A 57,671-nucleotide genomic window follows, 5' to 3' on the forward strand; every position below is an offset into this window, starting at 1 on the left:
GATAACCGGGCAATTTTGACAAGTACAGTTCAGCACGTTTCCAAATTATATGTGCGATCCGCTGAAAAATTTAATGAAGGAAAACTGCGTGGTGGAGTTTTGACGTACGATTTTCAGGATGAGGTGATTTCCCTAAGTAAATTCAGCCCGGTTGTACCGGAAGATTTTCAGGAAAAAATGAACGACGAAATTGAACAGTACAAAGAATCGGCGCTACTGCCGAATGAGCGGTAGCATTTGCAGAATGCCGGATTTTGCATTATTATTAGTACCAAGTCATAATAATTGATATTAACTTCTATTATAAGGGGATGGAAATATGGACGCAGGTTTGCTTGGAACCGGGCATTATGTTCCTGAAAAAGTTTTGACAAATAAAGATTTGGAAAATATGGTCGATACGAATGATGAATGGATCCGGACCAGAACTGGCATCGAGGAACGGAGAATTGCAAGTGACGATGTGGATTCATCGGATATGGCTTTTTTTGCGGCTCAAAATGCGCTTGAACAGGCAGATGTGAAGGCGGAGGATATCGATTTAATTCTGGTGGCAACAGTAACACCTGACACACCGTTTCCATCGGTATCATGCATGATCCAGGACCGGCTTGGTGCGAAAAAGGCTGCTGCAATGGATATCAGTGCAGCATGTTCCGGATTTATGTATGGTCTTATAACGGCAAAACAATTTATCGATACAAATGCCTATAAACATATTTTGGTAGTAGGTGTAGAAAAACTATCCAAAATTACGGATTGGTCAGACCGGAACACGTGTGTCCTGTTCGGAGATGGTGCAGGAGCAGCTGTTGTCGGACCGGTATCGGATGGAAAAGGAATTCTTTCATTCGAGCTTGGTGCAGACGGTGCAGGCGGGAAAGAACTGTACCAGGATAAAGATGACCATTTGCAGATGAACGGTCGGGAAGTTTTTAAATTTGCTGTGCGGCAAATGCCGGAATCATCAGTTAATGTCATTGAAAAGCTAGGTTGTAACAAAGAAGATGTCGATTACCTGATACCACATCAGGCAAATATCCGCATTATGGAAGCGGCCCGTGAACGCCTGGGGATTTCCCAGGAAAAGATGGCAACGTCTATTAAAAAATACGGAAATAATTCATCAGCTTCCATCCCAATTGCTTTATCAGAGGCAGTCAGAGATGGTAAAATAAAAGATAACGATTTAGTCGTGATGGTAGGTTTCGGCGGAGGCTTGACCTGGGGTGCTGTTGCGCTCCGCTGGGGAAAATAACCAGTATATATCTCATAGGAGGAGTATCAAATGGCAGAAAGAAGAGTTGTAGTAACGGGACTCGGTGCTGTATCCCCCGTTGGTAATGATGTGCAGACAATGTGGGATAATGTTGTTGCAGGGAATACCGGAATAGATTTTGTTACAAAAGTGGATAAGGAGCAATTTCCAGCAAAAGCTGCTGCAGAAGTGAAGGATTTTGACCCGACTGCCTATATTGACAAGAAGGATGTCCGGAAAATGGATCCTTTTACACAATATGCGGTAGCGGCGGCAAAAATGGCAGTTGATGATGCGAAACTGGAAATCACTGATGAAATTGCCAATCGTGTCGGTGTCTGGGTAGGTTCAGGCATCGGCGGTATGAAAACCTGGGAAGAGCAGCATACGAAGTTCCTGGAAAAGGGACCACGTCGTGTCAGTCCGTTTTTTGTACCGATGATGATTCCGGACATGGCTGCTGGCCAAGTATCGATCCAACTTGGTGCAAAAGGGATCAATTCATGTACAACAACAGCGTGTGCATCAGGCGCAAGCTCAATCGGAGATGCATTTAAGGCAATCCGGCGAGGTCAGGTCGACTATATGATTGCCGGTGGTGCGGAGGCGCCGATTTCCAACATGGCTTTTGCCGGCTTCTGTTCCGCTAAAGCATTGTCCGTAAACGAGGACCCAAAAAAAGCAAGCCGTCCTTTTGATAAGAATCGCGACGGTTTTGTGATGGGGGAAGGTTCCGGCATTCTGATTCTGGAAACAATCGAATCGGCCGAAGCACGCGGGGCGCATATTTACGCCGAGATCATCGGTTACGGAGCAACAGGTGATGCATATCATATTACTGCACCTGCCGAAAATGGCGAAGGTGCTGCTCGTGCGATGCAGCAGGCTATTGATGATGCGGATATACCGGTAACAGATGTTGATTATTTGAATGCGCACGGAACAAGTACCCAACTCAATGAAAAATTTGAGACAATGGCAATTAAAACTGTATTCGGTGATTATGCCAGGGAATTAGCGGTATCCTCCACCAAAGGTGTTACCGGTCATTTACTGGGAGCAGCAGGTGGAATCGAATCGGTTATTTCTGTTAAATCAATTGAAAATGGCATGATTCCGCCAACAATCAATTATGAAACACCAGATCCGGATTGTGATCTGGATTATGTACCGAATGAATCAAGAAAACAGGACGTCAATATTGTTATGAGCAACTCGCTCGGCTTTGGCGGCCATAATGTTGCTTTATTATTTAAAAAATATTAAGTTGAACGTATTGTTTTTTTAGAAGGCTGATCGCTTGGCGGTCAGTCTTTTTGTTTGTAAAGAAACGCTCGGAATGAGTAAGCCAATCTATCCCCAGTCATGATTGTACAACTGAAACATATACTTAAATAAACAGGATTGTACAAGCTATGGTGGTGGTGAATGGGGATGCTGTTTCTTTTTTTACTTGGATTTGGACTGGCTGTAGCGGGTGGGGTAACGACAATTGCATATATGAATTTTTTGCCCGCGGGGATATCCTGGTATGAATTTTTTATTTTTATACAAAACCGGCCGGAATGCTATTTCTTGCCGGCAGGTTTCATCATGATGGCAATTGCATTGTATCGATATCCAAACACGTAAACTTTTGATCAATCGAATATTTTTTCTGATGATGGTCATAATGTATTTTAAATGAAGTCTTAATAAGGCGTTCGCCTGATAAGGTTTTGCCCGGCGTTAAAATGCTGGCAGTAACATTTAAAGTGCAAAAGTGAGGGTTGTATATGTTGTATTTACACGATGTTTGGGTGAACTGGTTTGAAGGTGAAGAAAACGGCTACAGTGTATGTTATTTTCATGAATGGAGGCGCGAAGATCAGATTGAATTACTTGATCAGGTGCCATTACTCTACATATCGAATGTTCTTTACAACTACATTGAAAATGACATGCAAGATTTGCCGGAAAGTATGCTGAATATGATTTACAAACGTGCTTATTCCCGAAAAGGGCAGGATCGCGATGTGCTTGAATATGCATGTGTTGTAACAGATGGGAATGACATCATTGCCATTGATACCGTCGGCTACAGAATTCCAATCCGCAAAAGCAGATTGATACCGAGGCAGGAGCAGCTTGTCTTTGACATGATTAAAACGACCCAGCCGGAGACATTCACGTTTGATGAAAAAATGGCAAAAAAAGAATACCACATGTTATCCATGGAACCTGAACTTGTCCATGGGCTGACACGACGCGAGCGACAGTTAAAACAGCTGCTGATGATTGCTTTGGATCAGCTTCGCACCGCCAATAATCTGGAAGAATTACGTTATTGGCTCACCGAATGGGATCCGAAACAGTATCCTTTTATCCGGTATATGAATGAGGAAACCGTTTGGCAAACACTTTATGAAGGTGTCAGGCAAAGCTGGAGTGCCGGACACGAAGAGCTCTGTCAGAAGCTGATCAGAGGGCAGCCATTCCTCGAAAAGATGTGGGAAGTTGAGCAAGCTCCGGAGAAAAATAAATCCAAACAGCAATAAATAGGGAAGAGAGCAATCCTGGATGGGGTTGCTCTTTTTGTGTATTGCAGGGAATGGGAGTTGAAGCAGGGGTAATATCGATAGAACAGCGGGTATATCGGCAGAAGCGTAATTATATCGATAGAACAGCAGGTATATCGACAGGAAAAGCCAATGGAAGCAAGAGGCAGGGACAAAACAAAGCGTGTAATTCAAAAAACGAACAATCAGGGAATTAGGGTAGGAAATATACGGAAACTCCTGCAAAAAAAGGCGAGGAAGCTAAAAAACTTGACGATCATCTTTTACGGATTGAGCGGGGTAAAATAATATCTGAATAGGTAGCTTTCTTCGGTGGGGATGCCGTTTGTTCAGCGCGTTCCGGCATTTCTTCAGCGGCATTCGGGCTTTTGTTCAGCGGCTCGCGCAATTTGTTCGGCGCATTCCGGCTATTGTTCAGCGGCCCGGGCAGTTTGTTCAGCGCGTTCCGGCATTTCTTCGGCGGGGGTGCCGCTTTGTTCAGCGCGTTCAAAAAAAGCCTAGGTGAGACCCCGCAGTGCGACGAGCATTACTTCCACCGAATATGCTTCGAGTTGCGAAGAGTACTGCTTCATTGAAACACTTGCAATACGACGAGCACCCAAGCATGAGGAGGCGCATCAGTCGCCCGCGGTAAAGAAGACACTGCGAAAGCTTGCTTGAGCAGTGTCACTTATGCTGGCAGTGAAAGCGAAGTATATTTCCGGAGCGGCTTTACGCCCCATTTTCTGATTCGTATGTTCGGCTTTTTCTTTGAATATAATACACTTTTGTCCCAGTCTCTTACCAATTTATTTCTTTTTCGGAACCCGTCCAAGTCCCATTGCTTTTTTCGCTTTGCGCAACATTTTGTTGGCCTCGTATGATGCTTTATCAGCACCCTGATCCAAAATATCATCCAGTTTGTCAGAGTCAATCAGCTCGTTATAACGTTTTTGGATTGGCTCAAGAACATTCAAAACCGCATCAGCGACATCCTGTTTGAAATCGCCGTAACCCTTACCTTCATAGGCAGATTCGATAGTTGCAACAGATTGACCGGTACAGGCTGATAAAATTGTAATCAGGTTGGAGACTCCGGGTTTGTTTTCTTTATCAAATTTCACAATGCCTTCCGAATCCGTCACAGCACTTTTTATTTTTTTGATAATTTTTTTCGGTTCATCCAGCATCGAAATATAGCCTTTTTCATTATCATCCGATTTACTCATTTTCTTGTTTGGATCCTGAAGCGACATGATCCGTGCACCGGATTTTGGAATACTGATTTCCGGTACTGTGAAAATATCATTGTATTTGTTATTAAACCGCTGGGCAAGATTTCTTGTCAGTTCCAAATGCTGTTTCTGATCATCGCCAACCGGCACGATATCTGTTTTGTACAGCAAAATATCTGCAGCCATCAATGGTGGATAGGTTAGCAGTGACGAGGAAACAGCTTCTTTGCCATCCGCTTTGTCTTTAAATTGGGTCATTCGCTCCAGCTCGCCAATATAACTAATGCATTGCATCATCCAACCCAACTGTGTATGTGCAGGGACTTCCGATTGAATGAACAATGTAGCTTTATCCGGATCAATCCCTGAAGCAATGTACAATGCAGCAAGCGACCGGATATTATGCCTTAATTTCAGCCGATCCTGAGGAACAGTTACGGCATGTTCATCCACAATGCAGTAGTAACAGTTATTTTCATTCTGCAATGGAATAAAATGCTGCATCGCACCTAAATAGTTTCCAAGTGTCAATGTTCCGCTTGGTTGAATTCCTGAGAAAATCGTCTTCATTTCTTCACACTCCATTTCTTTTTAAGGAAAAATGGACAATAAAAAAGTCCATTGATCCCTGTTCAAAAGGGACGAATGAACCGCGGTGCCACCCTTATTACCCTGCATTATGCAGAATCACTTAAAAAGATAAACAGCTCCAAAGCCCAATTCCAATATACCTTGGTACTTGTTTTCACCAGCCACAAGCTCTCTGAAATCCAGTGGGTCATTGTACTTTAACTTTCTCATCGCTACTATACAAATATATAATTAATTATATATGATTTTTTAATCATAAAGCAAGAGGTTTCATTTATGCTTTTAGACATCGGGAAAAGAAAGACCATCGCTCTGACCAGCGATAGTCTGTGTCTAACCACTAAGCAGGGGATTTTCCCCTTGCTTTCTCCATATTATACGTTGATTATAACGGATTTATATAATAAAAACAAGAAAGGCGGATTCGATTATGGAAACATGGATTGTTGCATCGTCAGTGTTAGCCATCATTATTTCACTCGTTTCCATGGTTCTTACCTTGAAAAATAGATGCATTAATTCGCCTATAACAGCGATGTTTTTCATTACAATCCATCTCCATTCACAAAAATACAGAAAAGCATCATACCTCAATTCCATATTTCCTTAGCTTGCTGTATAGGGTAACCCGCGAGATGCCAAGTTTCCTTGCTGTATCTGCTTTATTTCCATTACTTTGAATTAATGTTTCTCTGATCAGCTGTTTTTCGATATTCTCCTTTTCGGCCGGCAGGGTAGAACTTTGATCCGGCTTAGGACTTTTATCAGTTTCTTTCACATTTGGAAATAAGCTTTGTAAATCCTGCTTTTCAATGATTGGTTTTTCGGAAAGAATAATAAGTCTCTCCATCATATTGCGCAGTTCCCTGACATTTCCAGGCCAGTCATACCGTAGAAGCAATTGAACTGCTTCATCGACAAGTTTGGGAGAAGGAACTTGGTATTTTACTGCAAACTGTTTCAGGAAAAGGCCGGCAAGTTCAGGGATGTCATCTGTTCTTTCCCGTAGCGAAGGCATTGTCAGTTCGATTACATTTAGACGGTAAAATAAATCTGTCCGGAATTGTTTGTTTTCCATTAGATTCGCAAGGTTTTGATTGGTTGCTGCAATAAAGCGGACATCAACCTTTCTGCCTTTGGAGTCACCAATCCGGTAAATGGTATTTTCCTGCAACACGCGAAGCAGTTTTACTTGCATCTCGAGCGGAAGTTCCCCGACTTCATCCAAAAATAATGTACCCCCATCGGCCATTTCAATTTTTCCTGCTTTTCCATTCTTTTCTGCTCCTGAAAATGTACCACCTTCATATCCAAATAATTCACTTTCAAACAATGCCTCGGGGATAGCACCACAGTTAACAGGGATGAAGGGGCCATCCTTACGCAAACTGGCTTCATGAATCGCTCTGGCACATACCTCTTTCCCTGTTCCACTTTCACCGAGAATCAATGTTGTTGCCTCCGTATTTGCAGCTTTTTGGGCAATTTGTATGGTGTCTTGTAAAGACTGACTATTACCGGCAAGGTTTGAAAATGGGGAGCTTGGTTCATTGGCATAGATCTGTTGCTTTAATTCATTTAGTTCTGCTGAGGTTGTTTCCAGATTATCATTCAGTTTTACAATTTGTGTAATGTCTCTTTCCACGGATACAGCACCAATTAATTTATCCCCGTTAAAAATCGGTGAAGCATTGATGACTACATGCTTGTCTTCCCTTGGGCGATGATAGATGTTATTTACCGCCTCTTTTGTTTCCAATACGTCGAGCACCATCAAATCTTCTTTATGGAAAAAATCAGTTATTCTGTTATTTCTTATTTCGGACTGTGTGATGTTATATGTCTGAACCGCAGCATCATTCCAGTAAAGCACCATCTTTTGATTATTAATGATGGTTATCGCATCATCTTCTGCTTTTAAGACAGCATTTAAATAGTGCAACAGATCGGCTGACATGAATTTCACCTTCTTATTCTCTTATAATGTAAAGTAATTGTACAACAGGTTTACACATATGTAAATCTATTGTACAGCAATGGGACCATTTTGTTAAATTATTTTCACAAAAAATAAAAAAATGCAACCCCATTCTGCAAACGTTTTCAGAGCGGGCGGACAGTACAAAAGAATAGTTGGCATGTTTTTTGCTATATGGTTATAGAGGGGAGAAGTTTTTCCTTACAGTAAATATTTTAGGAGGTTTTAATTTTGGTACTACCTTTCAAACACGAACCATTTATAGACTTTACAGATGAAGCAAATAGCAATGATTTTAAGGCTGCACTTAACCAAGTTCACGGGGAATTAGGCAAGGAATATCCTTTGGTTATCAATGGCGAGAAAATATATACCGATGATAAGCTTTCATCTTATAATCCTTCCGATAAGGAGCAATTGGTAGGGAAAGTATCCAAAGCTACAAAAGAGCATGTTGATCAGGCAATGGATGCGGCGCTTGAAGCATTTAAAACATGGCGCACATGGACTGCAACAGAGCGAGCAGATATTTTATATAAAGCTGCAGCGATTGTACGTCGCCGCAAACATGAATTTTCTGCATGGCTCGTATATGATGCAGGAAAGCCTTGGAATCAGGCGGATGCAGATATCGCAGAGGGAATTGACTTCATGGAATATTATGCACGCAAAATGGTTGAATTGGAAAAAGGGAAGGAAATAAACGACCGTCCAAATGAACAGAATACGTATTTCTATCAGGCGATGGGACCGGGCGTTACTATTCCGCCGTGGAACTTTGCATTTGCAATTGTTGCTGGTACTACCGTTGCACCAATTGTGGCAGGAAACCCTGTACTGCTAAAGCCATCTGAAAACACACCGGTTATCGCGTATAAATTGGTAGAAGTTCTGGAGGAAGCTGGCCTGCCAACAGGGGTACTCAGTTTTGTTCCCGGTGATCCTGCCGAAATTGGAGATTATCTGGTTGATCATAAAGATACGCACTTTATTAATTTTACCGGTTCCCGTGCAACCGGAACACGAATCATGGAACGTGCAGCAAAAGTCCAGGAAGGTCAGAATTTCCTTAAACGTGTCGTTGCGGAAATGGGTGGTAAAGATACAATCATCGTTGATAAAGATGCAGATCTCGACTTGGCAGCTGATTCCATTGTAAACTCTGCATTCGGTTTTTCCGGTCAAAAATGCTCTGCATGTTCAAGAGCAGTAATTCATAAAGATGTTTATGATGAAGTACTTGAAAAATCAATCGCATTGACAAAAGAACTGATTACGGTTGGGAATCCTGCAGAACAAAATGTTTATATGGGTGCTGTTGTCAATCAAAAACAATTTAATAAAATAAAAGAATATATCGAGATTGGAAAAAATGAAGGACAGCTTGCTTATGGCGGGGAAACAGATGATTCTAAAGGGTTTTTTGTCCATCCGACCATCTTCAAAGATATCGATCCAAAAGCACGAATTATGCAGGAGGAAATCTTTGGGCCGGTTGTTGCATTTGCGAAGGCTGCGAATTTTGATGAATTATTGGAAATTGCCAATAACACCGAATATGGTCTTACTGGTGCAGTGATTTCCAATAATCGTGAACATTTGAACAGAGCACGATATGATTTCCATGTCGGTAACTTGTACTTTAACCGAGGATGTACCGCTGCAATTGTCGGCTACCATCCATTTGGAGGATTTAAAATGTCCGGTACAGATTCAAAGGCTGGCGGACCGGATTATTTGCAACATTTCGTTGAAGCTAAAATGGTTTCAGAAACCTATTAATCAATGTTTGGCTGAGGTTAGTTTAAAACTGCCTCAGCCGCATAATATGCTTCGTTTTCAGAATTATTAAACTGCCGCTGTGAATGTGTTTTACATGTCAATTGATAAATTGAATGGGCACATATATGAAAGGAGCTGTATGATGGCTAATCTAACACGAGATTTTTTCATCGGTTTATCAAATAATAAATTATTAAATGCAAATGCGAAAAAATGGGGTTTTCGATTAGGAGCGGAAAAATTTGTTGCCGGCACAAGTATTGAAAGTGTTACAGAAGTGGTAAAAGGATTGAACCGTAATGGCATAAGTGCAACACTTGATAACCTGGGTGAGTTTGTTTCCGATAAATCAGAAGCAGCTATGGCGAAAGATGAGGTTATTCGGCTTCTGGAAAGAATTCAGAAAGAAAGTTTGGATTGTCATCTTTCAGTAAAGTTAACAAAGCTTGGCCTGGATATCGATCGGGAATTCTGTATTGAAAACATGCTGGAGATTTTGAACAAGGCATCAGAATACAACATCTTCATCAACATCGATATGGAAAAATATATCCATTATGAAAAAACACTTGATATCTTACATGAACTGCGAAAAACATACAGCAATGTCGGTACAGTTATTCAGTCCTATCTTCATCGTGCAAAGGAAGATCTGGAACAGCTAAGTGAGGTAAGAATACGTTTGGTTAAAGGCGCTTATAAAGAAAGTGAAGATGTCGCATACCAGTCCAAAGAAGATATTGACCGCAATTTTATTGAAATGGCGAAAAAGCGCTTACTTGGGAACGCATTTACCTCCATTGCAACACATGATCATAATATTATCAATGAACTGAAAGGGTTTATTCAGGAACATGGGATAAACAAAGATAACTTTGAATTTCAGATGTTGTATGGTTTCCGCACAGAGATGCATTATGGGTTGAATGAGGAAGGTTATAATTTCTGCACGTACATTCCTTTTGGTAATGACTGGTTTGGGTATTTCATGCGCAGACTGGCAGAGCGGCCCCAAAATATAAAACTCGTTCTGAAAGATGTCCTTTATACAAAAGACAATAAACTAAAAAAAGCACCAATCGCAGCGGTGACAATTATCGCTTCAGCAATTGCACTTTTGGGTGTGTGGAATAAAAGGACTGACAGGGGATAGAAAGTGAAAACAGAAACTATTTCTTTTCACATCATGTCCCATAATATATGAAAAGATATTAGAATTTTCACAAGTTACCATTTGTAAGACTGGCAGTTGTTAGATAAGGAAAAAGTAAATGACTTTTACAAAGGGGAGTAATTATGTCAGAAAATATTTATCAGCTAATAGCCATTATTATTTATTTAGTCGCAATGTTGGTAATTGGATGGTACGCGTACAAGCGTACCAGTAATTTATCGGATTATATGCTTGGCGGCCGTTCACTTGGTCCTGCAGTTACGGCGTTAAGTGCCGGGGCATCGGATATGTCAGGGTGGCTGTTGATGGGGCTTCCTGGTGCGATTTATGTGTCAGGGCTTGTGGAAGTCTGGATGGCTATCGGGTTAACAGTTGGTGCTTACCTGAACTGGATTTTTGTTGCACCACGGCTTCGGGCGTACACACAAGTTTCCAATGATTCAATTACAATCCCAAGCTTTTTGGATAATCGTTTAAAGGACAATTCAAGAATATTACGTATTATTTCCGGTATTATCATTTTACTATATTTTACGTTCTATGTTTCTTCCGGAATGGTAGCCGGTGGTGTGTTTTTCCAGAGCTCTTTCGGACTTGATTATCATACCGGTTTGATTATCTGTTCTTCAGTTGTTATAGCATATACACTTTTCGGAGGATTTCTTGCAGTTAGTTATACGGACTTTGTACAAGGCCTGATTATGTTCGCGGCACTTATTCTGGTACCGTTAGTCGGTATATTCATCACAGGAGGGCCATCTGAAACATTTGAATCGATACGTCAGGTTGATCCGGATTTACTTAGTATTTTTGCCACTGCAACAGCCGCGGGTGTTATTTCCAATGTAGCATGGGGACTTGGCTATTTCGGTCAACCTCATATTATCGTGCGTTTCATGGCCATTAAGTCAGTTAAAGAGACAAAATCAGCGAGACGCATCGGGATTGGCTGGATGGCTCTGAGTCTTATTGGAGCAACATTTACTGCTTTAGTTGGAATTGCCTATTTCCAGCAGAATCCAAATGCTTCGCTTACAGATCCTGAAGCAATCTTTATTGATTTAGGTCAGGTTGTTTTCCATCCGTTTATTGCGGGGATATTGCTTGCAGCAGTATTGGCAGCAATTATGAGTACAATATCTTCGCAATTGCTTGTCACTTCTTCCGCGTTGGTTGAAGATATTTATAAGGATTTATTCAATGCAAAGGCTACTGAACAAAGATATGTTACATTAGGACGTATCGCGGTATTGGCTGTCTCCATTGTTGCCATGATCTTCGCCTGGCAGCAAAATGATACAATCCTTGGATTAGTTGCATTTGCCTGGGCAGGATTTGGAGCATCATTTGGTCCGATTATTTTATTATCCATTTATTGGAGAAAAATTACCGGAATTGGTGCGCTTGCCGGGATGATTGTTGGTGCCGTAACAGTTTTTGTTTGGGGCAGCTCAGATCTTTCGGGGGTATTGTATGAGATTGTTCCCGGTTTCGTATTGAACTTGCTTGTCACAGTAGTTGTCAGCTTGATGACGTATAAAGAAAATGCCGAAGTGGAACGTGAATTTGATGAAACACTTCAAATCATTGAAGAAGAAAAATGATCAAATGAATAGCTGTACTCATTTAAAAGTCAGTCCGACATGGGCTGACTTTTTCAATATTCATCTTGGAAACATAAGGTCTGCTAAAATTCAAAAATCCATTCATATGTTATATACTAAAGACGCAAAAGCTTGATAACAAATTTTTTACTGAAAAAGAGGAATCAGCATGGCGGATCTAAATGACTTTTCGATAAGTTTGCAGGAAATCAAATCACTGTCCCCAAGGGTTAATCAGGGGATTCAATTAATAATGGTAATTAGTGGAGAATTGACTGTTGAAATGAATAGCCGCTATTATGCGCTGGAAGAGAAAGACTTATTAGTTATTAATCGAAATCAATTGTATCAAATAAAGGGAAGTAACCATAATCGGGTGTTGATTGTCACGATTACGGATCAGTATATGAGTCAGCATTATGATGCCTATTCCAACAATCGATTTGAATGTTACTCGAGGGAAGTCGATATGGGGCGTGAAAAACACGTTCATACACTTCAAAAATTACTAGCCGAGACATTGATATCCTACTACCGAAAAGATGAGAGCTATAAAATCGCAATTCAGTCGTATATAAGTAATATTTTGCTTATTTTAATCCGGCGATTTAAACACAAAGCAAGCAGCTTGCAAAGAATCAACACAAGCGATCAGCGTTTAGCACAAATCATTCATTTCATGGAAGAGAATTATAGCCAGCCGATTACACTTAAAAGCATAGCGGAAAAGTTCTATTTGTCTGCAGGATATTTGTCCCGTTATTTTAAACAAATGACCGACATCGGATTTTATCGGTTTTTAACGAAAATTCGATTGGAACATGCTGTCAAAGATTTACTTTATACATCACAGCCGATCGGACAAATTGCAATGAAAAACGGATTTCCGAATGCTAAGTCTTTTGCAAAAGTATTCAAGGAGGATTATCAGGTCACACCGAATACTTATCGGGAAAACCACCAGAAGGATAAAAAAGATTTTGTGAAAATATACGATCCTATCGATGCTTCTCAAACGATACAATCACGTGATATTATCAGGAATTTGCAAACAGTTCTCGAAGGTGATACCGCAGAATCCTTTAACAGCATGGAGTGGCGTTTAGAGGAAATAACGATTGATGTATCACAGGTTCCCGAACAGAGAATAGTTCGTCCCGAGCACAACCTGTCTGTTGGGGAATTGCGGGAGGTTTTGAAGGAAGGCGTGCGATCACAGCTACTGATGGCAAAAAAGGACTTGGGTCTTTCATATGTTGGTATTCGCCGGCTGATTCACGGCTCTACCATTATCCCTCCAGTGGAAACAGATGAAATTATCGCGACGACCTCGCCTTATTATAATGCTGATTTTGCCTTGAACTTTTTGCAGTCACATGGACTTTCTTTGTTTGTTCGTGTTGATTATCAAGAAATATCCGAGGATGAACAGCACTATTTTACGGAACTTGATTTGTTTTTGAAACATTGTCTAAATGTATATGGGAAATCATTTATGGAATCATGGTATTTCATGTTTTATGAACCGTATGTAACAGCAGTAAACGAAAGGGCAATGCACCGGATTTACCGCAAGCTATACCAGACATTGAAAAATCGTGTTCCCTCTATAAATGTAGGGGTGTTTCTGCCTTTTTCATTTAAAGAAAAAAGGACAAGCAAGCATCACCAATGGATGATGGAAAAGGATGTGCCGATGGATTTCATCGGATATGAAGCCAATCAAAATGGGGTAATTGATTTTGAGGAACTTGGTGATGAACGTTTTGCCTTTGCAGGAGATTATATTAAGGAACGGACGTTACGATTAAAAGGATACTTAAGGAAACATTACAAAGAAAAACCACTTCATCTTGTAAGCTGGAACACGTTATCGGGAAACACCAGATATACAAATGGAACGTTTTTTCGCGGTGCATTAGTTTTTAAAAATGCACTGGAAATTGCCAATGAGGTAAAAACAATTGGTTTTTGGATTAACACGGAACAGCATGAAAAAAGCGGAAAGAATCGGGATATTCGCTTAGAAGGTATGGAATTATATCATTACTTCAGTGGAAAAAGGCCCGCATACTTCGCCATGCAATTTTTGGAACATCTGAACGGCGACGTTATTGCAGCAGGAGAAACTTATATCATGACGGAAAATGAGTCGGGTTATCAGCTTGTTTTGATGAATTGTAATAATGTGAATCCATACTATTCAACAGAAGAAACATTTTTGAAAAAGTTAAATAAGACTGCTTATGTTACAATTTCAAATCTCGACCCCGGTGATTATCAAATACGAAAACGTGTCTTTGACCAGGATAATGGTGCATTGTACAAGAAATGGTGGGATTTAAATAGTAAGTACGGAATGGATAAAGAAGTGATTGAGTATATTATTCAAACCAGTCAGCCATCATTGGAGTTGTTTGATGAGACCTTTGATGAAGAATGGTCCTTTTACTCTTATTTAACGCTTAATGCGATTCATTTTTTTGATATTCGCAGAGCGGTAAAATAACTGGTATAAATCAAGGGCATCTATGTGTTAATGCATGGGTGCTTTTTTTAATGTAAAAAAACAACGGTTTATTATTTACCTGATAAATGATAAATCAAAAAAAGGTGCTACTTAGTTCCGTGACAGGTCAACTATTAGCTTATTCGTTGTGATGTTTTTTCTTATAATAAAGATGTGATCACACAGGAATTTAAAAATATTGCATTGATTCCATTATTTATAAGCTGGTCAGGGGAGAAATACGAAAGGTTTCTCATAACTCACAACGAGGAGGATTAACATGGAAGCGGCAAATTATAAAGGTACAAATAAAATGATTACAGGTATTGTATTTGGTGTCATTACATTTTGGTTATTTGCTCAGGCAATGGTAAACATTGTGCCGGCAGTTCAGCAGGACTTAGGTGTTGATTTAGGTGTATTGAATATAGCAATCAGCTTGACTTCACTATTTTCCGGATTGTTTATCGTTGTTGCAGGTGGATTGGCAGATAGAATTGGCAGAAAGAAAATCACGTATATCGGTTTAATATTAAGTGTTATCGGTTCATTATTACTCGTAATGGCCCAAGGAGCTGCACTATTGATTATCGGAAGGGTTCTTCAGGGACTTTCTGCAGCAGCTGTTATGCCAGCGACAATCGCATTGATGAAGGCATATTTTGAAGGTGCGGAAAGACAAAGGGCACTTAGTTTTTGGTCCATCGGTTCATGGGGTGGATCAGGTATTACATCGTTTGCTGGCGGTGCTATTGCCACGTACATGGGATGGAAATGGATCTTCATTTTTTCCATTGTCTTCGCTCTGCTTGCCATGTGGCTTATAAAAGATGTACCTGAGAGTAAAGCCAAAACAACCGGTAAGTTTAAATTTGATTTTGGCGGATTGGGAATTTTTATTGTGACGATGCTTGCAATTAATATACTGATTACTCAGGGTTCAAACATGGGCTGGACAAGCCTTCTGACATTATTAACAGCAGCAGTGGCGGTTGTGGGAGTCTTTGCATTTATTAAATATGAAGGAAAAAGAAGCAGTGCTTTAATTGATTTCAAGTTGTTTAAAAATAAAGCATATACAGGAGCAACCATTTCTAATTTCTTATTGAACGCTGTTGCAGGTACATTGATTGTAGCAAATACGTACGTACAGGTAGGGCGTGGCTTTAGCGCATTTCAGTCTGGTTTGCTTTCCATTGGCTATCTTGTTGCTGTCCTTGCTATGATACGTGTAGGAGAAAAATTGATGCAAAAGACCGGCGAGAAAAAACCAATATGGGGATCAACAATTACTTTAATAGGTGTAGCATTGATGGGATTAACATTTCTTCCTGATATACTTTATACAGTATTTGTCTTTGTCGGATTCATTTTATTCGGTTTAGGACTTGGCATGTATGCAACACCGTCAACGGATACAGCTGTTTCCGCAGCACCGGATGATAAAGTTGGGGAAGCTTCGGGTATATATAAAATGGCAAGTTCTTTAGGAAATGCATTTGGTATCGCAATTTCTGCAACGGTATACAGCACGGTTGCAATGGTAAGTACAGTTCATATATCTGCAACAGCCGGAATTGTTACCAATGTCATTTTTGCCGCCCTTTCCTTAATCTCGATTCTTGTACTTGTTCCAGGTAAAGTCGCTGGTAAGAAAACAACAAAAGCCGAACAAACAGCGTAATCTTATGGTAAGGCATTTGACCATGCATTATCGGACCAAAATCGAAAGGAGTCTTACTTTATGAAAAACGAATTGATGAAAATGCTGGAAGAACGTAAAGACGAAATGATTGAAATTCGCCGTTATTTACATGAACATCCTGAACTATCCTTTAAGGAAGAAAAAACAGCAGCATATATTGCTGATTTTTACAAAGGAAAAGATGTTGAAATAGAAACGAACGTTGGAAACGGACATGGAATCATTGTAACGATTAAAGGCGGTTTACCGGGTAAAACGTTAGGACTTCGTGCCGATTTTGATGCACTGCCAATCATGGAAGAGGCAGATGTTCCGTTTAAATCAAGCAATGAAGGTGTAATGCATGCGTGCGGACATGATGCCCATACAGCATATTTGTTAATTTTGGCCGACTGCCTGATTCAATTAAAAGATAACATCAAAGGAACCATTAAAATTATTCATCAACACGCAGAGGAACAGCCTCCAGGCGGTGCGAAAAGTATTGTGGATTCAGGTAAACTTGATGAGTTGGAAGCTATTTTTGGTATTCATATCTTACCGATGGCACCTGCAGGGACAGTCGGCTACCATAGTGGTTATTCTTTTAATGGCCGAACTTATTTTAAATTGCGGATACAAGGTGTTGGTGGGCATGGATCATCCCCTCACAGAGCAAATGACGCGATTGTTGCAGGTTCCTATTTTGTAACGGCGGTACAGACGATTGTCAGTCGCCGTGTGAATCCAATGAATTCGGGAGTTGTAACAATTGGTTCTTTTGACGGAAAGGGAAGTTTTAACGTTATTAAGGATAGTATTGAAATTGAGGGGGATATTCGTTATTCCGATGATGAAACGCAAAAGGTTATTGACAAAGAGTTTCATCGGATTGTGAATGGATTGGAAGAATTATTTGGTGTAACGTGCGAACTAACTTATACATCAGACTATCCGCCATTATATAACGATCCTGAATTGACGACACTTGTCGCAAATACGCTAAACAATATTCAGGATCAAGACATTAAAGAAGTAAAGGAATTTCCTAAATTGTCACCATCTGATGACTTTGCTTACTATCTGGAAAAAATTCCTGGCTCTTATTTCTATATTGGCTGCACTCCAAAAGGTGTCAAAGATCCTTACTTTAACCACCATCCAAAGTTTGATATTGACGAGGATGCGATTCTGGTTGCGGCTAAATCTGTGGGACATGTTGCTTGCAGGTATTTAGACATTGAATAGAATGAGTCATCGTTTAGTTTGAAAAAATCCAAAATACCTTACCTGAATGAGGCTGGGACAAAAGTGTTTTATTGTAAAATATGAACAACTATTGGAACATGGCGCGAATAATCGCTCCGGAAATATACTACGCTAAGTTTCCTATTGTTCGTTTTTTGAATTACACTTTTCTGATATGTCCCAGCTTTTTTCTGCGGTTAGATATAACAAATGAACAACGATTCATTTTATAGTATAGTTGGTATGGGAGGGAAGGGTATGTTTTTAAAAACAAAGGTGTCAGTGGATGAAAAAAGTAATGTACGGTTCATTAACGGACATGTTTCATTCCAAAAGGTAATAATGAATGTTTATTGTTTTGAAGTGGATGGAGTACTGATTGATACCGGTGGGCATACATTACTGAAAAAGTTTCAACCTTTCTTTGCACAAATGGATGTGGATCAGATAATGATTACGCATTTTCATGAAGACCATACAGGCGGTGCGGCATATTTACAAAAAGAATACGGATTACCTGTGTATATGAATGCATTAACTATCGATGCATGCGCAAAAAAAGCAGCTTATCCGTTATACAGACAGTTATTTTGGGGAAGGCGCCGGCCATTCCAGGCACAATCGATCGATGATACTTTTACATCCAGGAATGCAGCCTGGGATGTCATTGAGACACCGGGACATGCAAAGGACCACTTGGCATTTTTAAACCGGGAAACAGGACAACTTTTTTCCGGGGATTTGTATGTCACTCCCAAAACAAAAGTTATCCTGCGTGAAGAAGATATTCCCACAATTATTCATTCGATCGAACGAATGCTGACGTACGATTTTGGCGAACTATTCTGCTGCCATGCAGGGTATGTGAGGGATGGTCACCAGGCATTGAAAAATAAGCTTCACAATTTAAAAGAACTGCGTGAAAAAATTCTTACACTCCACAAACAGGGTTACAGTGACCGGGAAATTCAAGCAGAAGTTTTTAAGAAGAAATATCCAATAACACTTTTTTCGTTCGGTGAATGGGATTCGATTCATATTATCCGGTCTATTTTAAGTGAAGGTTATTACTAGTCGTCCAGATTGTGTGGAAAGCGCTGAAAGGTCATATTTTCATGTGCACTTCTGGCACCGGAAAATTGTCTGTCCCGTTCACAATTTCGCGGCGGGCCAATAACAACGGTGTCATGAATAGGCTGCAAGGCATCTTTTATCTCTGATTCATTCAGACAGTACATATATGCTAATTGCTCAGCCGGCAAAAGACGAAGAAGATCGGAAAACCAAACTGTTTGCAGTTCAGGGGTGTCATGCACAGCAAGCAGATGTGTGTCATCTTCAGTTGCTTTAGCATCATGCAGCCAGCCCTGCGGAAAACATACAACCTGACCAGAACCGAGTGAAAACTGTTTCCGTTCTTTTGTAAATGGATTAACCAGTGAAGCGGTTATTGCCCCTGTAATACAATATAAAACTTCGGTAGCATTTGGATGGTAATGGTACTCAACGACATTACCGGAACTTAAATAGACATCCAGTAAAAAACTATTCCCGATGGTCTTTAATTGCTGAATTCCAAGTGCATTAATATAATTTTCCGGGTTTTTTTCAAATATCGTATTGTTACTTAGATCGTACGTATACTGCACATTTGGAGATGTAAAGTCAATATTGGAAACTGCCATTTATTTGTCACCTCATAGAAAAGAATTCTTACATCGATAACTTATGCATTCAGCCTATAAGTGGTGAAATGCCCTTTTAATTGGAGGATATTGAAGCGAAAATTCAGGACTGCAGGATTCATATTTCGGAATTCTGTTTTTTTATGTCATTTCCCAAGTCAATTGGTAACGAATATTCCCGCTTTTAATGGAAAACCTAGACACATTACAACAAATCGAATGGAGGATTATCAAAAAATGCCTCAAAAAGATAATGGGAAGTTACCTGCAAAAACTGTATCATTTTGGCGGGATTCAGTTGATTTTCATGAATTTCCTGCTTTGGAAGAGAATATACAAGTTGATGTTTGCATTGTTGGTGGCGGAATAACGGGGATTACTGCCGCCTATTTACTGGCGGATGAAGGGCTGGAAGTTGCCGTTCTGGAAGCAAATCAACTGTTAAACGGTACAACTGGACATACAACCGCAAAAATAACCGCACAGCATGGACTGATTTATGACGAACTGATAACTAATCTCGGGAAAAGCAAGGCGAAATTATATTACGAAGCGAATATGCATGCATTGCGGTTCGTTAAGGAAACGGTGAAAAAGTTAAAAATCGACTGTGATTTCAGTGATCAGGATGCGTATATGTATGCGACATCTGAAGAATATGCGGACAAAATCAATAAGGAAATGAAGGCTTATAAAAAGCTGGGCATTGATGGGGGTAATGCTGAAACGATTCCATTGGATGTCAGCATCAAAAATGCTGTTGTCATGCATAATCAGGCACAATTTCATCCGCTTAAATACTTAACACATCTAACTCAGGTTATGAAAGAAAAAGGTGTGCAAATCTACGAAAATACAACGGCAGTAAATGTGGAGACCGGTGAACACCCTGCAGTCTTGACACGGAATGATTGCCGGGTTACAGCGAAACATGTGCTTGCATGTTCACATTTTCCATTTTATGAAGGACTCGGTTTTTATTCCACACGAATGTATGCAGACCGCTCCTACATTGTGGCAGCCAAACCAAAAAAAGATTTTCCGGGCGGTATGTATATTAGTGCCGGCAAGCCAACACGTTCGATGCGTTCGGTGACGATCAACGGGGAAGAAATGATACTTGTAGTTGGGGAAAGTCATAAAACAGGTCAGGGAAAGGATACAATGAAACACTATCAGGCGCTGGAAGACTTTGGCGAGCACGTATTTGGATTGAAGGACATTCCTTACAGGTGGTCAGCGCAGGATTTAACAACATTGGATAAAGTACCGTACATTGGTGAAATAACAACCGGACAGCCAAACATCCTGATTGCAACGGGATACAGGAAATGGGGTATGTCAAACGGAACCGCAGCAGCATTGTTACTCCGTGATATAGTTTTGGATAAAAAGAATCCTTTTCGGGATTTGTTTACGCCATCAAGATTTTATGCAACACCAAGCATAAAGAATTTCCTGGTTCAAAATGCTGATGTCGCGGAACATTTAATAAAAGGAAAACTGGAAACCTCGGACGCTGATCCCGATACATTGGGTAATGATGAAGCAGCTGTTATCAGTATTGATGGTGACAGAAAAGGAGCATATAGAGACCAGGATGGGGAATTGCATATTGTTGATACAACCTGTACACATGTCGGATGTGAAGTGGAATGGAACAGCGGGGACCGAAGCTGGGATTGTCCATGTCACGGTTCCAGGTTTTCCTATACAGGTGAGGTAATTGAAGGACCCGCGGAAAAACCGCTGCCGAAGCATGATCACACCATGCTGGAGAACCTTACATCGGAAGAGTCCGGTTATTAATCCTAAAGGAGATGTAATTAAGAACAAGGCAACCCCTTCACAATAGATTGCCTTGTTGAGATGTTATTTCATTTTAATTCCATCTTGAACAATGCTCGCTTTAAACCCCATTTTTTCAACACGATCAATGATTTCCGTAATGGCTGTTGTATGCTGATCATATGATACACAGCCATTTTCGCGTTCCCAACTGACATTAATTTGGGATACACCGTCCATTTTCAGAACAGCTCTTTCGACTTTTGCAGGGCAATTCGGGCAATGCATCCCTTTAATATCCAAGTAAACAACACGATTCATGTTTCTACTTCACCACCTTTATTTTTTTCGCAGCTTACTTAATCTTACTGTTATGAAAGATGAATTATGAAAAGACTTGATCAGTGATGGTGAAAATTATGGTAATTTGATTTGACTTCGTTTTCCTTTGTTTGTAAAATATGAACATATACTAATATATTCACATATGAATATTGAACTGCGGTATAATACCATTCGAATGGAATAAAAATGCGGGGGAATGATAATGGCTGGGCAAAATGAAACGCATGATATGAAAAATAAGGATTTGGATGAAGAGACATTATTTGTTGTCTCACAGACGTTCAAGGCACTTGGCGATCCAACCAGAATCCGTATTTTGCATTTGCTGTTTCAAAATGAATACTCGGTAAATGGAATTGCCGAAGCATTGCACTTGAGACAGTCAACGGTTTCACATCAACTCCGGTTTTTGAAAAACCTGCGTCTTGTAAAATATCGCAGGGAAGGAACAACGTTATATTATTCGCATGATGATGAACATGTTATCAATATTTTGAAGCAAACGATTGATCACGCACTGCACAGTTGATGGGGGGTTGACAATGGGACACGATCACGGTCACGATCATACACATGGCGCTAATAAAAAAGCGCTCATGATCAGTTTTATTATTATAACCATCTATATGATTATCGAAGCGGCTGGCGGTTTTATAACAAATAGTCTGGCGCTATTGTCTGATGCAGGTCATATGTTAAGTGACTCTGTCTCTCTTGGCGTCGGACTGGTTGCCTTTGCTATGGGCGAGAAAGTGGCTAATTACAGTAAAACATACGGGTATAAGCGTTTTGAAATATTGGCAGCGTTTTTCAATGGTGTGACGTTGATAGTTATTGCATTATACATTTTCTATGAAGCATTTCAGCGGTTTACCAGTCCATCTGAAGTAGCTTCGACCGGCATGCTGATTATCGCCTGCATTGGGTTGGCCGTTAATATTGTGGTGGCATGGATTTTAATGCGCGGTGATACGGATGAAAATTTAAACCTCCGTGCAGCATTTTTGCATGTTCTTGGTGATCTGCTTGGTTCAGTCGGGGCCATCGTTGCGGCACTTCTCATTATGTTTTTTGGATGGGGATGGGCTGATCCGCTGGCCAGTGTGATAGTGGCAGCACTTGTATTTGTCAGTGGATGGCGTGTAACGAAAGATGCGGTTCATGTGCTGATGGAAGGAACACCGAAAAATGTAGACCTTGACGATGTCATTCGCACGATTGAAAGTGTTGGTGGTATTGAGAGTATTCACGATCTGCACGTTTGGACGATAACCAGCGGACAAAACGCGTTGTCTTGTCATGCGGTGGTTGACGGGAAACTTAATATTGAGGAAAGCCAGAAACTGCTTCAAATCATCGAGGGAAATCTGCAGGAAAATGGAATCGGTCACGTAACCATTCAAATGGAAAATGAGCAGCATCCGCACGGTGAGTCTTTGATGTGCCAGCATGATCAGGATCAAGCTGCACATGAACATTAATTGTATTCATTTTAATAGAAAGGGGATTCAGCTTGGAAAATTATCGAATTGATTCATCGAAAGGGTTGGAGTTCGGGATTTATACATTGGGTGATCATTTGCCGGATCCCGCAACTGGAGAGCGGATTTCCACAGAGCAGCGGCTCCGGGAAATTGTTGAACTCGCCCAACTTGCTGAGCAGGCCGGCATTGATTTTTTCAGTGTTGGAGAAAGTCATCAGGAGTATTTTGCAACACAGGCACATACAGTTGTTTTGGGTGCACTTGCCCAGGCTACAGAAAAAATAAAGCTGGCAAGTTCATCAACTATTATCAGCACACTGGATCCGGTCCGTGTTTACGAGGATTTTGCTACGATTGACCAGCTTTCCGGCGGCCGGGCAGAAATCATTGCCGGACGCGCGTCACGTGTCGGAAATTTTGAATTGCTCGGATACAGCCTGCGCGATTATGAAGAATTATATGAGGAGAAATTTGACTTGCTCCGGAAATTAAACGAGCAGGAAGTGGTAAATTGGAGCGGACAGTATAGAGCTCCATTAAAAAATGCCCGGATCCTGCCCCGGCCGAAACATGGTTCACTGCCGATCTGGCGTGCTGTCGGCGGCACACCGGCAAGCGCAATTAAAGCCGGCTATGCAGGTGTACCAATGTTTTTAGCGCATCTTGGAGGACCAGCATCGGTATTTAAGCGATCCATCGATGCATATCGCGAGGCGGCTGCAAAAGGCGGCTTTGATCCGGCGGAGCTGCCGGTTTCGACAGCCGGATTCTTTTATGCAGCTGAAACAACACAGCAAGCATTGAGAGAATACTACCCGCATATCAATGAGGGAATGAAATTGACCAATGGCAGGGGGTTCCCAAAACAGCAATTCGCACAGGGAGCAGATCCTCGTGATATTATGAATGTAGGCAGTCCTGAGCAAATCATTGAAAAAATACTTTATCAGCATGAACTTTTCGGACATCAACGTTATATTGCACAAATGGATTTCGGTGGTGTACCGTTTGATAAATTAAAGAAAAATATAGAACTGATTGGTACGGAAATTTTACCGGCAATCAGGAAATATACAAAGGAACAGTAGGGGGGACATCGATGAAGATTGTCGGGTTATCCGGCTCAACAGTTGGATCAAAAACAAGAACAGCAATGGACGTAACAATGGAGGTTGTTCAAAAAAGGTTTCCCGATGCACAGATTATCTTGCTTGATCTGGCTGAATATGATATCCAGTTCAGTGATGGACGAGGTTATTTCGAATACGATGGTGATACAAAATATGTTGCGGAAACAGTGATGGAAGCTGATGCGGTTATAATTGGAACGCCTATTTTTCAGGCTTCCATACCCGGGACACTGAAAAATATCTTTGATTTGCTGCCGGTTGATGCATTTCGGGATAAAGTTATCGGCATACTTGTTACAGCAGGAACAGCTAAGCATTATTTGATTGCGGAGCAGCAATTGAAACCAATTCTGGCATACATGAAAGCACAGATTGTTCAATCATACGTTTTTATTGAAGATAAATATTTTTACCGAAAAGAAATTATTGATGATGATGTGCTGTTCCGGATTGATCGCCTTGTTGAAGAGACCATTGATTTGGCGGAAGCACATAAGAAAATTCGTGAAGCAAAAGAAGCAGAATATGATTTTTAGATTATATGGGCAATGATAGTGATATACTGCTGTCATTGTTTTTTGTTTTTTTCAGCCTTCATCAGACTCCTCCATGGCCGGTTTTTTGAATTTAAATCATGAATTCGGGAAAAGTAAAAATAATGTCCGGGATGATGCTGATTTAACAAAACGTATTTTTTCCGTTATAATAAGAAAGTCAAAAAAATTTGAAGGAGTAGATTTATGAACTGGTATGAGAAGTTGAGTAAATATTTCCCTGTGGAAGAAATGAAATCCAAGGAACATATGGACATGCTTCTGAAAGAAAAAGGGGATGTTTATCATAAAGATGAAGGTGAATACCATGTTTTGATGTATGCGGAATTTGATACGTTCATTTTCATCGATTATGTATATGTGTCAGCAAAATCAAGAGGACAGGGGATTGGTCATAAAATAATCGAAAAACTGAAGGAACATAACAAACCGATCATTCTGGAAGTGGAACCTGTTGATTATGATGATACAGATACTGAAAAGAGACTTCATTTTTACAGACGTGAAGGATTTACCCACGCACAATACATTGACTATAATCGCCGCTCACTGGCTACTAATGAGGAAACCCCTATGGAAATTCTGTATTGGTCTCCCAACGATGAAACAGAAGAAGAAATCTACCAGCGCATGAAGCAAATGTACGAGGATATTCATACGTACAAGGATGAAGAAATTTACGGGAAGTCCTATCAGCCTGTTGACGAAGTGCTGACGTATGATGAAAACAGAGATTCAGATAATATTTTCGAAGCAATTCAAACATCAGAAAAAGCGTAATAATCAATGCCTCTTGTTTTATTATCAATCAAGAGGCTGCTTTTTTGTTTATTTTCAATTATCATGTTTAATTAGTGGGAAATAGGGAATCTTACAAATAACGATAACTTTTTATGAGCATTTGTTTTTTCACGAAATTTCCACAGAATTACCTATCTTTTACTTGACAATTATAGTATACTGTACATATAGGTTATTTAAACTTATTTTAATCTGATAAGTTGTTAAATATTCAAGAAATGACTATACATTCTTTAGATTGAGGAGTGAAGTTTTATGGTAACACTTTATACCTCACCAAGTTGTACATCTTGCAGAAAAGCAAAAGCGTGGTTGGAAGAACACGATATTCCGTTTTCTGAACGTAATATTTTCTCTGAACCATTGACTTTAAATGAAATCAAAGAAATTTTACGGATGACTGAAGATGGAACTGATGAGATTATTTCAACACGTTCAAAAGTTTTTCAAAAGCTTGATGTCAATATTGATCAGCTGCCAATGAAAGACTTGTTTCGTCTGATTCAGCAAAATCCTGGACTACTGCGCAGGCCGATCATTCTTGATGAAAAACGTCTGCAGGTTGGCTATAACGAAGATGAAATTCGCAGATTCCTGCCGAGAACGGTAAGAACTTTCCAGCTTCGTGAAGCACAACGCATGGTAAACTAATCAGGTTAAAGATGTAAACTTATCAGCTAAAAACTTAAAGCGCAGATCCTTGAAAAAGCCGGTCTGCGCTTTTTCGTTTCGATGTTCGTGACAAATAGATGATTATCAGTTAAAATAATAAATTAATAATTGTAATTATAGGCAAATAAATTTTCAAAATGCCGCCCTGTATCATACAATTATTATATATAGAGATAAAATGGTTATAATCAACGTAAAATGGGAACATGAATTATAGATGGATGATATGGGGAAGCAGTCTCTTCCACCAGACTTCAGTTTTAAAGAGAAGGGAGAGAAAAAGGATGGAAATAGAGCGCATAAATGAGAACACCGTAAAATTTTATATTTCCTATATCGATATTGAAGACCGCGGCTTTGAACGCGAGGAAATCTGGTATAATCGTGAGCGCAGTGAGCAGCTGTTTTGGCAGATGATGGATGAAGTGAATTATAAAGAGGACTTTAATGTTGATGGGCCGCTTTGGATTCAAGTGCAGGCAATGGATAAAGGCCTTGAAATTATCGTTACAAAGGCGCAGGTATCCAAAAACGGTGAGAATATCGAGTTGCCAACTGAGAATGGAAATACCATTGATATTTCAGTCGATGATAATATTGAAAATATGCTTGATCATAAATTCGGTGAAAATAAAGGAAAATCCGCAAAAGACGACGATGAAGATGGTAACTTGTCACTCATTGTAAAGTTTGGCGATTTTGAAGATGTTATTCAACTGAGTCACTATTTCGACGGATTCGATGAGGAAGTTGACAATAGTCTGTTCCATTATAAAGACAACTATTATTTATATGTGGAATTCATCGGTGAAGCGGAAGATGATGATGATCGACAGGAAGATTTAATCAGCCAGATTTTCGAATTTGCAGATGATACAGAAGTAACCATTCACTTGTTGGAGGAATATGGTAAACAGATATTTGAAGAGAATACACTAAGTCAGGTACGTGAACACTTCCCTGCAACAATTGGACGCTCCTAACGGGTGTCTATTTTTTTGACCAAACGTAAAATAGCTGACTTGGAATTTTATAAACCCTCACTGTGATGTAATAATTCTTCCGTGGGGAAAGTTCAACTTTCACGCCTCCACCCTGACAGATTCAACTTTTATCAATCCACAAAATGCTGATATCCCTATTTGGAATAAAAGAAAACAATCTGCGAAATAGCAGGAAAAAGGCCACCTTGTGTCGAATATATCACGTATAAGATAAGGAGGTGGCTTTATGTATGTTGCAGGCAAAATTGAATGATGGAACGCGGGTCACGCTGGCATTAATGACCAGGAAGGATATTGAACGTCTAAAAGGAAAACAGCAGTTTTTGTGTCCTGCGTGTGATGGTCCGGTCATTATGAAAGCGGGGACGAAAATGATTCCGCATTTCGCCCACCAATCAAGGCGTGATTGTCCTTCATCGGAAGGAGGGGAAGGAGCATATCATGAAAAGGGGAAACTGCTTCTGTATAAATGGCTGCAATCCCAGCGTCTGGATGTAGAACTTGAAGTGTATTTGCCGGCGATTATGCAGCGTCCCGACATGTTATTACATGTGAATAACCGGCGACTGGCCATCGAATATCAATGTGCCAAAATTCCAGCAGCGCAAATTCATAAACGGAATGAAGGATATCGCAGTGCCGGAATTATTCCGCTTTGGATACTGGGTGCCAGCCGTCTGGAACGAAAAGGGCGGCACCAGCTGAAATTGGATGCATTTCATCTTCAGTTTATCCATCAATTTTCTTCAGATTTTCCACTGACATTATTTTTCTTCTGTCCGGACTCACTTCAGTTTATTACCTTTCAGGATTTATTTTTTACAGCACAAAACAAAGCAATTGGAAATTTTCAAATCAACCGTTTGAATCAGATCTGTTTCACCGACTTGTTTCGTACGTATTTTTTTCCGGAACAGACAATCTTCCAATTATGGCGAAATGAGAAGCGGAAACTGCGCCTGAAAACGACGGGCAGGCATTATGGGAAAGAACTTATGTGGCGCCAATGGCTTTATTATAAAGGGATTCCCAAGGAGCATTTGCCTTCTTTCGTACACATGCCGGTAAGGGGGCAGGTCCTAATGAAGACACCGCCTTGGGATTGGCAGAGCCGCATATGTTTAGATATTTTGGAAAAAATGCATCCCGGTGCAGTAATGTCTCTTAATCAATGTGTACGATTATTGCAAAGCCATTTGATCCACCCGGACACTTTCTCTTTGATTACCTCTGTTGAAAATCCCATCGGTCAATATCTGCAACTGCTTGAGAAATGCGGGATTATCAAGCAGCAATCCGCACAAACATTTGTCAAACATAATCCGCTTCATTTTTATAGCCATGTGGAGGATGCAATTGCAGGAGATAATCAGTTAATCGATCAGCTTCTTCAATCAAAATACAGGCATGATAACAGGTTATTTCGTTATACTAAAGAATAAGAAGGAATTTTTATCTGAATATAGAAATAGTAAATGAGTGATTTTAAGGAGGACGATAATATTGGCACAAGCAACGAAGGAATTGCCAAAACGAAGCGAAATACCAGTGGAACGAACTTGGAAACTGGAGGATATTTTTTCAACGGATGAGGAATGGGAGAAGGAATTGCAGGCATTGAAAGAAGACCTGCCGTCCATTGAAAAGTTTCAGGGGAAAATAGCTGAATCCGCTGGGAATCTGTATGATGTATTGAAGCTTCAGGATGAGCTGGCAGAAAGGCTCGGAAAGTTGTTTACATATGCACATATGAAGAATGATCAGGATACGACAAACGCTAAATACCAGGAAATGAACTCCAAGGCGGAAAATGTCTTGACGATTGCATCCAGTTCAATGAGTTATATCGTCCCGGAAATTCTGGCGATGGACGAAAACACATTGGATAAGTTTGTTCAGGAAAATGAAGAATTGCAGCTGTACAAACATATGTTAGATGAAGTTTCCAGGCAGCGTCCGCATGTGCTCAGCAAGCGGGAGGAAGCATTGCTTGCGGAAGCCTCTGAGCCAATGTCTAATGCATCGAACACATTCGGCATGCTCAATAATGCTGATCTTACTTTCCCGACAATTAAAAATGATCAGGGAGAGGAAGTCGACCTGACTCACGGACGTTTCATTGGGTTTTTGGAATCAAAGGACCGTACTGTCCGGGAGAATGCGTTTAAAGCGATGTATGAAACATATGGAAGCTTTAAAAATACATTTGCATCAACATTAACTGGCACGATAAAATCCAATAATTTCAGTGCAAAAGTGCGTAACTATGATTCTGCACGGCAAGCGGCACTGGACAGCAACAATATTCCGGAACAGGTGCATGATAATCTGGTCGAAGCTGTCAACGAAAAATTGCCGCTCCTGCACCGTTACGCGGCATTGCGCAAAAAAGTGCTCGGACTGGATGAGTTGCACATGTATGATATGTATACACCGCTCGTGAAAGACGCGGATATGAACATCCCGTATGAAAAAGCACAGCAATATGTACTCGACGGCTTGAAGCCGCTTGGTGATGAATATGTCAGCACATTGCAAGAAGGGTTCAACAGCCGCTGGATAGATGTGGAAGAAAGTAAAGGGAAACGAAGCGGTGCTTATTCATCAGGTGCATATGGAACCAATCCATATATTCTGCTGAACTGGCAGGATAAGGTGAATGATCTTTTTACTCTGGCACATGAACTTGGCCATTCACTGCACAGTTATTACACAAGGGAACATCAGCCATTCCGCTACGGAAACTACTCGATTTTTGTTGCGGAGGTTGCTTCGACATGCAACGAAGCCTTGCTAAATGATTACATGCTCGAGAATGTCGAAAACGAAAAACAAAAGCTATACTTGCTGAATCATTTTCTGGAAGGATTCAGAGGCACGGTATTCCGCCAGACAATGTTCGCTGAATTTGAACATGATATTCATAAGCGCATGCAAAATGGCGAGGCACTTAGTGCAGAGCGCTTAACGGATATTTATTATGATTTGAATAAAAAATATTTTGGGGATGATGTCGTTTCAGACAAAGAGATTGGACTTGAATGGGCACGGATTCCACATTTCTACATGAATTATTATGTGTACCAGTATGCAACCGGGTATTCTGCAGCAACTGCGCTTGCCAGCCGCATCCTAAGCGGGGAAGAGGGAGCAGTTGATCGGTATTTGAACTTCCTGAAATCCGGAAACAGTGATTATCCAATCGAAGTGCTGAAAAAAGCAGGTGTCGATATGACCTCAAAAGAACCGATTTTGGCGGCACTGGATGTTTTTGAAGAAAAACTAAATGAAATGGAGCAGCTGCTGCTGAAGAAATAAGTTAAAAAATGGAGATTCCACTAATATGGATTCTCCATTTTACTTTGTGTGGCTTGGGTAATAGAAGGGACTTTTCCTGCCGGCACCGGTATCAGGGTTTAACACCGAAAGATAAAGCGCTGATATTGAGCATTTGAAGTTTAACATCAAGAGATTGGAGCCCGCCTTCGAGAGAAAAAGGGTTCACCTTCAAGAAATTAAAGCTCAACATCAAGCGTATTCTGCCTGCTCAATACGGTGAATTTAATACCCCCGTGTTCTGCCGCGATACACATTCCGGTGTGTAAATGCATATATTGTCAGATAGATTGAAACAAATAGCATCGGAAGTGTAATCCAGAACGGAATGATTTGCATAAGTCCCAGGATATTCAAAAAAAATGCCACAATGGTGATGACCAGTAAGAGGACAGGAAGTGTATCCTGCATGAAATTTCACTCCCATCATCAATATTTTTAATAGAAACCTTTCCATTAACATCATATGTTACAAAAATTTGAATTAGAAGTGTGACATTTTTGTGAAACGGGGGACTAACTGTTGCCAAGTTTTCCACTGATTGATATAGTTAAAAATGTGATATGAATCACAAACAAAAACCCCTTTGTTTATGATCATGAAACTTTCTCCCATCCCCCTTTGTTTAATACAAAGTCGGAGAACCCTTAAAGGATATACGCTGCCCCGTATGTCCTTTTTATTTTGCAACATATAAGGGAATGCCCCTTCTTGTTGGTATAATGAAAGTCCTGGATGAGAACGCTCATCCGGGACTTTTTATTGTTTCTTAAATCGGACATTTTCATAGCACCAGCGATAGACCAGGCGGTGTTTTCCGCTGATACAGCGAATCTTACATGAGGTTGATTTCCCAATAGGAAGGTTGATTTCATATTCGCGACGGTTGATTACCTGCCGCTGAAGGTTGATAGTTTCATTTAAAGGTTGATTCAGGTTCATGAAGGTTGAAAACATCATCATGAAGGTTGATACCAGCCGCGTGAAGGTTGAACATTATCATGAAGGTTAATACCAGCCGCGTGAAGGTTGAACATTATCGGGAAGGTTGATACCAGCCGCGTGAAGGTTGAAAACATCATCATGAAGGTTGATACCAGCCGCATGAAGGTTGAAACATCCTCGGGAAGGTTGATTCCTGCGCATGAAGGTTGATACTAGCTCCACGAAGGTTGAAACCATCATCGGGAAGGTTGATTCCATCCACATGTGCTCTTTCCGAATGCCCCCATTCCGCATTTCTGCAAAAAAATACCCCAAGCATCCACACCGTATGCTTCGGGTATTAATGTTCTCCTTTGTATTTCCAAAACGTGCCATATTTGACCGGGATTTTTTCGACGGACTGGCGCAGCTGCAGTTTTTTCATTTCCCGTTCAGCTTTCGAAGTGGTCCAGTCATAAACAACGGCGACTTCTTTGATGCCAACCACCTGGTAGTAGGATAAAAAGTCCTCCAGCGGCGGTTTGCTTGACGGCACAGCGTCTTTTTGCAGGATTTGTTTCAAAACCTGAACATAAATATCGTATGGATAAAGACCGGAAATTTTGATTCCCTGGTCTTCTGTTGATGGATTAAAAAATACGATTGCAGGAATAAAATCAACTTCCATCTCTTTCGTCAGGTTTAAATCGCTCTGGAATGCTTTCCTTGCAGTATCTGAGTATAAGTCATTTTTGAATTCGCTGATATCCAGTTTTGCGTTTTCGGCGCATTCCAATAGGACATGTTCCTCCGAGATATTCTGCTTTTTGAGGAATAGGCTTTCCTGTACTTTTCTGAGAAAAATCCGACCTGCTTTTTTTCCTTGCAGTTCGGCAGCCTTGATTGCGAGTGATGCAATCCATGGTGATGATACAGGGTTCTCAATCCACAAATCACCGTCACAGCTCATACCTGTGCGGGAAGCAGTTTTTTCCCAAATATCTTTCAGTCGTTTTGGTTTATCAAATTTATCCTTATTCAATGTATCCAAATGTCCGCTGATGATGGGGCGGATTGTAAAAAATCGGCCATATTCGATTGATAATTTTTTTAAATATGGTTCCAGTGACCAGCACTCGGGGCACAGCGGATCAATAAAAACGTATATTTCTATTGGTTTCTGGACGAAATCAAAGTAGCTATATTTTGCCGATGTGTATGTCTGATTTGAGCTTCGCAGCCCAGAATGATTCCAACTCACATCGATTCTCCTTTCTTATTGCGGTGTGTTCATCATGTGATGTGCAGTCATGGTTAGTTTTTCAAATATAGCCGTGCGATATGGTTCTTCGATTTTTGCTTCGTCAAGTGCGGCATCCATGCATTCAAGCCAGGCATCTTTACGTTCAGGTGTAATTTCGAACGGCAGATGACGCCTGCGCAGCATCGGGTTACCGCGTTCCTCGGAATAAAGCCGCGGTCCGCCGAAAAATTGTGTCAAAAATAATCGCTGTTTGCGGGCGGTTTCCGTGAGGTCTTCCGGGAATATGGGTATAAGCTTGGGATGGTTTCCCACCCGTTTATAAAACGCGGTAACTAATCGATCCACCGAATCGAAACCGCCTATTGCTTCATACATTGTTCCAGGCCTTGTCATGTCATTCATTCTCTCCTAGCATGTTTGTATATATTGTAGCAACGTAAAATTTGATGGGCAACTAATCCGACTTTTCAGCAAGCATCAGCGATCCATTTTTTCCATAAAAAACCGCTTAATTTTATTCGGGGTTTTCCGTTTTTGAATGTGATACGTATGGAGGATTTGATCAATCATTTGACGTCCGGTTTCGATTGACGCTGCCTCAAGTTCCAGTTCATAATCGGAAGTATTTCCGTACATACTGTAATCAAGCACAAGCAGGCTGTCCCCATATTCCAGTTCCCGCCGCTCCGTAGTCAGACTTCCGAAATATATGAGTTCTTCAATGTCAATATTAAGTGCTGCTAATTGTTCGCTGACATGTTGTTTTATAACGGGCTGACCGTTCAGCCATTTTTCTGTTTCAGCATCTGTTAATGTATCATGTGTCTCAAGCAATCCTTTTTCATGCGGTTGTTTCAGTGTTAATGTATATGTTCCATTTTTCTTCCGGATTCGCAATGCAGCACCATTTTCCTTCAGTTCAAATTTTGTTGTTTCAAAATAATGGTTGGTCTGTGTTTGAGGTTCTGCCGGGAATGGTAAACTGAGTAAGAGACGATCAAATTCATCCTTTGTAAGCAGATTCTTAAATTCAATTTCGATTTCCTGTGCCAACTATAATCCCCCTGATTGTTCGAAGTCTGTCTGTTAGCAATAATTATCGCGAATGGCGGTTGAATTTGCAAAGATTATCCATTGGTCTATGTTATGATAAAATGGAAAACAGATGATATACAGGTGGTGTTGACCATGCATTGGAAAGCAATTCTTGCACCATATTCACAGGCAGTTGAAGAGTTGAAAGTGAAACTGAAGGGGATTCGGGCACAATTTGAGCATGAATCCAGTCATTCACCGATTGAATTTATTACAGGTCGTGTCAAACCAATTCCAAGTATTATGGAAAAAGCGGAAAGCAGACGGATACCACTTGACCTTATTGAAGAGGAACTTCAGGATATTGCCGGAGTCCGCGTTGTTTGTCAGTTTGTTGATGATATTTATACGATCGTAAAAATGATACGAACCCGTGAAGATTTAACGGTGATCGAAGAAAAAGATTATGTGACAGAGAAAAAAGAAAGTGGTTACCGGTCATTTCATATGATTATTGAATACCCGGTCGAAACGATTCATGGCGTTAAACAGATTGTTGCGGAAATTCAAATCCGTACATTGGCAATGAATTTCTGGGCGACCAATGAGCATTCATTGAATTATAAATATAAAGGCAGAATTCCAGCTGAAATAAAGGAAAGACTGCAGCGTGCTGCTGAGGCAGCCTTTAAACTGGATGAGGAAATGTCGAGCATCAAGCATGAAGTACAGGAAGCACAGCGCATATTCCATCGAAAGTAAGGAGAGAGAACCGTGAAGTTTGTAATTGTATCAAAGGGCGATGAACGATCCAAAACAATTAAAGGAACAATGAAGCAATATTTGATGGAGTTTGATCTTGAATATGATGAAAAATATCCGGACCTGGTTATTTCGGTTGGCGGAGACGGTACATTTCTGGAAGCATTTCACCGGTATATTCATTGTCTGAAGTCGACTGCATTTATCGGGGTACATACAGGGCACTTGGGATTTTATGCCGACTGGGTTCCGGATCAGGTGGAAAAGTTGATTATCGAGATTGCCAAAACACCTTTTCAAATTGTGGAATACCCGCTTCTGGAAGTTATTATCCGCAGTAAATCAGGCGGGACTGAGGATAAGTTTCTTGCCTTAAATGAAGCAACCATCAAAACGGCGGAAGGTTCGGTGGTATTTGATGTGGAAATAAAAGGGGAGCCTTTTGAAACATTTCGTGGTGACGGTTTGTGCATATCAACGCCATCCGGCAGTACGGCATACAACAAAGCGCTTGGCGGCGGTATAATTCATCCGTCATTGGAGGCGATTCAGCTCACGGAAATGGCTTCAATCAATAACCGGGTTTTCCGGACAATTGGTTCGCCGCTGATTTTACCGAAACATCATACCTGTCTTCTAAAGCCTTTGGTTGACCGCAGCTTCCTGATTACGATTGATCACTTTACGGAAAGCTATACAAATGTTAAATCAATCCAATGCAGGGTTGCCAAAGAGCGTGTCCGTTTCGCCCGCTTTAAACCATTCCCGTTCTGGGACAGGGTGCGTGATTCGTTTGTTGCAGATGAAAATAACGGACGATTAAAACAACCCAAAAATTCATAGAAGCGTATGATGGCAGGTGACAGAGGTTGAAATGGACAATATTAAAGCAGCATGAAGGTTACATGATTCGTTCATATTTGAAAGAAGTTCACGGTTTTTCCAGAAAGCTGATCAAATCAATTAAATTTAATGGTGGCGCAATGCTTGTCAATGGGCAGCGGAAAACAGTCCGGCATAAGCTTTCGGAGGGGGAGGAATTGTCCATTCTGTTCCCGGCAGAAGTGAAAAGTGAATTTATGAAGTCTGAACCAATGCCTTTGGATATCGTTTATGAAGATGATGATATAGTTGTAATTTCCAAGCCGGCCGGGATTGCCACAATTCCGTCCGGTATTCATACGTCTGGAACATTGGCAAACGGGTTGTTGTATCATTATGAACAACACGATGTACCGTATACTGTTCATGTTGTAACAAGGCTGGACAGGGATACGTCCGGTCTTTTACTTGTGGCGAAACACCGATACAGTCATTCCATTCTGTCCACCGCCCAAAAGACCGGCATGATCAATCGGCACTATCAGGCGATTGTGGAAGGTCATCCTCCTGAACAAGCGGGTACGATTCGATTGCCAATCGGGCGTAAAGAGGGTTCCATTATTGAGCGGGCGGTAAGAGAGGATGGAAAGGATGCGATTACACACTATCAGGTTTCAGAAGAGATTGACGGGCATTCCTTGATTCAGGTCAAGCTTGAAACCGGCAGAACACACCAGATACGTGTCCATTTTTCACATCTGGGCAATCCGCTGGCAGGTGATGATCTGTACGGCGGATCACAGAAATGGATGGAACGGCAGGCATTGCACTGTGATTATCTGGCATTTCCGCATCCAGTCACAAAAAAAGGAATGGAGTTCACCATTCCACTTGCACAGGATATGCTAGCGCTGTTAAGGCAGGGGAGGCATTAGGTGTTCGAAAAACTATTCGGACACCGGTCTGCCTGCATAAGCTATTATGCCTCTTTTTCATATAATACAGTTACATTTTTCTTTTGCTTCTCAGGCAGCATGTTAAATACAATATTTAATGCAATTGCTGTCAGGCTTCCTGCCACAATTCCATTGCTTGTTAAAATCTGAAAACCTGCAGGAAGCTGGGCAAATAATTCAGGAGCTACGGTTACCCCAAGCCCAATCCCCGTCGAGCAGGCGATAATCATGGAATTTTCCTGTTTTTCGGAAATAACGGTGCTTAGAATTTTAATCCCCTGGTAAACTACCATGCCGAACATGGCAACCATGGCGCCGCCTAAAACGGATTTCGGAATGATTGTGGCCAGTGCTGCAACTTTTGGCAAGAATCCCAGAGCAACCAGCATTACACCGGTAAGCATAATAACTTTCCGTGAACGAATGCCCGACATTTGAACCAATCCCACATTTTGTGAAAACGTCGTATACGGGAATGCGTTAAAAATACCGCCGATAATCGATGCAAGCCCCTCGGCCCGGTATCCTTTTGCAAGATCTTTTTCCTTTAAATCTTTATCGCAAATATCCCCCAGTGCAAAATAGGTACCAGTTGATTCCACAAGTGAAACAATTGCCACCAAAGTCATGGTCAGTATAGCGGACCATTCAAAGGTTGGCAGACCAAAGTAAAAAGGTTCGACGATATGAAAGTAGGATGCCTCATGTATAGCAGTAAAATCAACCTTCCTCATGTACATTGCAATGAGGGTACCTGCAGTCATTCCAAGTAAAATAGAAATGGATTGAATAAAACCGGTGGAAAATCGATAAATCAGAATAATAAGAAATAACGTTCCAAATCCGAGTGCGATATTAGATAATGAACCAAAATCATCCGCACCTTGTCCACCGCCTAAATTATTGATGGCCACGGGAATAAGGGTGATTCCAATGATAGTTACAATGGACCCTGTTACAACCGGCGGAAAAAATTTCACCAGTTTTCCAAACAGACCGCTAATCAGTACGACAATGAACCCCGATGCAATAACGGAGCCATAAATTGCCGAAATGCCAAATTCACTGCCAATGGCAATAATCGGTCCAACAGCTGTAAACGTACAGCCCAGAACGACAGGCAGACCAATACCGGCAAATCGGCTGCTGATAATTTGCAGTAATGTGGCAATCCCGCACATCAGGATATCTATTGATACAAGATATGTCAGTTCGTTTGAATTGAAACCCAGTGCCCCGCCAATGATTAATGGTACGATAACTGCTCCTGCGTACATTGCCAATAGATGCTGTATTCCATGAACACTTACTTTAAGCGTATTTTTCATTTGGAAGCAACCTCCTCAACAAATGTCACTTTTCCGTTTTGCAATGAAGCAATATTAGCAAGGGACTCCACACGTATACCATGTTCCTTGATCAGCTTCCTTCCCGGCTGGAAGCCTTTTTCAATAACAATTCCAATCCCGGCAATTGCTGCTCCAGACTGCTTGGCAATATCGATTAATCCCATCGCAGCCTGTCCATTTGCCAAAAAGTCGTCAATGATCAGAACAGTATCATTATGATTGATAAATTCCCTTGAAACGGAAATATCATTTGATTCATTTTTGGTATAGGAATATACGTTGGATACATAAAGGTTATCTGATAACGTTAAAGATTTCCGTTTGCGGGCAAAAATAACTGGTACATTCATAACAAGTCCCGTCATCACCGCTGGGGCAATCCCTGAAGATTCAATCGACAATATTTTTGTAATCTTTTGCCCTTGAAAACTTTCCGCAAATTCCTCACCAATTTCTTTCATTAATTGCGGATCAATCTGATGGTTTAAAAATGCATCCACTTTTAGAACACTGTCAGATAATACTTTTCCTTCTTGTTGAATTTTTTCCTCTAATGCCCTCATCATGCTGCTCCTTTCGTATTTACGATTTGTTCCTATATAAGGCTGTTTTGATCTGGTTGAATCAAATTAAAAAGCTCGAAGGATCGTTGTCACTCATTCAAATTTTGAGTGGAACAACGTCCTTCGAGCTTTATCATCGAAAGAATCAGGAAAGAGGCATCATGCCGCTTTCCAATCATTGCCACCCATAGTCGGTTTATTTTACGGTAAACCGGTAGAAACTTGCAGGCCATATTCCCGCGATTATATGAGTGAGTGTATATTTAGTTGATGGAGGCGTACCAAGCCTTCCCGTAAGTTCAATCAAAACATTCAACCTACATGGTGAATGTCAGGTTTTAAAAAAAGAATGTAACCATTATAACACGTGAAAAGAAGAATGCAATGTTAAATTCAGTGCACACTTATTTACAAATTATTCTGGTGATAATGAAACTTTTCTTCATGTAATGGTTGTTCTGAAGGGATGGAGACAGTTTCTTCCTCAGGCAGCCGGAATGCAGTCAATGCATTTCCAAAAACACACCCTGTATCAATGTTGATTGTTTTTCCGACAATGCGGGGCTGTTTGACGGGTGTATGTCCATACACAATCCATTGGTCGCCATGATAATGCTTTGCCCAGTCTCTACGGATTGGCCGTCCATCCGGATGAAATTCTCCGGAAATATCCCCGTACAGGACAAACGTTTTTACTTTTTTATCCGTTCGTCCAATGTAGGATTGCTTGATGCCGGCATGTGCGATAACTGCATCCGCTTCAGGAAGTACCAAGTAGAGCGGTGCTTGTTCATATAAATCCATAAATTGCTGTCGGATACTGTCCCGCTCAGCAGGGGGCAGTGCCTTATATTCAGCCACCGTCGTTTCCAGACCGTGGCGTTCTTTTACATTGTTTCCGAGGAAATATCTGTAAAGTTTATTGCAATGATTGCCTGGAACATATTTTGCTTTACGGCTGTTAACTACCATCTCATAGACAAGCTTAATGGATGCGATGGAGTCCGGGCCGCGGTCGGTAATATCACCGACAAATACAGGTGTCCGGCCATCAGGATGAACATAGATGCTGCCGGTTTTTGAATAACCCAGCTTCCGGAACAGGTTATGAAGCTCCTCCACACACCCATGCACATCGCCGATTACGTCCAGTTTCATGATTGATTTCACCTTGCCTCACTAAACATATATTTTTTCGTTCTCGAGTGGACATTGAGTGCAATACCAATCGCCAGCAAATATGTAATCGTTGAGCTGCCGCCGTAGCTTAGAAAAGGAAGTGGCAGCCCGGTGATTGGCAAAAGCTGAATCGACATTCCGATATTTTGGAATATCTGGTAGGCAAACATACCAACTAATCCTGTCACCAGATAACTCCCATATTTATCATTACTTAATAGCGAAATATGGATAAGCCGATACAGTAACAGGAAAAACAATGTTACAACCAGGCTTGCACCGATAAAGCCAAACTGTTCGGAAATTGCTGTGAAAATCATATCGGTATGCCGCTCTGGCACATACACTTCCATATCACCGATTCCTTTACCTGTAAGCTGACCCGATCCGATTGCGAGCATTGCTAAAATAAGCTGGTACCCGGCATCATAGTTTTTCTCCGGATTAAGCCAACCGTAAAAACGGCTGGATACGTGACCAAACAGAGATTCTTCCAAAAATAGGGAAATCGGTCCCGAGAAAAAGAACCATGCAGCAAACAGTGATCCGCCAACAAGTACACAAAGGAAAAAGATGGTGAAAAGAATCCGCCATCTGATCCCTGAAACCAGAATCATGCTGCCGGTGATTGCTGCCAGTACCAGAAATCCGCCCAGATCCGGTTGAACTGCGACTAAGCCCATCGGCGGGAGGGAAACTGCCAGTATTTTTCCAAGCAGCCAAAAGTCATTTTTCATCGTTTGATCGGGATATTTATCATGATGACTGACCATGACATGGGCAATGATTAACACAAGAATTACTTTCATAAATTCGCCGGGCTGGATTGTGCCAATGACCGGGAATTTAAACCAGCTTACCGCTCCGTTCGCTTCGTGGACAATCCCTGGAGGAAATCCGAAAAACAGCAACAGCAGTGACAGAACACCGAAGCCGTACACAATCCAGGTGATTTGGCGAAAACGATCATAGTCAACAAGCATCGTAACCAGTATGACAAATCCGCCGGCGACATACCACATCGCCTGTTTCAGCATGAAATTTGAGCCGTCATATTTTGCGGGAAGTGTCGGTGTTATGGTATGCAACGTAAAAATACTGACAATCCCCAATAAAATTATAATAAACAATAATGTATAATCAATATTCACTGTTGAACGATTTTTCATAGTTTAACCTTACTTTCTGTATTAATCCTGATTGTTTTTTCCTCTTTTGCAAGTTTACATGAAAATGACGAATAAATTAAGTACTCCTTACAAAAAAGTTTAAGAAATGGTTTTCTTCTGTGAACATGTTGTGATAACTTTTTCCGTGCTATAATGTTTTTTAGACAAGGCAGTTAGGAAGTGATCATGTGGAAAAAAATGAAACCGTACAACTGCAGTGGGATGAACTTCGGCAGTTTTTGTCATCTGAACAGATTGACGCATTTCGGGAAAAATTTCTCGAAATACATCCATATGACCAGGCGCTGTTTTTCATGGATCAGCCAGAAGCAATACGGTTGGAGATATACAATTTTTTATCGCCTGAAGAAACAGCTGACATCATGGAAAATATTGAACTCGAAGACATTGAACCCTATTTCACGGAAATGGATCCGCGATATGCGGCGATGGTTTTCGCCGAAATGTCAACGGATGATGCGGTTGATATTTTAAACGAATTGGATAAAGATAAAGTCGTCAGTTTTTTGACCATCATGGATGATGAAGCAGCTGAAGAAATTAAAGAACTGCTTCATTATGAGGAAAAAACAGCCGGAAGTATCATGACGACAGAGTACATGGCCATTTACCAAACACAAACCGTAAAAGAGACAATGGCCGTGTTAAAGGAGGAAGCTCCGGAAGCGGAAACGATTTATTATATGTATGTGCTGGATGAAGATAAACATTTGGTTGGGGTACTGTCATTACGCGATTTGATTATTGCGGATAATGACGTGCTTATTAAGGAAATCATGAGTGAGAAGATTGTTTCGGTGTCCGTTGCCGAAGACCAGGAAGATGTTGCCCGGATGATTCGGGACTATGATTTCCTGGCATTGCCGGTTGTTGATTTTCAGCACCATTTACTCGGGATTATTACAGTTGATGATATTCTTGATGTCATGGATGAAGAAGCAAGTGATGACTACTCAAAACTTGCCGGGGTATCTGATATGGACAGGCCGAATGACACGGCATTGCTTTCAGCGAAAAAAAGACTGCCATGGCTTATTATTCTGCTGTTTCTTGGAATGCTTACCGCCAGTCTGATTGGCCGTTTTGAGGATGCATTAAGCGTGGCTCCGGTTCTCGCCATTTTTATTCCGCTTATTGCCGGAATGGCCGGAAACACTGGAACACAGGCACTTGCTGTAGCAGTAAGAGGGCTTGCAACAGGGGAATACGGCAAACAGGGCAAACTGAAATTAATTGTACGTGAAGCATTGACCGGACTGATAACAGGAACCGTGTGCGGTATCGTCATAACCGGCATTATTTATTTATGGAAAGGGGAATTTTTTCTGGGGGTTCTCGTTGGCCTTTCCATTATGGCAACCCTGATTGTGGCAACACTTGCCGGTTCGCTTGTACCAATCGTTATGGATAAATTCCATATTGATCCGGCCGTTGCATCCGGACCATTTATTACCACTATCAACGATATTATTTCAATCTTGATTTATTTTGGAATGGCAACTGCATTTATGAGCTTTTTAATCTAGTCAAAAACACATTTTAAAATCCGGGTTCATATACTGGTTTGACAACTGGAATTTAAAGGAGCGATGCATAAATGGGACAGAAAAAGTATGCAAAAAGCCCATTACTTTATATCCATCAGCCAACAATACGAACACCGGAAGCATCAATGCAGCACAATTACCGGACACCGAAAAAAAGTTCCGGCACTGCGCCGGAAGCGGGAACGTCCGGCGGTACTGGTGCTTCGGGATCGATGCCAAAAAAGAAATCCCCAGTAAGGCGTCCGCTGAAACGGGAAAATATAAGCAAACCGGAAATGAATAAAGGAGATGAAGGAGAAACTGCGGGCATTATTGAACCGACGGGTGATGATGAAAAAACAGATGATGAGCCAAAAAAATTTAAGGACATGACAATGCGTGAACGAATCGACTATTTTCTGGATAAACAACATGTACCTGCAATGCGATGTGAAATCAGAACGGAGGAGCGGAAATACCGCGGCCGGATTGTCGACTTCCAGGAACAGGACGTTTTCATGCGTGTCGGCAGAAGAAAATCAACAACAAAAATCCCATTTGACGATATTTTGGAAATAGGCTTGATTGGCTTTTAAAAGGTGTGCGAAGGAATGGCTTCTTATTGAACGAAGTCGATTCCTTTTTTATTTGGTGAAGTTTTGGCAGGTTGAACTGCCTTTTGAAGGTTGATACTTTGCATCGACGGTTGATTCAATCTGTGTGAAGGTTGATATATATACGTTGAAGGTTGATAACTCGCCGCCGATGGTCGATAAACGGCCGATATTGGTTGATATCCGGGGCTGAAGGTTGAATTCCGGATCGGCAGGTTGATACTTTGCATCGACGGTTGATTCAATCTGAGTGAAGGTTGATATATGTACGTTGAAGGTTGATAACTGGCCGCCGATGGTCGATAAGCGGCCGATATTGGTTGATATCCGAGGCTGGAGGTTGAATTCCGGGTTGGAAGGTTGATACTTTGCATCGACGGTTGATTCAATCTGAGTGAAAGTTGATACATGTACATTGAAGCTTGATACTTATTTCTATTCGGGAATGACAGCGGGAGAAAATGTTTCAGAAGCCGATACAAAAAAGGTGCCGCCGCGATTGCGGCAGCACCTTTATTGTTTTAGTTAAATGCTGAAATTGCTGGCAGGCATGTTACATGACAGAAGCAATTCAGATCAACGGTCAGGCAGATTCCAGTTGCACTTAGTGATTCTGTATACTGGCAGCATGGATCATCCGGGCAGCAGTCTTCATCGCCTGGATCTCTCAGTAGTTCGACAACAGCACAGCAATCATCCATTACCTTCTTCACTCTGAAGTAAAAGCTGGCCTCAACATCGCCAATTGTATCAGGATGTGCACCAAAGCCTCTGAAAGGTTTGCATCCTTCTTTACAGTAAAGAATTACAGGTACTGTATCCAAACCATTTCCATTATCTGTTTCACCGAGTAAGTCACTGATGGAGCGCTCACAGCTGGTATCACAGCAATTTTCAACCACATCGTTTTGTGCATCGACTATCTCTTTTAGAATATCGCAAACACAGTTCCCTGTATCAAAATCTTTTCCACAGTTTCCACAACCCATAAATTATTACTCCTTCCTTAGTGTTATTGACTTGTTGTCTTTAATAGGATATGTGTACCGGGGCATATGGTGTGGGCGCTCGTCAGTGTTCAGCTGATTTCTTATATAATTTTATGTATACAATGGACTGTTTGAAACCGTGCCGAAAAACAAAAAAACAGCCACTGGAAATTTTCCAGCGGCTTATGTCGGTTGATCGTCTTTATTTTCAAAAGGGATAATGAATAAGTTTTGTTCTCCTTCAATCCATTCAGCGAAAAATACTTCCTTCACGGAGTTGACTTCCTGCCTTTTTAATTCGTTCTCAAGCCATTCTTTCGTCAATTTCGCTTCCTCAAGATTATCCCATAAAACTTCACCATCATTAATGATAAGCATTGGGAGCATTACAGATTCCGGCTGGAAATTCATATCTTTCCTAGTCGGAGTTTGAAATGCAGATTTTTTTAGAACGGAGACAGTACCATCTGTTTCCAAAATGGCATATTGGACTTCCTGTATGGAAAAGGCATCTTTTGCGCGAAGCAAATGCTGGAGTTGGTTGATATCCAGCTTATTTTTCTTCATTTCCTCCCGTATCAATTTACCCTTATGAATGATAATGGAGGGTTGTCCTTCCAGCATGGATCGGGATGCCTTATACCGTTGTGTGATGTATTCGGTGACATATAAAATAACGCCTGCCACCAAAACGGCGAAAAAGATATCCACCAATCCGGCTTTATCGTCGAAAATCGCATTACCGACTAGTTCACCCAGCACAAGTGCAGCGATAAAGTCAAACGCAGTCAACTGAATGATCTGCGTTTTTCCAAGTACTTTGGTTAAAATAAATAACACAGCAAACCCAAATATGGTCTCAACCAGAATTGACATTAAATTTCCCATCGTAAACCCTCCAGACACAGTATCTGTTAGGTTTTCCAGAATTGAATAATCCATTCATGGGATAGATTGAATCGGGGCTATTCCTTATAAAAGGGGAGGTGAAAACGAAAAAGAAGCCGGATGCAAATCCAAGCTTCTAATCAGTTCAGTTCTTTGACCATTGTCACATGCGGGATGCCTGCGTCCAGGAATTCACCGGATACTACTTCATATCCGAGGCGTTTGTAAAAATCCACTGCATGTGTCTGCGCATTTAATTTTGATTTCGTGAGACCTTCCCGCTGGATTCGGGCTTCCATTGCCCCTATTAATTGGGTGCCATGTGCGTTTCCACGATGTTCCTTTAATACACAGATGCGTTCAAGTTTACCATAGGTGTCAACAAATCGAAGCCTGCTGGCAGCAATCAGCTGATCGTTTTCATGACCTATAAAATGAATCGTCATTTGATCTTCATCAAACGCATCCAGTTCTTCTTCAGGTGGGACGTTCTGTTCATCTACAAAAACTTTCGTACGAACATCAAATGCTTGCTGTTTCTCTGCATCAGATCCAGTTACTTTAATTTTCATATGGTTTCTTTTCCAAATACAAATGATTCATAAACGGTCCATGCTCCATTGTCAAGCTGATAGAGCAGGTGGAAGCGGTCCACTTTGTCCTCAAGCTGAATATCCTTCATATTCAAGCTTCCATAAACATCGGAATACTCATCATGTGACAGTTTTTGCGCGATGGTGATGTGGGGGACAAAGTTGTATTCCATATTTTCCGGAAACTTTCCGGTTTGCATTTTGTTGAATAAATCAATCAGTTCCTGTACCGGTTCAACCTTCAAATAAATTGTATTCGTTACCGGTGCAAAGGTGCTGACTTTATTAACCTGCAGATTGAATGGATCTGTGCTGTTAGCAATATGCTTCAATTCTGTAATAAGTTTCTCAATTGTTTCATCATCTGCTTCAAACGCTTCCTTCAGTGTCAAGTGCGGCGGAATCATTGAATAATGGGGATCATAACGCTTTCTGTATGAGTTAATTTCGTCTTGGACAGGCTTTGATGGGAAAATGGCTATACCATATTTCATAAATAAAACCTCCTATTATTTTTTCTAATTGAATTCGTTGCTATATTTTAGTCTACCTTTGATTATAACAAAAAATAGTATGAAAAAGGAAGTAAAAAATTCTAAAATTAAGAACTATTCACTCAAACATCGTCGTTAACGCTCGACTTAAGTCTTTTTGCCAATACTTCCAGGTATGTTCACCATTCTCCAATTCATGATAGGTGTAACTGACACCTGTATCCTTCAGTAATTTATGCAGTTTTCGGTTTGGCTCCACAAAATCGAGTACTTTACCGTCTGTAGTTTCGACAGCAGTTTCTGCTGTACCAATCGTATGGTAAATATCAATGGTATCAATGCCTTTTGCATTTTGAACTGCATCAATCACCGTATCATCGACATATGGTGACTGCATGATTACATTGCTGAATGTATGTGGATAATTACTTGCAGTCATCAGTGCGAGAGTTCCGGCAAGGGAGTCTCCCATTAGTGTGCGGGACTGACCCATGTGGTATGTCGGTAATAAATTATCCAGGAAGGGGACTGCCTCATGTACGAGAAATTTAATATATTCACGGTTCTGGTCACCGTTCGGATGATATTTTTTCCGGCGGTCATATTTATTTTTATAATGGATCCCGACAAAAATCGTATTGGCAATTTCTTCACTGCTGTGCAACTTATCACTTAACGTTGCCAGCCTGCCAAGCTGATAGTAATCATTTCCGTCATGCGCGATACAAATGTGATACTTGTAAAGCGGTGAAAATGATTCCGGCTGATAAAGCCTTAGGGTCATTGTTTCATTTAAATAGCTGCTTTCAATTTCCTTGTCAATCATGGTTCCTTTGCGTCTGATTGTAAACACCTCATTGTTCTATGTCTGATTCCCGGGATAACTGAATGTAAACAAGCCCAAGTAAAGTTTATCATGTTTTTGAAAGTTATTCTATGTGTCTTTTGACATGGAACGGAAACCGGAGCTGTCTGCCTGCTGTATTGCAAAACTTGATGTGTAACATTTGCCTGGTCCGTGGTATAATGTATATAGAAAATCATAGCCTATTAAAAAACCGCCTCATGCTGGTACATGAGACGGTCCCCAACAGACGAACCCCGACAAGAGGGGGATAGGCACTTCAGGTAATAATCCCTCAGCGCTTGGCTAAAGGCATGGAGGGATTATTTATTTGGCTTGTTATCCGACATTATGAACGCGATTAACATCCCAAAGGATATCATCAGCGTTAATACGGAATCGACAGCCATAAGCACCACCTCCTTTTCGGGAAATTTCCCAAAAAGAACAGTGTGCCTAATCCCTCATGCGAAGCCAATCTGTTGTTCAATCATTGTAACATACCATTCGATAATTTCATTTATCCTGCTGAGATCACCCGGATTCCTGAAGCTGTCCTCTGTATAAATCATAATAATGTCCATGCTGTTCGATTAGTTCATCATGTGATCCTTGTTCTATGACGTTGCCGCGTTCCAGCATGATGATTTTGTCTGCTTCCTGGATCGTGTTGAGTCGGTGGGCGATGACAAAGCTGGTCCGGCCCTGCATCAGCCGTTTCAGTGCATCCTGAATTTTCAGCTCTGTGACGGTATCAATATTACTTGTCGCTTCATCTAAAATCAGAATCGAGGGATCGGCCAAAATAGCCCGTGCAATTGTGATTAGCTGTTTTTGCCCCTGACTGATTCCGCTGCCCTCCTGATCAAGTACTGTTTTGTATCCATTCGGAAGCAGTTGGATAAAATCATGTGCATTAGCATTTTTAGCAGCCTCCTCAACTTCATCATCGGTCGCATCAAGCCGCCCGTAGCGGATATTCTCCTGAATCGTTCCATGAAATAAAAAGGTATCCTGGAGGACGAATGCCATCAGACTTCGAAGGCTTGAACGCTTGATAGCCTTGATGTCGGTGCCATCGAGTAAAATCTCCCCTGTATCATAATTGTAAAAACGCGCAATCAGATTGATAATCGTCGTTTTTCCTGCACCGGTATGCCCAACAAAAGCAATGGTCTGACCGGGTTTTGCTTCAAAACTGATCCCTTTCAGAATCGGCGCTTTTTCATAGGCAAAGGTGACATTGCGAAATTCTAGTTTTCCATCAATCTGGTTAATTTCATGTGCATTTACTTCATCGCGTTCTTCCTGTTTCTCATCGAGGATGTTAAAGACACGCTCCGCACCGGCAACCGCCGATAGCAGAATATTAAACTGGTTAGACAGTTCATTGAGCGGGCGGGTGAACTGGCGGGCAAATTCGGTAAAAATGACAATAACACCAACAGTTATTTGTCCATTAATGGCCAGAATTCCGCCGACAAATGCAATTAGTGCAAAACTTAAAAAGTTCAGCATGTTCATGACTTTGGGAATGAATCCGGCAAAATTCAGTGCCCAGAAACCTGATTCCCTTAAATGTTGGTTCTTTTCCCGAAATTCATCAATAACCCGTTTTTCCTGGGAAAAAGTCTTAATGATATGCTGCCCGGACACTGTTTCTTCAACATAACCGCTCATGTCGCCAAGGTGCCGTTGACGCAGTTTGTACAGCGGTCCCGTTCGTTTTGTAATCCATTTCATCGCCAGAAACATGATTGGAATAATCGTCATTGTTACAACGGTCAATAGCGGACTCAGGTACAGCATGACCGATACCGTTCCAATCAGCGTCAGGATACTGGCAAAAATCTGAATCACGGATTGGTTTAATGTATTGTTGACATTATCAATATCGTTGGTCACCCGGCTCATCAGTTCGCCATGCTGCCGTTTGTCGAAGAACTCTATCGGCAGGTGGTGAAACTGTTGAAAAAGCTCTTTTCTTAAAGAATAGACCGTTTTCTGGGCAATCCCGACCATCCAATAGTTCTGCAAAAAAATCGATACCGAATGGAGGATGTAAATAAATACAAGTGAAAGAAGGAGCATGCCAAGTCCGGATGGATCCTTGGTTACAATGAAATCATCCACTGCCATCCCAACCATGAATGGACCAGCCAGGCTCATCGCCGAACTGACGACAACTGCTAAAATAACGAAGATAAGTGCTTTCTTTTGCCGGGCAAGATACCCCCAGATCCGTTTGATTGTGGCGGAGGTGTTCCGGGCCCGGTCTGATTTGTCGATTTTGATGGAATCAATTGGTATTCGCTTATGGGTAAATGGTCGTTTCAATTCACGAATGGACATTGGCATACTCCTTTCCGAATTGTGATTCAACAATTCTGGTGTACAGGCTGGATTTTTTCATCAGTTCCGTATGTGTTCCAATGGAAAGCATTTGACCATCATCCAGCAATAAAATCCGGTCCGCATTAATTGCGGTGGATATTTTTTGCGTAATAATCAGTGAGGTGCAATCGTATTTCTGTATTGCCTTCAACAGTTGGGCTTCGGTGGCAAGGTCAAGTGCACTTGTGCTGTCATCAAGCATCAGCAGCTTTGGATGCCGGATCAGTGCCCGTGCGATGGAGAGCCGCTGTTTCTGACCACCGGACAGATTAACTCCCTTTTGACCAATCCTTGTATCATAGCCATCTTCCAGGTCTAATATTGTTTCATGGATTTGCGCATCTTTTGCTGCCTGAACCACATCATCCCGGGATGCATTATTTTTTCCCCAGGCAATATTATCGTGAACTGTCCCGCCGAACAAGAGCGGTGTCTGTGGGACATACCCGATGTTTTTCCGCAATTCATTCAGACGAAACGATGCAAGCGGTTTATCATCCAGATAAATTTTCCCTTTTTGGGCCTTATACAGACGTGGAATAAGCTGAAAGAGTGATGTCTTTCCGGAACCGGTCGCACCAATGATGGCCAGTTTTTCTCCGGCATTAACTGTGAAATCAATATTTTCAAGTGCACGTTTAGTTGACTGCGGATAGGAAAAGCCTACATGTGAAAAGGTGACTTTTCCATTGATGGATGAGCTTTTTCCCGTGTTTTCCGTAAAATCAACCAGATCACTTTTTACTTGCAGTATTTCATCAAGACGTTCAGCCGATGCACGCGCACGGGAAAATGCTAAAATAATAAACGTCAGCATGGAAATCGCCATCGCAACCCGTAATGCGTAATTGACGATTGCCACTACATCCCCGACAGAAGTTTCGCCGGCAATGGCCAGGCTGTTTCCGTACCAAAGAATAAAAATCAGGCTTAAATTCATGACAAATAACAGTATCGGCATGGTTGTTTCAATGAACCGGAACGTTTTCCTAGTAATAAGCGCGAGCCCTTCATTTGCATCGGAAAAACGTTTCGACTCATGGTTTCGGCGCACAAATGCTTTAATCAGCCGCATGCCGGCAAGGTTTTCCTGCATGACCTGATTCACATTATCGACATTTCGCTGGACTTTATTGAACATCCGGCTTGCCACTTTCAGAACCCAGAGCAGAAACCCGACCAGGAGCGGGACCGTAACCAGAAAAATAATGGCGAGCTGATAATCGACGATGAACGCCATAATGACACCGCCAATGATCAAAAGCGGAGCCTTCATCATAATTCGGAGTCCCATGAAAATCAGGTTCTGCAGCTGCCTGATATCGTTGGAAAACCGGGTAACAAGTCCGGAAGCAGGGTACAGGTTCAAATCCGCAAATGAAAAGCCCTGAATTTTTTCAAATAATTTCTCCCGCACATCATACGAAAACCCGAACGTTGTATGGGAGGCGAAAAAGGAATTGAAAATCCCGGCGATGAACGCCGTAAACGCCATCGCAATCATGATTGAACCCCACATGACAATGTTATCAAGATCTTTATGTAAAACCCCCTGATTGATCATCTTCCCTAGGAAAAAGGGAAGAAGCAGTTCCACCAGCAGCTCAATAAGCATCAAGCTGTATGCAACAACAATCGGAAGCTTATACGGTTTTAAAAAAGAAAGAACATTCCGCAACACGCTCGCCCCCCATAAGCAAAAAACGAATTGACTATCATTATAATCGCAAAGTCCCAAATAATCCAAACATTTATTTCGAGTGCAGAAATAAATATTCCATATCTGACCAAATCGGGGAGGTGCCACCTGTAGGCATGGGAGGGGGGTTATTGAAAATACTTAGCGCTATCTATATAGTAAAACTATATACAGAAATATAGCGGGGGGATAATTGTGGGGAAGTTTACATTTAAAGATACGGACACGATTGGTCATTTAATAACAGAAAATGAACTATATGAGCAATATCATTATCCGGAGATGCCTATACGGTTTGACAGCAATTTTATTGAATTCAGGCGAATGCCAACGTTGAATGAATTTAAACAGACAGAATCATTTCTGAGAAATTTTCACAGCGATCATAACCAGTACCATCTTCGCTTTTATTTTGCGGATAATGCGAAACCGGCTGGTGAATTGCTGGAATACATCATTAACAATAACTATGACATCGGGTACATGGAATTGTATGGAATTGATCCGAAACAATTTCCGGAAGTGCCGGAAAATCATGACATACAAGTCGAAGAAGTAACTGACATAACGCTGGATGATTACCTGAAGCTGCAATATGAAACTGATATGGAATTTGGTGAATCATTTGCTAAGCAGAAGGTGGACATGAACAAGCGGCAGTTCGCGGATAAGCAATATGTGCAAATCATAGCATACTATCATGATGCTCCCGCAGGCACAATGAATATTTATGCTGGTGATAAGGCAGTGGAAATTGAAAATCTCGATGTACGGGATGAATTTCAACGGAAAGGAATCGGTTCACAACTGCAGTGGTTTGCCATGGATCGTTACCAGGATTCAAGCATCATCCTGATAGCAGACGGTGAAGACACACCGCGTGAAATGTATCAAAAGCAGAATTACCGGTATCTTAGCTACAAATACGAGTTATTAAAAATTCTAAAGTAACAATAAGCCGAATATAATTTGATAACATTCGGGTGGTGCCAGGCACCTAAAAAAGGCTTGACGCCATCTGAGTTTGTCGATTATACTATTTATTGTTCGATAAATACTTTATACGATTCCGTAGCTCAGCTGGGAGAGCGCATGCTTGACAGGCATGAGGTCGTTGGTTCGAGCCCAATCGGAATCACTAACTGACGTCAGAACGTTGTTAAATCAACGTTCTGGCGTTTTTTTATTGGGCTGATTTAGGCAAAAGGACACACATCTGGAATAAAAAGTGTCCTTATTTCTGTATTTGTGGAAAGGAAATTTTGATTTTGACAAGGATTATTTATAAGGTTGTAGAAATTAATAGTAATTGAGGTGGTGAGTAATGAAGGTTATTCCAACGTAAAATAATGTTAGAAAGAAGGCTAGGGGGTACTTAAATGAAAAAAACAATCGATTACTTAAAAGAGGACCTCTATAAGGCAAAGGAAGAACTACAAAACTTAGAAAAGCGTGGCCATACCATAACAGAATGGGTGGATCACCATAAGAACATTGAGCGATGTAAAAAACGACTTCAAAACTTCAGGGAGAAAAGAAAGTTTTTGTGAACCAGGCGGGATTGTATATCTTACTTTTGCACTGTATAACAATTTAATATGCCTTACTTTTTCTTGGCATAATCACCCGGCGCGGTTTTTCAGAAGGAAGAGCTTCAATTAATGATATAATTGCTGCCATTCCCGACGTGAAAGTGACACAATCATGCCCATCCTCAAGCGAAGTCAGGCAGTCCTCGAGAGCACGGCGGTTAGGATTATTTTCACGGCTATATACGAAATCATTTGGGTAAGAACCATCTGCCTCACGTTCAAACGTGGTAGAAGGATGGATGGGCATGGTAACAGAGCTGGTTGATTTGTCAATTGAACGCCCAGAGTGAATGGCTTTTGTTTCAAAACGCATACATATTCCTCGCTTTTAAAGATTATTGTCATAAGCTTTCTTTTCAAGAATGGTTTTCATATAAGATGCAATTTTTTTCTCACCCTCACTTGTGGATTGTTCGAGTTGCGCAATAACAAGCTTTAATCGCTCAGCGGAATGATTTTGACTCAACTTTGCCTTTCCTTCGATTTTATCAATCTTGATTTTGAAGCCAATAATGCCTTTTGCCTGTCCTTCTAAAAAATGAGTATCCAATTCGTCCCATTGATAGGAACTATCTGTATCTTCATATTTCAATACCATTTGATGCAGGGAATCCATCAATTCTGCTCTGTCTATTATCTCGACCCGTCCTTGTACATGAGCAGCTACATAATTCCATGTTGGTACAGCTTTATTTGTTTCATACCAGGAGGACGAGATATAACAATGCGGCCCCTGAAAAACGGCAAGTACCTCCTGGTCCTCTATATCTTGCCACTGCTTATTTGGTTTTGCAAAGTGACCGTACAAATATCTTTCTTCTCTATCCAAAGTTAAAGGAAGGTGGGTCGCATACGGTTGCCCCTGATGTTGGGAAAATAGTGCAGCAAAGCTGTTTTCCTCCATTATCTTAAAAATCACTTCTTCATCGTCGATTTCAAAGTGTTTTGGAATATAAATCATCATTACCCCCGCATCTATTTGAAAATGTATTGTCGCTTATCAATATTTTATAATCCAAACTGGCATTCAGACAAATCCTTTTTCAAATTGATTATCTACCTTTCTCCTCAACAATCGATTTTCTCTGTTTATCAACAACCTGAATCCATGTCTTGCCTGGCAAGGCTTTTATCTTGTGTCCTATACCATCAAAGAAAACAATATTCCCTTTAATATTTTTCCATTTGCCATTGATTTTCTTTTCATTTACATAGTAATCCAGTTCGCCTTTTGTATTAAAGTTGATGTGAATATAGCCGCCGTCTGTTGCCATATCACGATGTTTTGCATATAAGATAAACAAATTTTTCGTTTTAATCTGTGTTCCTGTTACCCTGTCTGTATGCGGTTTATTTTCGAGAATACGACGATAAACTTTTGCTTTTTTATCATATTGATACGAAGTGTGTACGTTGTTAGGGTCGGAATAATTAATCGTTATTTTTGATACGTTTTCGTCGAATCCGGAAACCTTATCTGTGTATTCAAAGTGTGGGTTCCGCGGTTTCTGTTTAAGGTCCGGAAGCCTGTCGGTAATCAAATATGCATTATGGGGTGCTGCTCTGCTATTATCGCGTTCGAAATACGTATTCCCATTGCCGATTCCGTCCAAATGGGTGAGATCTTTCCTTTTTAAATTGTTATAGGCAAAAATAGTGCCTCCATAGTGAATAAAAGGTGCATTCCATGATTGAAATATTGGCAGAAAGTAATGTCTGGCGCTCCGGACCGGGCCGATTTTTTCCGGTATGTCACTGTGAAAAAGTGCGAGGAAACGGGTGATGTTGTATTCCACTTCCATTTCATATACAACATCCGCATTCACAAGACCTGTGTGCGGCCTTGCATCCACTGAATTCTCGACGATGACACCAAAGTAGTTTTTACGCTTATCGGCTTCTTTTATTGGAACGCCTGTTGTTGCAACTCGTTTAACCGGATTTGATTTATTCGGTTTCGCCTTGGTTTCATCTGGTGCTTCCTTTTTTTGTTTTTCCACTGTTTCTTTTTCGGGTTGTTCTTCAGTTGTCTTTTTTTCTTGCTGGTTTTGACAACCGGCAATCATGACTAAAATGAGCAAGCTGATCAATATAAGGATGATCCGTTTCATCACGAGGAAATCTCCTTTCAAGGTCTTTCATTATCGTACCACTTTTTTGAATAAATTAAATAGGCTCCTGGTTGGAGTGCATATTGCCTGTACCTATTTTCAAAACGAAACAAATCCCTTTCTATTATTTTTATTTTATATTAGCATTGTTTAGGTGAATATGTAGGGCAATAGGAGGAACAACAGATGTCTGATCGCAACAAGGGCATTTTGTTATTGTTGGTTTCGGCGCTGGGCTTTTCATTGATGGGGGCATTCGTGAAGCTGAGCGGTGATTTGCCGACTTCGCAAAAAGCCTTTTTTCGAAATATCGTAGCTGCAATTATTACATTGGGATTCGTGCTTTATCATAAAGAAAGAGTTTTCGGGAAAAAAGAAAATCAAAAACTTTTACTTGCACGTTCGGCACTTGGCACTGTCGGGATTGTGCTGAATTTTTATGCCATCGACCGGTTGGTGTTGTCAGATGCCGAGATGCTTAACAAACTCAGTCCGTTCATCCTGATTATATTTTCGGCGATTTTCCTGAATGAGGTTGCCCGCCGGTTCCAGGTTATGGCTGTTATTGTGGCGTTTATCGGCGCATTATTCATTATTCAGCCTGAATTTTCCGTGGATATATACCCATATATAATAGGTGTGCTTGGGGCGGTGTTTGCTGCAGGTGCATATACATTTCTGCGGGTGTTGGGAAACAAGGAAAAATATTATACCGTCGTGTTTTATTTTTCCTTTTTTGCAACCGTGGTGCTGCTGCCATTCACCATCGTTTTTTATGAACCGATGAGTGTGCAGCAATGGATTTATCTTATACTGGCTGGAGCTTGTGCCACTGCAGGTCAATTTGGGATTACGCTTGCATATAAGTTCGCACCGGCCAACGAAATTTCAATTTTCTTTTATTCGACCGTTGTTTATTCCGCTTTATTGAGTATTGTTCTGTTCGGACAAATTCCGACCTTGATTAGTGTCATCGGCTACATCATTATTTTTGGTTCATCTTTCTACATGTTTTTGAAAAATAATCAAACGGACATGAAGCAGGCAAAATAGAAGACGGAAAAACAGAGCCGCATCATCCCGATGCGGCTCTGTTTTATTTCCTTCCTCTTTTGCATATAAATTCATTAAGTCATCATCCGTTTACTTCACGGATAAATCAGGTACAACAAATATAGATACCCTGATCATTGGAGAAGGAGTGAAGAATCATGAAGGTGCTTGTTACGGAATTAATGTGGAAAGATGGTATGGAAGAGCTGGAACGGAATGGTTATACTGTGGATTATGATAAGGAGTTGGCACGGAAAAGAGAGGAACTGCTTGAACTGGTACCCAATTATGATGCGCTCATTGTCCGGAATGAAACGAAGGTCGATCCGGAATTGCTTGATGCCGCTAAAAACACTAAAGTTATTGGGAGGCTTGGAGTGGGTGTGGATAATATTGATCTGCAAGCCGCAAAAGAAAGAAATTTGCCAGTCATTATAGCCAAAAATGCAAACGCCACATCTGTTGCCGAGTATGTGATGGCTTCGATGCTGGATGCATCCCGTCCTTTGAATGCAGCGGATGCCGATGTACGTAAAGGTAATTGGAACCGGAAACGATTTACCGGATATGAATTGAACGGAAAAACGCTTGGACTTGTCGGAATGGGGGAAATCGCCAACCGTGTGGCAAAAAGGGCAAACGCATTTGGGATGCATGTTATTGGCTACGATCCGTTTGTTGCTCCCTTTGATCATGTACTGGCGGAAACCGGGGTTCGTCCGGTTGATGAGCTCAATAAACTACTCGCAGAATCGGATTTTGTTTCAATTCATGTCCCAAAAACAAAAGCGACACAGCATATGATTAACAAAGATAATTTGAAGCAGATGAAGGCGCATGCCTATATTATCAATTCAGCAAGAGGTGGAATTGTTCACGAACAGGATCTTGCCGAAGCGGTGCAATCAGAAAATCTTGCCGGTGCTTATCTCGATGTCCTGGAAACAGAACCGGTTCAGAAAGATTCACCGCTCGCCAAAGTGGAATCTATTTCTCTTTCTCCGCATATTGCCGGATCGACGGATGAAGCACAATCCCGAACAGCCATGCTGATTGCAAATGAAGTAATGAAGGTGCTTAACGGAGGAAAGTCGATTTGTGCAGTTGTTTGACCGGTAATACCAGCCATTTGATACTGTTAAAAAAAGCTGAACTCATCCCAGTGAATTCAGCTTTTTTATGCCAAAGATTAGGTAAAAAGGTCCCGGCAAACAGCAATAACGTTACATACTGACTATTTTTCCAAATATAAGAAATAGGTCGAATTATATCTACAATTATCCATCTTTTTCGTATATAATCGAAATCAAACGATTTAAGGAGGGGATTTTTTTTATGAAGAAGAAATGGGTCATCCCAATGGTACTTACAGCTGCTATGATCACGACTCCGGTCGGTACTTCCGCACATGGAGCAACCGTAACTGGTGTCAAACAAACAGAGCAGCAGGTTCAGAAGCTTAAGGCAAATCAACTGAATGTACCTGTATTTGTAACAGCAAAGGACTTGCAAAATAACGGCCAAACCGATGCACGATTCCTCTTAGACAGCAACAAAAAAACCCTCAACATGAAAAACTCCAATTTTAATGTAAAAGAAACGAAAAAGGACAAGCTCGGCATGAAACATGTAACACTGCAGCAAACCATCAACGGTGTTCCTGTAGAAGGCAGTGAAGTTATTGTCCACTATGGAAAAGATGGCCAGGTTAACACGTTAAATGGCTATTACAACCGTGCGGCCAGGCATGATGACATATCTGTTAAACCATCCATATCAAAAGACCAAGCATTGGATACAGCAAAGAAATCCGTGTCCGCCCCAAGTGCACTTCCATATGATCCAACAGTTAAGCTTGTGGTGTATCCTTACAAGGGTAAAAACTATTTGGCGTATAAAACAAACGTGAATTTTCTCGGGAAAAACCCGGGAAACTGGTATGTTTACGTTAATGCAAAAAACGGCAACGTAATTGATAAAGTAAATACAATCATGGATTTAGGACAATACAAGAAGGCTTCAGGATCCGGATTTGGCGTGCTGGTAGAACACCGAAACCTTCATATTTCCCATAAAAATATTCCTGATGATGGGGTGGGCACTCTATTCTTCCTGAATGATATTTCACATGAAAATCTTGACGGCATTCGGACGTATGATTTTAACAATCAATGGAGTGGTCAATTTCCAGGTGAATTATATTCCGATAAAGACGCTGCATTTCATGACAAATATGATCGTGCCGCAGTAGATGCGCACTACAACTCTGAAAAAGTTTACGAGTATTATATGGAAGAACATAATCGGAACTCTATTGACGGAGAAGGCATGGCAATCATTTCAACCGTTCATTTCGGTAAAAATTTCAACAATGCTTTCTGGAATGGTAAACAAATGACATACGGAGATGGTGATGGGGACTTTTTCATT

The 57,671-nt window shown here is 41.1% G+C and carries 55 protein-coding genes, 1 tRNA gene, 1 riboswitch and 1 other annotated feature (2 of these 58 running past the window's edge); of the genes, 33 read left to right on the plus strand and 23 right to left on the minus strand.

All coding sequences use genetic code 11. The features are described from left to right. From B1K71_RS05995 to B1K71_RS06015, 5 genes are all read left to right on the plus strand, one after another. On the plus strand, positions 1-234 hold the 3' end of the coding sequence (locus B1K71_RS05995; RefSeq protein ID WP_342742156.1) for a BMP family ABC transporter substrate-binding protein. It extends 732 nt beyond the left edge of the window; 234 of the gene's 966 nt are visible here — the last part of the coding sequence; its start codon lies beyond the left edge, outside the window; it ends in the stop codon at positions 232-234. 85 nt (positions 235-319) lie between these two features. Next, the gene (locus tag B1K71_RS06000; RefSeq protein WP_077325074.1) at positions 320-1,258 is read left to right on the plus strand and encodes a beta-ketoacyl-ACP synthase III; all 939 of its coding nucleotides are present in this window, start codon (positions 320-322) and stop codon (positions 1,256-1,258) included. 30 nt (positions 1,259-1,288) lie between these two features. Then, a complete protein-coding gene (fabF, locus tag B1K71_RS06005) occupies positions 1,289-2,524 on the plus strand; it encodes a beta-ketoacyl-ACP synthase II (RefSeq protein WP_077325076.1) in 1,236 nt (411 codons plus the stop codon). A gap of 162 nt (positions 2,525-2,686) precedes the next feature. Beyond that, complete coding sequence (locus tag B1K71_RS06010) at positions 2,687-2,890, plus strand: hypothetical protein (RefSeq protein ID WP_077325078.1); 204 nt, start codon at positions 2,687-2,689, stop codon at positions 2,888-2,890. 143 nt (positions 2,891-3,033) lie between these two features. Then, positions 3,034-3,795: a YjbA family protein gene (locus B1K71_RS06015; RefSeq protein WP_077325080.1), complete on the plus strand. Its 762-nt coding sequence runs from the start codon at positions 3,034-3,036 to the stop codon at positions 3,793-3,795. Between the two features lie 809 nt (positions 3,796-4,604). Here the strand turns inward: B1K71_RS06015 and trpS are convergent. The 3 genes from trpS to B1K71_RS06030 all read right to left on the minus strand — a co-directional run bounded on the left by trpS (position 4,605) and on the right by B1K71_RS06030 (position 7,578). Next, positions 4,605-5,600: a tryptophan--tRNA ligase gene (trpS, locus tag B1K71_RS06025; protein ID WP_077325084.1), complete on the minus strand. Its 996-nt coding sequence runs from the start codon at positions 5,598-5,600 to the stop codon at positions 4,605-4,607. A gap of 64 nt (positions 5,601-5,664) precedes the next feature. Next, positions 5,665-5,840: a binding site (T-box leader), on the minus strand. Positions 5,841-6,017: 177 nt separating this feature from the next. Continuing rightward, the gene (locus B1K71_RS19835) at positions 6,018-6,167 is read right to left on the minus strand and encodes a hypothetical protein (RefSeq protein ID WP_175631844.1); all 150 of its coding nucleotides are present in this window, start codon (positions 6,165-6,167) and stop codon (positions 6,018-6,020) included. A 37-nt stretch (positions 6,168-6,204) separates the two neighbouring features. Beyond that, positions 6,205-7,578, minus strand: a complete 1,374-nt coding sequence (locus tag B1K71_RS06030; protein ID WP_077325086.1) for a sigma-54 interaction domain-containing protein — start codon at positions 7,576-7,578, stop codon at positions 6,205-6,207. 252 nt (positions 7,579-7,830) lie between these two features. On the opposite strand from B1K71_RS06030, the gene pruA reads away from it, so the two are divergent. The 7 genes from pruA (at position 7,831) to B1K71_RS06065 (ending at position 18,674) form a co-directional block, all read left to right on the plus strand. Further along, positions 7,831-9,381 (plus strand): L-glutamate gamma-semialdehyde dehydrogenase, encoded by a 1,551-nt coding sequence (gene pruA / locus B1K71_RS06035; protein WP_077325088.1) that lies wholly within the window; start codon positions 7,831-7,833, stop codon positions 9,379-9,381. A gap of 142 nt (positions 9,382-9,523) precedes the next feature. Continuing rightward, positions 9,524-10,534 (plus strand): proline dehydrogenase family protein, encoded by a 1,011-nt coding sequence (locus B1K71_RS06040; RefSeq protein WP_077325091.1) that lies wholly within the window; start codon positions 9,524-9,526, stop codon positions 10,532-10,534. 143 nt (positions 10,535-10,677) lie between these two features. After that, a complete protein-coding gene (gene putP, locus B1K71_RS06045) occupies positions 10,678-12,159 on the plus strand; it encodes a sodium/proline symporter PutP (protein ID WP_077325093.1) in 1,482 nt (493 codons plus the stop codon). 169 nt (positions 12,160-12,328) lie between these two features. Then, entirely contained in the window at positions 12,329-14,668 is a 2,340-nt protein-coding gene (locus B1K71_RS06050; RefSeq protein WP_077325095.1) for a helix-turn-helix domain-containing protein, read from the plus strand. Between the two features lie 280 nt (positions 14,669-14,948). Then, entirely contained in the window at positions 14,949-16,352 is a 1,404-nt protein-coding gene (locus B1K71_RS06055; RefSeq protein WP_077325097.1) for an MFS transporter, read from the plus strand. Positions 16,353-16,412: 60 nt separating this feature from the next. Further along, positions 16,413-17,600, plus strand: a complete 1,188-nt coding sequence (locus B1K71_RS06060; protein WP_077325099.1) for an amidohydrolase — start codon at positions 16,413-16,415, stop codon at positions 17,598-17,600. Positions 17,601-17,858: 258 nt separating this feature from the next. Next, positions 17,859-18,674: an MBL fold metallo-hydrolase gene (locus tag B1K71_RS06065; protein ID WP_077325101.1), complete on the plus strand. Its 816-nt coding sequence runs from the start codon at positions 17,859-17,861 to the stop codon at positions 18,672-18,674. On the opposite strand, the gene B1K71_RS06070 is transcribed toward B1K71_RS06065, so the two are convergent. Continuing rightward, positions 18,671-19,285, minus strand: coding sequence for a cupin domain-containing protein (locus B1K71_RS06070; RefSeq protein ID WP_077325103.1), 615 nt, complete (start codon positions 19,283-19,285; stop codon positions 18,671-18,673). The genes B1K71_RS06065 and B1K71_RS06070 overlap by 4 nt on opposite strands. Before the next feature lie 237 nt (positions 19,286-19,522). On the opposite strand from B1K71_RS06070, the gene B1K71_RS06075 reads away from it, so the two are divergent. Continuing rightward, positions 19,523-21,094, plus strand: coding sequence for an FAD-dependent oxidoreductase (locus B1K71_RS06075; protein ID WP_077325106.1), 1,572 nt, complete (start codon positions 19,523-19,525; stop codon positions 21,092-21,094). A gap of 63 nt (positions 21,095-21,157) precedes the next feature. Here B1K71_RS06075 and B1K71_RS06080 read toward each other — a convergent pair whose 3' ends face one another. Beyond that, entirely contained in the window at positions 21,158-21,394 is a 237-nt protein-coding gene (locus B1K71_RS06080) for a cation transporter (RefSeq protein ID WP_077325108.1), read from the minus strand. 226 nt (positions 21,395-21,620) lie between these two features. Between B1K71_RS06080 and B1K71_RS06085 the strand changes: the two genes are divergently transcribed. The 9 genes from B1K71_RS06085 to pepF all read left to right on the plus strand — a co-directional run bounded on the left by B1K71_RS06085 (position 21,621) and on the right by pepF (position 30,381). Then, positions 21,621-21,947, plus strand: coding sequence for an ArsR/SmtB family transcription factor (locus B1K71_RS06085; RefSeq protein ID WP_077325110.1), 327 nt, complete (start codon positions 21,621-21,623; stop codon positions 21,945-21,947). A gap of 13 nt (positions 21,948-21,960) precedes the next feature. Continuing rightward, complete coding sequence (locus B1K71_RS06090) at positions 21,961-22,899, plus strand: cation diffusion facilitator family transporter (protein ID WP_077325112.1); 939 nt, start codon at positions 21,961-21,963, stop codon at positions 22,897-22,899. 32 nt (positions 22,900-22,931) lie between these two features. Then, positions 22,932-23,990 carry an LLM class flavin-dependent oxidoreductase gene (locus tag B1K71_RS06095; RefSeq protein WP_077325114.1) on the plus strand — a complete coding sequence of 353 codons (1,059 nt, stop codon included), beginning with the start codon at positions 22,932-22,934 and terminating at the stop codon, positions 23,988-23,990. 11 nt (positions 23,991-24,001) lie between these two features. Next, on the plus strand, positions 24,002-24,568 hold the full coding sequence (locus tag B1K71_RS06100; protein WP_077325116.1) for an NADPH-dependent FMN reductase: 567 nt from the start codon (positions 24,002-24,004) through the stop codon (positions 24,566-24,568). A gap of 204 nt (positions 24,569-24,772) precedes the next feature. Continuing rightward, positions 24,773-25,366 carry a GNAT family N-acetyltransferase gene (locus B1K71_RS06105; RefSeq protein ID WP_077325118.1) on the plus strand — a complete coding sequence of 198 codons (594 nt, stop codon included), beginning with the start codon at positions 24,773-24,775 and terminating at the stop codon, positions 25,364-25,366. Between the two features lie 276 nt (positions 25,367-25,642). Further along, positions 25,643-26,038, plus strand: coding sequence for a transcriptional regulator SpxA (gene spxA / locus B1K71_RS06110; protein WP_077325120.1), 396 nt, complete (start codon positions 25,643-25,645; stop codon positions 26,036-26,038). A 305-nt stretch (positions 26,039-26,343) separates the two neighbouring features. Next, the gene (gene mecA, locus B1K71_RS06115) at positions 26,344-27,042 is read left to right on the plus strand and encodes an adaptor protein MecA (protein ID WP_077325122.1); all 699 of its coding nucleotides are present in this window, start codon (positions 26,344-26,346) and stop codon (positions 27,040-27,042) included. Positions 27,043-27,293: 251 nt separating this feature from the next. Then, positions 27,294-28,505 (plus strand): competence protein CoiA, encoded by a 1,212-nt coding sequence (locus B1K71_RS06120; RefSeq protein ID WP_077325124.1) that lies wholly within the window; start codon positions 27,294-27,296, stop codon positions 28,503-28,505. A gap of 61 nt (positions 28,506-28,566) precedes the next feature. Further along, on the plus strand, positions 28,567-30,381 hold the full coding sequence (gene pepF / locus B1K71_RS06125; RefSeq protein ID WP_077325126.1) for an oligoendopeptidase F: 1,815 nt from the start codon (positions 28,567-28,569) through the stop codon (positions 30,379-30,381). A gap of 243 nt (positions 30,382-30,624) precedes the next feature. Here pepF and B1K71_RS06130 read toward each other — a convergent pair whose 3' ends face one another. From B1K71_RS06130 to B1K71_RS06150, 4 genes are all read right to left on the minus strand, one after another. Next, a complete protein-coding gene (locus B1K71_RS06130) occupies positions 30,625-30,810 on the minus strand; it encodes a hypothetical protein (RefSeq protein ID WP_077325128.1) in 186 nt (61 codons plus the stop codon). An 875-nt stretch (positions 30,811-31,685) separates the two neighbouring features. Then, positions 31,686-32,585 (minus strand): ClpXP adapter SpxH family protein, encoded by a 900-nt coding sequence (locus B1K71_RS06140; RefSeq protein WP_077325133.1) that lies wholly within the window; start codon positions 32,583-32,585, stop codon positions 31,686-31,688. A gap of 15 nt (positions 32,586-32,600) precedes the next feature. Then, positions 32,601-32,981, minus strand: coding sequence for a globin domain-containing protein (locus B1K71_RS06145; protein WP_077325135.1), 381 nt, complete (start codon positions 32,979-32,981; stop codon positions 32,601-32,603). An 84-nt stretch (positions 32,982-33,065) separates the two neighbouring features. After that, complete coding sequence (locus B1K71_RS06150; protein WP_077325137.1) at positions 33,066-33,641, minus strand: CYTH domain-containing protein; 576 nt, start codon at positions 33,639-33,641, stop codon at positions 33,066-33,068. Between the two features lie 135 nt (positions 33,642-33,776). Here B1K71_RS06150 and B1K71_RS06155 point away from each other — a divergent pair, with 135 nt between their 5' ends. The 3 genes from B1K71_RS06155 to B1K71_RS06165 are packed head-to-tail and all read left to right on the plus strand — an operon-like array spanning position 33,777 to position 36,142. Then, positions 33,777-34,385: a GTP pyrophosphokinase gene (locus B1K71_RS06155; RefSeq protein WP_077325139.1), complete on the plus strand. Its 609-nt coding sequence runs from the start codon at positions 33,777-33,779 to the stop codon at positions 34,383-34,385. Between the two features lie 12 nt (positions 34,386-34,397). Beyond that, entirely contained in the window at positions 34,398-35,228 is an 831-nt protein-coding gene (locus tag B1K71_RS06160) for an NAD kinase (protein ID WP_077325141.1), read from the plus strand. 26 nt (positions 35,229-35,254) lie between these two features. Continuing rightward, positions 35,255-36,142, plus strand: coding sequence for an RluA family pseudouridine synthase (locus tag B1K71_RS06165; RefSeq protein ID WP_245799184.1), 888 nt, complete (start codon positions 35,255-35,257; stop codon positions 36,140-36,142). Positions 36,143-36,186: 44 nt separating this feature from the next. Here B1K71_RS06165 and B1K71_RS06170 read toward each other — a convergent pair whose 3' ends face one another. The 4 genes from B1K71_RS06170 to B1K71_RS06185 all read right to left on the minus strand — a co-directional run bounded on the left by B1K71_RS06170 (position 36,187) and on the right by B1K71_RS06185 (position 40,423). Then, on the minus strand, positions 36,187-37,491 hold the full coding sequence (locus tag B1K71_RS06170; RefSeq protein ID WP_077325143.1) for a nucleobase:cation symporter-2 family protein: 1,305 nt from the start codon (positions 37,489-37,491) through the stop codon (positions 36,187-36,189). Continuing rightward, the gene (locus B1K71_RS06175) at positions 37,488-38,075 is read right to left on the minus strand and encodes a xanthine phosphoribosyltransferase (protein WP_077325145.1); all 588 of its coding nucleotides are present in this window, start codon (positions 38,073-38,075) and stop codon (positions 37,488-37,490) included. The genes B1K71_RS06170 and B1K71_RS06175 overlap by 4 nt, the downstream gene beginning before the upstream one ends. Before the next feature lie 168 nt (positions 38,076-38,243). Next, positions 38,244-38,346, minus strand: a riboswitch (purine riboswitch). Positions 38,347-38,483: 137 nt separating this feature from the next. Continuing rightward, positions 38,484-39,233 carry a bis(5'-nucleosyl)-tetraphosphatase PrpE gene (gene prpE / locus B1K71_RS06180; protein WP_077325147.1) on the minus strand — a complete coding sequence of 250 codons (750 nt, stop codon included), beginning with the start codon at positions 39,231-39,233 and terminating at the stop codon, positions 38,484-38,486. Between the two features lie 8 nt (positions 39,234-39,241). Further along, positions 39,242-40,423, minus strand: a complete 1,182-nt coding sequence (locus tag B1K71_RS06185; protein ID WP_077325149.1) for an FtsW/RodA/SpoVE family cell cycle protein — start codon at positions 40,421-40,423, stop codon at positions 39,242-39,244. A gap of 188 nt (positions 40,424-40,611) precedes the next feature. Here B1K71_RS06185 and mgtE point away from each other — a divergent pair, with 188 nt between their 5' ends. Together mgtE and B1K71_RS06195 are read left to right on the plus strand one after the other, a co-directional pair. Then, positions 40,612-41,970, plus strand: a complete 1,359-nt coding sequence (gene mgtE, locus B1K71_RS06190; RefSeq protein WP_077325151.1) for a magnesium transporter — start codon at positions 40,612-40,614, stop codon at positions 41,968-41,970. A 71-nt stretch (positions 41,971-42,041) separates the two neighbouring features. Next, a complete protein-coding gene (locus B1K71_RS06195) occupies positions 42,042-42,566 on the plus strand; it encodes a CotO family spore coat protein (RefSeq protein ID WP_077325153.1) in 525 nt (174 codons plus the stop codon). Positions 42,567-43,105: 539 nt separating this feature from the next. Here B1K71_RS06195 and B1K71_RS06200 read toward each other — a convergent pair. From B1K71_RS06200 to B1K71_RS06230, 7 genes are all read right to left on the minus strand, one after another. After that, on the minus strand, positions 43,106-43,573 hold the full coding sequence (locus tag B1K71_RS06200; RefSeq protein ID WP_077325155.1) for a CotY/CotZ family spore coat protein: 468 nt from the start codon (positions 43,571-43,573) through the stop codon (positions 43,106-43,108). Positions 43,574-43,756: 183 nt separating this feature from the next. Then, the gene (locus B1K71_RS06205) at positions 43,757-44,461 is read right to left on the minus strand and encodes a DUF421 domain-containing protein (RefSeq protein WP_077325157.1); all 705 of its coding nucleotides are present in this window, start codon (positions 44,459-44,461) and stop codon (positions 43,757-43,759) included. A gap of 140 nt (positions 44,462-44,601) precedes the next feature. Then, positions 44,602-45,033, minus strand: a complete 432-nt coding sequence (locus B1K71_RS06210; RefSeq protein ID WP_077325159.1) for a GNAT family N-acetyltransferase — start codon at positions 45,031-45,033, stop codon at positions 44,602-44,604. Next, positions 45,030-45,548, minus strand: coding sequence for a YjcG family protein (locus B1K71_RS06215; protein WP_077325161.1), 519 nt, complete (start codon positions 45,546-45,548; stop codon positions 45,030-45,032). Before B1K71_RS06215 ends, B1K71_RS06210 begins: the two co-directional genes overlap by 4 nt. Positions 45,549-45,666: 118 nt before the next feature. Then, positions 45,667-46,392: an alpha/beta hydrolase gene (locus tag B1K71_RS06220; protein ID WP_077330065.1), complete on the minus strand. Its 726-nt coding sequence runs from the start codon at positions 46,390-46,392 to the stop codon at positions 45,667-45,669. Between the two features lie 534 nt (positions 46,393-46,926). Then, the gene (locus B1K71_RS06225; RefSeq protein ID WP_077325163.1) at positions 46,927-48,744 is read right to left on the minus strand and encodes an ABC transporter ATP-binding protein; all 1,818 of its coding nucleotides are present in this window, start codon (positions 48,742-48,744) and stop codon (positions 46,927-46,929) included. Continuing rightward, a complete protein-coding gene (locus B1K71_RS06230) occupies positions 48,731-50,464 on the minus strand; it encodes an ABC transporter ATP-binding protein (RefSeq protein ID WP_077325165.1) in 1,734 nt (577 codons plus the stop codon). Before B1K71_RS06230 ends, B1K71_RS06225 begins: the two co-directional genes overlap by 14 nt. Positions 50,465-50,680: 216 nt before the next feature. Here B1K71_RS06230 and B1K71_RS06235 point away from each other — a divergent pair, with 216 nt between their 5' ends. The 3 genes from B1K71_RS06235 to B1K71_RS19840 all read left to right on the plus strand — a co-directional run bounded on the left by B1K71_RS06235 (position 50,681) and on the right by B1K71_RS19840 (position 52,035). Then, complete coding sequence (locus B1K71_RS06235) at positions 50,681-51,436, plus strand: GNAT family N-acetyltransferase (RefSeq protein ID WP_077325167.1); 756 nt, start codon at positions 50,681-50,683, stop codon at positions 51,434-51,436. Between the two features lie 114 nt (positions 51,437-51,550). Next, positions 51,551-51,623 (plus strand) — tRNA-Val (locus tag B1K71_RS06240). Positions 51,624-51,864: 241 nt separating this feature from the next. Next, on the plus strand, positions 51,865-52,035 hold the full coding sequence (locus B1K71_RS19840; protein ID WP_175631845.1) for a hypothetical protein: 171 nt from the start codon (positions 51,865-51,867) through the stop codon (positions 52,033-52,035). Between the two features lie 43 nt (positions 52,036-52,078). Here B1K71_RS19840 and B1K71_RS06245 read toward each other — a convergent pair whose 3' ends face one another. From B1K71_RS06245 to B1K71_RS06255, 3 genes are all read right to left on the minus strand, one after another. After that, positions 52,079-52,390 (minus strand): PLP-dependent transferase, encoded by a 312-nt coding sequence (locus B1K71_RS06245; protein WP_245799185.1) that lies wholly within the window; start codon positions 52,388-52,390, stop codon positions 52,079-52,081. A gap of 15 nt (positions 52,391-52,405) precedes the next feature. Beyond that, positions 52,406-53,035: an FMN-binding negative transcriptional regulator gene (locus B1K71_RS06250; RefSeq protein ID WP_077330067.1), complete on the minus strand. Its 630-nt coding sequence runs from the start codon at positions 53,033-53,035 to the stop codon at positions 52,406-52,408. Positions 53,036-53,129: 94 nt separating this feature from the next. After that, on the minus strand, positions 53,130-54,188 hold the full coding sequence (locus tag B1K71_RS06255) for a DUF3048 domain-containing protein (protein ID WP_077325169.1): 1,059 nt from the start codon (positions 54,186-54,188) through the stop codon (positions 53,130-53,132). A 186-nt stretch (positions 54,189-54,374) separates the two neighbouring features. On the opposite strand from B1K71_RS06255, the gene B1K71_RS06260 reads away from it, so the two are divergent. From B1K71_RS06260 to B1K71_RS06270, 3 genes are all read left to right on the plus strand, one after another. After that, entirely contained in the window at positions 54,375-55,241 is an 867-nt protein-coding gene (locus B1K71_RS06260; RefSeq protein ID WP_077325171.1) for a DMT family transporter, read from the plus strand. 158 nt (positions 55,242-55,399) lie between these two features. Continuing rightward, the gene (locus B1K71_RS06265) at positions 55,400-56,353 is read left to right on the plus strand and encodes a hydroxyacid dehydrogenase (protein ID WP_077325173.1); all 954 of its coding nucleotides are present in this window, start codon (positions 55,400-55,402) and stop codon (positions 56,351-56,353) included. Between the two features lie 223 nt (positions 56,354-56,576). Further along, on the plus strand, positions 56,577-57,671 hold the 5' portion of the coding sequence (locus B1K71_RS06270; RefSeq protein ID WP_077325175.1) for a M4 family metallopeptidase. Its footprint extends 573 nt past the window's final position; the window shows 1,095 of its 1,668 coding nt (coding positions 1-1,095); its start codon is at positions 56,577-56,579; its stop codon lies beyond the right edge, outside the window.

Source organism: Virgibacillus siamensis, assembly GCF_900162695.1.
Lineage (GTDB): Bacteria > Bacillota > Bacilli > Bacillales > Amphibacillaceae > Lentibacillus > Lentibacillus siamensis_A.

What these genes read in the sequence shown, in the direction of transcription:
- B1K71_RS06205 (WP_077325157.1), bottom strand. Translation starts at nt 44,461, where the DNA reads ATGGGAAATTTAATGTCAATTCTGGTTGAGACCATATTTGGGTTTGCT.
- B1K71_RS19835 (WP_175631844.1), bottom strand. Translation starts at nt 6,167, where the DNA reads ATGAAAAACATCGCTGTTATAGGCGAATTAATGCATCTATTTTTCAAG.
- B1K71_RS06070 (WP_077325103.1), bottom strand. Translation starts at nt 19,285, where the DNA reads ATGGCAGTTTCCAATATTGACTTTACATCTCCAAATGTGCAGTATACG.
- B1K71_RS06050 (WP_077325095.1), top strand. Translation starts at nt 12,329, where the DNA reads ATGGCGGATCTAAATGACTTTTCGATAAGTTTGCAGGAAATCAAATCA.
- B1K71_RS06030 (WP_077325086.1), bottom strand. Translation starts at nt 7,578, where the DNA reads ATGTCAGCCGATCTGTTGCACTATTTAAATGCTGTCTTAAAAGCAGAA.
- B1K71_RS06000 (WP_077325074.1), top strand. Translation starts at nt 320, where the DNA reads ATGGACGCAGGTTTGCTTGGAACCGGGCATTATGTTCCTGAAAAAGTT.
- trpS (WP_077325084.1), bottom strand. Translation starts at nt 5,600, where the DNA reads ATGAAGACGATTTTCTCAGGAATTCAACCAAGCGGAACATTGACACTT.
- B1K71_RS19840 (WP_175631845.1), top strand. Translation starts at nt 51,865, where the DNA reads ATGAAAAAAACAATCGATTACTTAAAAGAGGACCTCTATAAGGCAAAG.
- B1K71_RS06060 (WP_077325099.1), top strand. Translation starts at nt 16,413, where the DNA reads ATGAAAAACGAATTGATGAAAATGCTGGAAGAACGTAAAGACGAAATG.
- B1K71_RS06040 (WP_077325091.1), top strand. Translation starts at nt 9,524, where the DNA reads ATGGCTAATCTAACACGAGATTTTTTCATCGGTTTATCAAATAATAAA.
- B1K71_RS06155 (WP_077325139.1), top strand. Translation starts at nt 33,777, where the DNA reads ATGCATTGGAAAGCAATTCTTGCACCATATTCACAGGCAGTTGAAGAG.
- B1K71_RS06185 (WP_077325149.1), bottom strand. Translation starts at nt 40,423, where the DNA reads ATGAAAAATCGTTCAACAGTGAATATTGATTATACATTATTGTTTATT.
- B1K71_RS06055 (WP_077325097.1), top strand. Translation starts at nt 14,949, where the DNA reads ATGGAAGCGGCAAATTATAAAGGTACAAATAAAATGATTACAGGTATT.
- B1K71_RS06200 (WP_077325155.1), bottom strand. Translation starts at nt 43,573, where the DNA reads ATGGGTTGTGGAAACTGTGGAAAAGATTTTGATACAGGGAACTGTGTT.
- B1K71_RS06015 (WP_077325080.1), top strand. Translation starts at nt 3,034, where the DNA reads ATGTTGTATTTACACGATGTTTGGGTGAACTGGTTTGAAGGTGAAGAA.
- prpE (WP_077325147.1), bottom strand. Translation starts at nt 39,233, where the DNA reads ATGAAACTGGACGTAATCGGCGATGTGCATGGGTGTGTGGAGGAGCTT.
- B1K71_RS06215 (WP_077325161.1), bottom strand. Translation starts at nt 45,548, where the DNA reads ATGAAATATGGTATAGCCATTTTCCCATCAAAGCCTGTCCAAGACGAA.
- B1K71_RS06065 (WP_077325101.1), top strand. Translation starts at nt 17,859, where the DNA reads ATGTTTTTAAAAACAAAGGTGTCAGTGGATGAAAAAAGTAATGTACGG.
- spxA (WP_077325120.1), top strand. Translation starts at nt 25,643, where the DNA reads ATGGTAACACTTTATACCTCACCAAGTTGTACATCTTGCAGAAAAGCA.
- B1K71_RS06225 (WP_077325163.1), bottom strand. Translation starts at nt 48,744, where the DNA reads ATGTCCATTCGTGAATTGAAACGACCATTTACCCATAAGCGAATACCA.
- mecA (WP_077325122.1), top strand. Translation starts at nt 26,344, where the DNA reads ATGGAAATAGAGCGCATAAATGAGAACACCGTAAAATTTTATATTTCC.
- B1K71_RS06080 (WP_077325108.1), bottom strand. Translation starts at nt 21,394, where the DNA reads ATGAATCGTGTTGTTTACTTGGATATTAAAGGGATGCATTGCCCGAAT.
- B1K71_RS06090 (WP_077325112.1), top strand. Translation starts at nt 21,961, where the DNA reads ATGGGACACGATCACGGTCACGATCATACACATGGCGCTAATAAAAAA.
- fabF (WP_077325076.1), top strand. Translation starts at nt 1,289, where the DNA reads ATGGCAGAAAGAAGAGTTGTAGTAACGGGACTCGGTGCTGTATCCCCC.
- B1K71_RS06170 (WP_077325143.1), bottom strand. Translation starts at nt 37,491, where the DNA reads ATGAAAAATACGCTTAAAGTAAGTGTTCATGGAATACAGCATCTATTG.
- B1K71_RS06145 (WP_077325135.1), bottom strand. Translation starts at nt 32,981, where the DNA reads ATGACAAGGCCTGGAACAATGTATGAAGCAATAGGCGGTTTCGATTCG.
- B1K71_RS06105 (WP_077325118.1), top strand. Translation starts at nt 24,773, where the DNA reads ATGAACTGGTATGAGAAGTTGAGTAAATATTTCCCTGTGGAAGAAATG.
- B1K71_RS06210 (WP_077325159.1), bottom strand. Translation starts at nt 45,033, where the DNA reads ATGAAAATTAAAGTAACTGGATCTGATGCAGAGAAACAGCAAGCATTT.
- B1K71_RS06130 (WP_077325128.1), bottom strand. Translation starts at nt 30,810, where the DNA reads ATGCAGGATACACTTCCTGTCCTCTTACTGGTCATCACCATTGTGGCA.
- B1K71_RS06195 (WP_077325153.1), top strand. Translation starts at nt 42,042, where the DNA reads ATGGGACAGAAAAAGTATGCAAAAAGCCCATTACTTTATATCCATCAG.
- B1K71_RS06255 (WP_077325169.1), bottom strand. Translation starts at nt 54,188, where the DNA reads ATGAAACGGATCATCCTTATATTGATCAGCTTGCTCATTTTAGTCATG.
- B1K71_RS06085 (WP_077325110.1), top strand. Translation starts at nt 21,621, where the DNA reads ATGGCTGGGCAAAATGAAACGCATGATATGAAAAATAAGGATTTGGAT.
- B1K71_RS06175 (WP_077325145.1), bottom strand. Translation starts at nt 38,075, where the DNA reads ATGAGGGCATTAGAGGAAAAAATTCAACAAGAAGGAAAAGTATTATCT.
- B1K71_RS06260 (WP_077325171.1), top strand. Translation starts at nt 54,375, where the DNA reads ATGTCTGATCGCAACAAGGGCATTTTGTTATTGTTGGTTTCGGCGCTG.
- B1K71_RS06010 (WP_077325078.1), top strand. Translation starts at nt 2,687, where the DNA reads ATGGGGATGCTGTTTCTTTTTTTACTTGGATTTGGACTGGCTGTAGCG.
- B1K71_RS06075 (WP_077325106.1), top strand. Translation starts at nt 19,523, where the DNA reads ATGCCTCAAAAAGATAATGGGAAGTTACCTGCAAAAACTGTATCATTT.
- B1K71_RS06265 (WP_077325173.1), top strand. Translation starts at nt 55,400, where the DNA reads ATGAAGGTGCTTGTTACGGAATTAATGTGGAAAGATGGTATGGAAGAG.
- B1K71_RS06245 (WP_245799185.1), bottom strand. Translation starts at nt 52,390, where the DNA reads ATGCGTTTTGAAACAAAAGCCATTCACTCTGGGCGTTCAATTGACAAA.
- putP (WP_077325093.1), top strand. Translation starts at nt 10,678, where the DNA reads ATGTCAGAAAATATTTATCAGCTAATAGCCATTATTATTTATTTAGTC.
- B1K71_RS06120 (WP_077325124.1), top strand. Translation starts at nt 27,294, where the DNA reads ATGTTGCAGGCAAAATTGAATGATGGAACGCGGGTCACGCTGGCATTA.
- B1K71_RS06100 (WP_077325116.1), top strand. Translation starts at nt 24,002, where the DNA reads ATGAAGATTGTCGGGTTATCCGGCTCAACAGTTGGATCAAAAACAAGA.